The organism is Nocardiopsis ganjiahuensis DSM 45031 (assembly GCF_000341085.1).
Classification (GTDB): Bacteria; Actinomycetota; Actinomycetes; order Streptosporangiales; family Streptosporangiaceae; genus Nocardiopsis; species Nocardiopsis ganjiahuensis.
This window is the reverse complement of sequence record NZ_ANBA01000004.1, coordinates 57672-109544: the sequence shown is the minus strand read 5'-3', so window position 1 is coordinate 109544 and position 51873 is coordinate 57672. Positions and strand designations below refer to the sequence as shown.

Annotated in this window: 46 protein-coding genes, 2 pseudogenes and 1 riboswitch (1 of these 49 cut by a window edge); of the genes and pseudogenes, 24 read left to right on the top strand and 24 right to left on the bottom strand. The window is 71.0% G+C overall.

All coding sequences use genetic code 11. The features are described from left to right. Together D458_RS32980 and D458_RS0105245 are read right to left on the bottom strand one after the other, a co-directional pair. Positions 1–519 (bottom strand): annotated as a pseudogene (locus D458_RS32980) (DUF222 domain-containing protein); the annotation flags it as partial. Between the two features lie 215 nt (positions 520–734). Further along, positions 735–1391 carry a TetR/AcrR family transcriptional regulator gene (locus D458_RS0105245; protein ID WP_017585675.1) on the bottom strand — a complete coding sequence of 219 codons (657 nt, stop codon included), beginning with the start codon at positions 1389–1391 and terminating at the stop codon, positions 735–737. Positions 1392–1553: 162 nt separating this feature from the next. On the opposite strand from D458_RS0105245, the gene D458_RS0105240 reads away from it, so the two are divergent. Beyond that, complete coding sequence (locus D458_RS0105240; RefSeq protein WP_017585674.1) at positions 1554–3140, top strand: MFS transporter; 1587 nt, start codon at positions 1554–1556, stop codon at positions 3138–3140. Positions 3141–3202: 62 nt separating this feature from the next. Here the strand turns inward: D458_RS0105240 and argJ are convergent, their stop codons facing one another. After that, entirely contained in the window at positions 3203–4363 is a 1161-nt protein-coding gene (gene argJ, locus D458_RS0105235; RefSeq protein ID WP_017585673.1) for a bifunctional glutamate N-acetyltransferase/amino-acid acetyltransferase ArgJ, read from the bottom strand. Positions 4364–4536: 173 nt separating this feature from the next. On the opposite strand from argJ, the gene D458_RS0105230 reads away from it, so the two are divergent. Continuing rightward, positions 4537–5574: a serine hydrolase domain-containing protein gene (locus tag D458_RS0105230; protein WP_026119018.1), complete on the top strand. Its 1038-nt coding sequence runs from the start codon at positions 4537–4539 to the stop codon at positions 5572–5574. Here D458_RS0105230 and otsB read toward each other — a convergent pair. After that, positions 5537–6400, bottom strand: a complete 864-nt coding sequence (otsB, locus tag D458_RS0105225; protein WP_017585671.1) for a trehalose-phosphatase — start codon at positions 6398–6400, stop codon at positions 5537–5539. The genes D458_RS0105230 and otsB overlap by 38 nt on opposite strands. 190 nt (positions 6401–6590) lie before the next feature. After that, on the bottom strand, positions 6591–6875 hold the full coding sequence (locus tag D458_RS0105220) for a DUF3263 domain-containing protein (protein WP_017582782.1): 285 nt from the start codon (positions 6873–6875) through the stop codon (positions 6591–6593). A 231-nt stretch (positions 6876–7106) separates the two neighbouring features. On the opposite strand from D458_RS0105220, the gene D458_RS0105215 reads away from it, so the two are divergent. The 3 genes from D458_RS0105215 (at position 7107) to D458_RS0105205 (ending at position 9873) form a co-directional block, all read left to right on the top strand. Beyond that, a complete protein-coding gene (locus D458_RS0105215) occupies positions 7107–8270 on the top strand; it encodes a S8 family peptidase (RefSeq protein WP_026119017.1) in 1164 nt (387 codons plus the stop codon). An 85-nt stretch (positions 8271–8355) separates the two neighbouring features. After that, positions 8356–9153: a class I SAM-dependent methyltransferase gene (locus D458_RS0105210; RefSeq protein WP_026119016.1), complete on the top strand. Its 798-nt coding sequence runs from the start codon at positions 8356–8358 to the stop codon at positions 9151–9153. A gap of 114 nt (positions 9154–9267) precedes the next feature. Beyond that, on the top strand, positions 9268–9873 hold the full coding sequence (locus tag D458_RS0105205; RefSeq protein WP_026119015.1) for a GrpB family protein: 606 nt from the start codon (positions 9268–9270) through the stop codon (positions 9871–9873). A gap of 142 nt (positions 9874–10015) precedes the next feature. Here the strand turns inward: D458_RS0105205 and D458_RS0105200 are convergent, their stop codons facing one another. After that, positions 10016–11461 (bottom strand): alpha,alpha-trehalose-phosphate synthase (UDP-forming), encoded by a 1446-nt coding sequence (locus D458_RS0105200; RefSeq protein WP_017585668.1) that lies wholly within the window; start codon positions 11459–11461, stop codon positions 10016–10018. A gap of 281 nt (positions 11462–11742) precedes the next feature. Beyond that, positions 11743–11883, top strand: a riboswitch (SAM riboswitch). 13 nt (positions 11884–11896) lie between these two features. Here D458_RS0105200 and thrC point away from each other — a divergent pair. The 3 genes and pseudogenes from thrC to D458_RS35280 form a co-directional block, all read left to right on the top strand. Further along, entirely contained in the window at positions 11897–13156 is a 1260-nt protein-coding gene (gene thrC / locus D458_RS0105195; RefSeq protein WP_017585667.1) for a threonine synthase, read from the top strand. Positions 13157–13222: 66 nt separating this feature from the next. Then, a complete protein-coding gene (locus tag D458_RS0105190; protein WP_017585666.1) occupies positions 13223–13498 on the top strand; it encodes a ubiquitin-like small modifier protein 1 in 276 nt (91 codons plus the stop codon). A gap of 102 nt (positions 13499–13600) precedes the next feature. After that, positions 13601–13714, top strand: a pseudogene (locus D458_RS35280) (PadR family transcriptional regulator); the annotation flags it as partial. Between the two features lie 38 nt (positions 13715–13752). On the opposite strand, the gene D458_RS0105180 reads toward D458_RS35280, so the two are convergent. Beyond that, positions 13753–15075, bottom strand: a complete 1323-nt coding sequence (locus D458_RS0105180) for an RNA-guided endonuclease InsQ/TnpB family protein (RefSeq protein WP_026119014.1) — start codon at positions 15073–15075, stop codon at positions 13753–13755. A 72-nt stretch (positions 15076–15147) separates the two neighbouring features. Between D458_RS0105180 and D458_RS36230 the strand changes: the two genes are divergently transcribed. The 3 genes from D458_RS36230 (at position 15148) to groL (ending at position 18065) form a co-directional block, all read left to right on the top strand. Further along, positions 15148–15312, top strand: a complete 165-nt coding sequence (locus D458_RS36230) for a FitA-like ribbon-helix-helix domain-containing protein (protein WP_152521054.1) — start codon at positions 15148–15150, stop codon at positions 15310–15312. A gap of 20 nt (positions 15313–15332) precedes the next feature. Further along, on the top strand, positions 15333–16124 hold the full coding sequence (locus D458_RS0105175) for an ABC transporter permease (protein WP_394296572.1): 792 nt from the start codon (positions 15333–15335) through the stop codon (positions 16122–16124). 309 nt (positions 16125–16433) lie between these two features. Then, the gene (gene groL / locus D458_RS0105170; RefSeq protein WP_017585662.1) at positions 16434–18065 is read left to right on the top strand and encodes a chaperonin GroEL; all 1632 of its coding nucleotides are present in this window, start codon (positions 16434–16436) and stop codon (positions 18063–18065) included. Positions 18066–18216: 151 nt separating this feature from the next. Here groL and zwf read toward each other — a convergent pair whose 3' ends face one another. The 3 genes from zwf to D458_RS0105155 all read right to left on the bottom strand — a co-directional run bounded on the left by zwf (position 18217) and on the right by D458_RS0105155 (position 20652). Next, positions 18217–19644, bottom strand: coding sequence for a glucose-6-phosphate dehydrogenase (gene zwf / locus D458_RS0105165; RefSeq protein WP_017585661.1), 1428 nt, complete (start codon positions 19642–19644; stop codon positions 18217–18219). A 122-nt stretch (positions 19645–19766) separates the two neighbouring features. Continuing rightward, positions 19767–20231: an NUDIX hydrolase gene (locus D458_RS0105160; RefSeq protein WP_026119013.1), complete on the bottom strand. Its 465-nt coding sequence runs from the start codon at positions 20229–20231 to the stop codon at positions 19767–19769. An 85-nt stretch (positions 20232–20316) separates the two neighbouring features. Next, entirely contained in the window at positions 20317–20652 is a 336-nt protein-coding gene (locus D458_RS0105155; protein ID WP_017585659.1) for a hypothetical protein, read from the bottom strand. Between the two features lie 528 nt (positions 20653–21180). Between D458_RS0105155 and D458_RS35275 the strand changes: the two genes are divergently transcribed. After that, on the top strand, positions 21181–21468 hold the full coding sequence (locus D458_RS35275) for a ribbon-helix-helix domain-containing protein (protein ID WP_026119011.1): 288 nt from the start codon (positions 21181–21183) through the stop codon (positions 21466–21468). Positions 21469–21646: 178 nt separating this feature from the next. Here the strand turns inward: D458_RS35275 and D458_RS0105145 are convergent, their stop codons facing one another. The 4 genes from D458_RS0105145 to D458_RS0105125 form a co-directional block, all read right to left on the bottom strand. After that, the gene (locus D458_RS0105145; RefSeq protein ID WP_017585657.1) at positions 21647–22399 is read right to left on the bottom strand and encodes an SAM-dependent methyltransferase; all 753 of its coding nucleotides are present in this window, start codon (positions 22397–22399) and stop codon (positions 21647–21649) included. Between the two features lie 205 nt (positions 22400–22604). Next, positions 22605–24446: an ABC transporter ATP-binding protein gene (locus D458_RS0105135; RefSeq protein ID WP_017585655.1), complete on the bottom strand. Its 1842-nt coding sequence runs from the start codon at positions 24444–24446 to the stop codon at positions 22605–22607. Continuing rightward, positions 24443–26170 carry an ABC transporter transmembrane domain-containing protein gene (locus D458_RS0105130; RefSeq protein ID WP_017585654.1) on the bottom strand — a complete coding sequence of 576 codons (1728 nt, stop codon included), beginning with the start codon at positions 26168–26170 and terminating at the stop codon, positions 24443–24445. The genes D458_RS0105135 and D458_RS0105130 overlap by 4 nt, the downstream gene beginning before the upstream one ends. Before the next feature lie 259 nt (positions 26171–26429). Further along, positions 26430–27920 (bottom strand): glycoside hydrolase family 43 protein, encoded by a 1491-nt coding sequence (locus D458_RS0105125; protein ID WP_017585653.1) that lies wholly within the window; start codon positions 27918–27920, stop codon positions 26430–26432. Between the two features lie 465 nt (positions 27921–28385). Here D458_RS0105125 and D458_RS0105120 point away from each other — a divergent pair, with 465 nt between their 5' ends. Both D458_RS0105120 and D458_RS32970 read left to right on the top strand, forming a co-directional pair. Continuing rightward, the gene (locus D458_RS0105120; protein WP_017585652.1) at positions 28386–29174 is read left to right on the top strand and encodes a CPBP family intramembrane glutamic endopeptidase; all 789 of its coding nucleotides are present in this window, start codon (positions 28386–28388) and stop codon (positions 29172–29174) included. Positions 29175–29430: 256 nt separating this feature from the next. Beyond that, on the top strand, positions 29431–30090 hold the full coding sequence (locus D458_RS32970; protein WP_017585651.1) for a hypothetical protein: 660 nt from the start codon (positions 29431–29433) through the stop codon (positions 30088–30090). Positions 30091–30113: 23 nt separating this feature from the next. Here D458_RS32970 and D458_RS0105110 read toward each other — a convergent pair whose 3' ends face one another. Beyond that, positions 30114–30539: an NUDIX hydrolase gene (locus tag D458_RS0105110; protein WP_017585650.1), complete on the bottom strand. Its 426-nt coding sequence runs from the start codon at positions 30537–30539 to the stop codon at positions 30114–30116. A 133-nt stretch (positions 30540–30672) separates the two neighbouring features. Between D458_RS0105110 and D458_RS0105105 the strand changes: the two genes are divergently transcribed. Continuing rightward, complete coding sequence (locus D458_RS0105105; RefSeq protein WP_017585649.1) at positions 30673–31767, top strand: zeta toxin family protein; 1095 nt, start codon at positions 30673–30675, stop codon at positions 31765–31767. An 11-nt stretch (positions 31768–31778) separates the two neighbouring features. Then, positions 31779–32366 (top strand): LURP-one-related/scramblase family protein, encoded by a 588-nt coding sequence (locus tag D458_RS0105100; protein ID WP_026119010.1) that lies wholly within the window; start codon positions 31779–31781, stop codon positions 32364–32366. A gap of 88 nt (positions 32367–32454) precedes the next feature. Here D458_RS0105100 and D458_RS0105095 read toward each other — a convergent pair whose 3' ends face one another. Then, positions 32455–33426: a R2-like ligand-binding oxidase gene (locus D458_RS0105095; RefSeq protein ID WP_017585647.1), complete on the bottom strand. Its 972-nt coding sequence runs from the start codon at positions 33424–33426 to the stop codon at positions 32455–32457. 234 nt (positions 33427–33660) lie between these two features. On the opposite strand from D458_RS0105095, the gene D458_RS0105090 reads away from it, so the two are divergent. Continuing rightward, entirely contained in the window at positions 33661–33897 is a 237-nt protein-coding gene (locus D458_RS0105090; protein ID WP_017585646.1) for a hypothetical protein, read from the top strand. 111 nt (positions 33898–34008) lie between these two features. Here D458_RS0105090 and D458_RS0105085 read toward each other — a convergent pair whose 3' ends face one another. Then, positions 34009–34737 carry an SDR family oxidoreductase gene (locus D458_RS0105085; protein WP_017585645.1) on the bottom strand — a complete coding sequence of 243 codons (729 nt, stop codon included), beginning with the start codon at positions 34735–34737 and terminating at the stop codon, positions 34009–34011. 76 nt (positions 34738–34813) lie between these two features. Here D458_RS0105085 and D458_RS0105080 point away from each other — a divergent pair, with 76 nt between their 5' ends. After that, positions 34814–35191 (top strand): MerR family transcriptional regulator, encoded by a 378-nt coding sequence (locus tag D458_RS0105080; protein ID WP_017585644.1) that lies wholly within the window; start codon positions 34814–34816, stop codon positions 35189–35191. An 87-nt stretch (positions 35192–35278) separates the two neighbouring features. Here the strand turns inward: D458_RS0105080 and D458_RS0105075 are convergent, their stop codons facing one another. The 5 genes from D458_RS0105075 to D458_RS0105055 form a co-directional block, all read right to left on the bottom strand. Then, on the bottom strand, positions 35279–36925 hold the full coding sequence (locus D458_RS0105075; RefSeq protein ID WP_017585643.1) for a DNA repair helicase XPB: 1647 nt from the start codon (positions 36923–36925) through the stop codon (positions 35279–35281). A 112-nt stretch (positions 36926–37037) separates the two neighbouring features. Continuing rightward, positions 37038–37511 carry a pilus assembly PilX N-terminal domain-containing protein gene (locus tag D458_RS34745; protein ID WP_017585642.1) on the bottom strand — a complete coding sequence of 158 codons (474 nt, stop codon included), beginning with the start codon at positions 37509–37511 and terminating at the stop codon, positions 37038–37040. 59 nt (positions 37512–37570) lie between these two features. Continuing rightward, positions 37571–38059 (bottom strand): hypothetical protein, encoded by a 489-nt coding sequence (locus D458_RS38055; RefSeq protein WP_338036968.1) that lies wholly within the window; start codon positions 38057–38059, stop codon positions 37571–37573. Between the two features lie 118 nt (positions 38060–38177). Further along, positions 38178–38600, bottom strand: a complete 423-nt coding sequence (locus D458_RS0105060) for a hypothetical protein (RefSeq protein WP_017585641.1) — start codon at positions 38598–38600, stop codon at positions 38178–38180. Positions 38601–38815: 215 nt separating this feature from the next. Then, positions 38816–41275: a helicase-associated domain-containing protein gene (locus D458_RS0105055; RefSeq protein WP_017585640.1), complete on the bottom strand. Its 2460-nt coding sequence runs from the start codon at positions 41273–41275 to the stop codon at positions 38816–38818. Positions 41276–41439: 164 nt separating this feature from the next. Here D458_RS0105055 and D458_RS0105050 point away from each other — a divergent pair, with 164 nt between their 5' ends. From D458_RS0105050 to D458_RS0105035, 4 genes are all read left to right on the top strand, one after another. Continuing rightward, positions 41440–42201 (top strand): hypothetical protein, encoded by a 762-nt coding sequence (locus D458_RS0105050; RefSeq protein ID WP_026119008.1) that lies wholly within the window; start codon positions 41440–41442, stop codon positions 42199–42201. A gap of 642 nt (positions 42202–42843) precedes the next feature. Beyond that, the gene (locus tag D458_RS0105045; RefSeq protein WP_017585638.1) at positions 42844–43227 is read left to right on the top strand and encodes a cold-shock protein; all 384 of its coding nucleotides are present in this window, start codon (positions 42844–42846) and stop codon (positions 43225–43227) included. A 406-nt stretch (positions 43228–43633) separates the two neighbouring features. After that, positions 43634–44389, top strand: coding sequence for a DUF3027 domain-containing protein (locus D458_RS0105040; protein ID WP_017585637.1), 756 nt, complete (start codon positions 43634–43636; stop codon positions 44387–44389). 225 nt (positions 44390–44614) lie between these two features. Then, positions 44615–47755 carry a sacsin N-terminal ATP-binding-like domain-containing protein gene (locus D458_RS0105035; protein WP_017585636.1) on the top strand — a complete coding sequence of 1047 codons (3141 nt, stop codon included), beginning with the start codon at positions 44615–44617 and terminating at the stop codon, positions 47753–47755. Positions 47756–48044: 289 nt separating this feature from the next. Here the strand turns inward: D458_RS0105035 and D458_RS0105030 are convergent, their stop codons facing one another. Continuing rightward, positions 48045–48920, bottom strand: coding sequence for an MOSC domain-containing protein (locus tag D458_RS0105030; protein WP_040702180.1), 876 nt, complete (start codon positions 48918–48920; stop codon positions 48045–48047). A gap of 145 nt (positions 48921–49065) precedes the next feature. Between D458_RS0105030 and D458_RS0105025 the strand changes: the two genes are divergently transcribed. Further along, positions 49066–49509 carry a hypothetical protein gene (locus D458_RS0105025; RefSeq protein ID WP_017585634.1) on the top strand — a complete coding sequence of 148 codons (444 nt, stop codon included), beginning with the start codon at positions 49066–49068 and terminating at the stop codon, positions 49507–49509. A gap of 253 nt (positions 49510–49762) precedes the next feature. Next, positions 49763–51328 (top strand): MFS transporter, encoded by a 1566-nt coding sequence (locus tag D458_RS0105020; protein ID WP_017585633.1) that lies wholly within the window; start codon positions 49763–49765, stop codon positions 51326–51328. Here the strand turns inward: D458_RS0105020 and D458_RS0105015 are convergent. Further along, positions 51303–51873 carry the 3' portion of a DUF6518 family protein gene (locus D458_RS0105015; RefSeq protein ID WP_017585632.1) on the bottom strand. Its footprint extends 101 nt past the window's final position, so only the last 571 of its 672 coding nucleotides appear in the window; its start codon lies off the right edge, out of view; it ends in the stop codon at positions 51303–51305. The two genes, D458_RS0105020 and D458_RS0105015, sit on opposite strands and share 26 nt — an antisense overlap.

Below are 51873 nucleotides of genomic sequence, written 5' to 3'. Positions count from 1 at the left end.
CTGTGTCTTCGCCTCCACAATGCGGGTTTCGATCATCCGCCGGAATTCATCAGCATCGGCGAAGGCGGAGTGGTTCTTGTCGCGGGTCTTGACCGCACGCTCGGCTGTTTTGGCGAGGGTGGCGGCCTCGTCCACCGACAGCATTCCCTCACCCAGGGCTTTCAGGGTGCGGGGGAGTTTTCCGGAAAAGAGGAGTTCGGCGAGCGTTCCCAGGGCATGGGCCTGGGCGGGGTTGGTGCCCAGGGTGTGGATCATCCAGGCGGCCACGCTGCGCTGCCCGCCCACTTCCAGGAGGTTGCCTTCGGCGCGGATCTGGGCCAGGCGCAGCAGTATCTGCAGTTTGAGGAGCTCCATGGCCTCCCACATCGAGCACACGCTCTCCAGGGTGGCGGCCGTTGCGCCGGCCGGGAGTTCCCCTTGGAAGGTGCGGGAGGCCCTCTCGCAGGCCTGGCGCACAAGGGCCACGGCGGGGGTGTCCCCCGCCTGCCCTGCGCCCTGCCCGAAAGAGGAAGTGTTCATACTTCAAGGGTAGGTCGGGCAGTGGGGAAAGGAAAGGAATGCCCGGGGAAAGATGGACCTGGAATGCCAGGTTTCTTTCTCCCGAAAAGGGCTTGTGGATAACTCAAGAATGGCCACACCCGTGTGTTATGGGAGCGCCCCTGCCGCCAGGCCGTCTTGTCTTTGGTACTGCTTTTCGCCGCCTGCTGTGAACGGTCGTGGGGAGGTGCTGACTCTCAGGCCTGGTGGTGCGGGTCGCCCGGGGTGGACCAGGTTTCGCAGACGGCCTCGGGGACCAGGTCGAGCTGGTGCAGGAAGGCGCGCAGCAGGCCGTCGGTGCTGTCGGTGCAGCCCGAGGCGGACCAGGTCTGGAAGCCGTTGTTGAGGGCCGCGAAGAAGACGGTTGCCACGAGGGAGGGGCGGGGGTCGGTGGCCGGGTCCACGCCGGTGCGCTCGCCGATGACCTCGGCCAGCTTGGCCTGTCGGCGGTGGCAGTAGCGCATGTTCGCCTCGAAGAGCTCGGGGCTCTGGGAGATGAAGTTCCCGGCGCTGCCCTGGAGGTGCAGGTTCTCGCGCTCCAGGATCACCCAGTGGTCGCGCATGGCGTTGCGCAGGGCCCGGAACGGGTGTTCGTCGGAAGGGCGGGCGCGCAGGGCCGCGCAGAGGACCTCGTCGACCCCCTCGACCGCTTCCAGGACCACGTCCTCCTTGGAGGCGAAGTAGCGGAAGAACGTCCGCTGGGAGACCCCGGCGCAGGCCGCGATCTCCTCGGTGGTGGTCTTCTCGTAGCCCTTCTCGTGGAACAGGCGCAGCCCCGAGTTGAGAAGGGTCTCGCGCAGCTGGGCCTTCTTCCGCTCGCGCAGGCCCACCGGTTCGGGGCTCGTCGTGCTCATGGACGTGCCTCCCGCTTCCGTGTGCCGCTCGCGTGCTCTCTCCATGGAGGATACACGCGGGCATAAGTGATGTCAGTCACCGACAAATGTCAGCGATTGCCACTTGTCAGTCGCTGACATAATCTCGGCAGGTACGGGATGGCCAGAACACACGGGGTACACATGACCACGCAGACCACGAAGAGCTCGGCACCACCTGGATCAGAGGGGCGGCAGCGGTTCACCGAGAGTCCGTGGGCCACCCTCGTCGCCATCGCCTTCGGCGTGATGATGGTGGCCCTCGACGGCACCATCGTCGCCGTGGCCAATCCCGCGATCGGTGCAAGCCTGGGCGCTTCACTGGCCGAGCTCCAGTGGGTCACCCACGGCTACCTGCTCGGACTCGCGGTCTTCCTGATCACGGCGGGCAAGATCGGCGACCGCTTCGGCTACCGGAACACCTACCTGGTGGGCGTGGTCGGCTTCGTGCTCGCCTCGGTGGCGATCGCGCTGTCGTCCGGGGTGGTCATGCTCATCGCCTTCCGGATCGTCCAGGGGATCTTCGGAGCGCTGCTGCTCCCCTCGGCCATGGGCCTGCTCCGCTCCAGCTTCCCTCCCAGCAAGCTGGGCCGGGCCTTCGGTGTCTTCGGCAGCCTGATCGGCGCGGCCACGGCAGGCGGTCCGATCCTCGGTGGTGTCCTCGTGGGCGCGTTCAGCTGGGAGGCCGTGTTCTACATCAACGTCCCGGTCGGCGCCGTCGCTCTGGGACTGGGGCTGTGGCTGCTGGCCGCCAACAAGGCCACCGACGCCGGGAGCCGTATGGACGTGCCCGGCATCGTGCTGGTCAGCGTCGCGATCTTCGCGCTGGTGTGGGCGCTGGTCGAGGCCCCGAGCACCGGCTGGGCGCACCCGGTCACCCTGGTCTCCCTCGGCGCCGCGGTGCTGTTCGGGGTCGCGTTCGTGCTGTGGGAGCGCAGGCCCGAACAGCCGCTCATCCCGCTCGGCCTGTTCGCGCACCCGTCGGTGTCCATCGGTGTGGTCCTGACGGTGGCGATGGCCCTGGGCCTCATGGGCTCGCTGTTCTTCATCACCTTCTACCTGCAGGGCGTGCGCGGGCTGAGCCCCGCCCAGACCGGACTCCAGCTCATCTCCATGACCGCGATGATGGCGGTCACCTCACCGATCGCCGGCCGGGTCCTGGACCGGGTCGGGGCGAAACTGCCCACCACCATCGGTCTGCTGTCCGCTTCGGCCGGCATGTTCCTGCTCTCCCGGCTGGAGGCCGACACCGGCGTCGTGTACATCTCGGCGGCGTTCGTCCTGCTGGGCGTGGGCCTGAGCCTGGTGATGACCGGCGCCACCGCCGCGATCATCGGCAACGCGCCGGTGCGCTTCGCCGGGGTCGCCTCGGCGGTCCAGCAGGCCGCCATGCAGCTCGGTGGCTCGCTGGGCACGGCGGTGCTGGGCGCGGTCATGTCCGCGACCATCATCTCCACCCTGCCCGGCCACTACGCCGCCTCCGGTCTTGCCGAACCCTCCTCCGGGGAGCTGGCCGACATGCAGAGCACGGTCGCGCAGGGCGGGGCGGTCCTGCCGGAGGGCGCCGACGCGGGGATGGCCGCCGCGGTCACCCAGGCGAGCAACCTCGCCTTCCTGGACGGCCTGCACCTGGCCTTCGGGATCGCCGCCGTGGTGATGCTGGCGGCGGCCGGGCTGTCCCTCTTCATGAAGGCGGGGAAGATGACCGACGGCCCCGCCGTGCACATCTGACCCGAGAACACACGAGGGCCCCGGAACGCTTCCGGGGCCCTTTCGTCTGCCGAACCCGGGGCTCAGGTCGTGTAGTCGGCGTTGATCCTGATGTAGCCCTCGGTCAGGTCGCAGCCGTAGACCGTGAACTCACCGTCGGCGATGCCCAGGTCGACGCTGATCACCACCTCGTCGCCCTTCATGTGCTGGGCGGCGCGCTCCAGGGTCTCGGCGGTGGCCTCGGTCGGGAAGGTCTCCACGTCCCCGAAGAGGATCCGGACGTTCTCCGGCAGGACGTCGGTCTCGTCCGAGCACTTGCCCACCGCCATCGCGACCCGGCCCCAGTTGGGGTCGGCCCCGTGCACGGCGGTCTTGACCAGGGGCGAGTTCACCACGGCCTTGCCGATCCGCTTGGCCTGGGCGTCGTCGCGGGCCCCGGTCGTCCGGACCTCGATGAGCTTGCCGGCGCCCTCGCCGTCGGAGGCGATCATCCGGACGAGCTCGAGCGCCACTTCGTACAGCGCGGCCTCGAACTCGGTGACGTCGACCGGTCCGGCCAGGCCGTTGGCGAAGATCGCCGCGGAGTCGCTGGTGGAGGTGTCCGTGTCGATGCTCAGGGCGTTGAAGGTCCTGTCCACCACCCGGCGGAACACCTCGTCCAGGACCGGCTGGTCCAGCTCGGCGTCGGTGAAGAACCAGGTCAGCATGGTCGCCATGTTGGGTTCGATCATGCCGACGCCCTTGGCGATCCCGGTGAGGGTCGCGTCGCCGACCTTGGCGGTGGCGATCTTGGGGTGGGTGTCGGTGGTCATCATGGCCGCGGCGGAGCGGTCCAGGTCGGCCGGGGGGAACTCGGTCGGGAGGCCCTCCAGGTAGGAGCGGACCCTGTCCATCGGGTAGGGGCGGCCGATGACCCCGGTGGAGGCGATCAGGATGTCGTCGGGGTCGACCCCGACGGCCCGAGCCACGCCCTCCTGGACCTCACGGGCGTCGGCGGTGCCGATCTGGCCGGTCGCCACGTTGGCGTTGCGGGCGATCACCGTGACGCCGCGGGCGTGCCCGTCGGCCGCCGCCTCCCGGCTGAGCCGGACGCTCGGCCCGGCGAACCGGGACAGGGTGAACACGGCGGAGACCACCGCGGGGGTCTGGGAGACCACCGCGAAGAAGTCGTCCTCGGGGTCCTTGATCCCGATGTTGCCGGCCACGCCGACGAAACCGGCGGGAACGGGGGTCTTGGTGCTCATCGTCCTCCTCGGAACTTCGTGGGCGACAGCCTACTTCGCCACGCCCGAGGGGTCTGATTACGGCCTCGAACTGCGAGGGTTTCGTACTGTGCGAAGACGGCGGGGGTGTGACAAGCCGGAGCGAACGGGGTATCCGCCGAGAGTGGGGGAGACCGCTCGGGGGGAGGCGTGTTGTGCGTGATGGTGACTGGCTCACGGAGACTGGGGCGCGGATCCGTGGGGTCCTGAAGGTGATGGTGGACGCGGACTGGTTGCCGGGCGGAGCCGCGGTGATCGGTACCGGCGGCATGTGGGAGTTCGTGGCGGTCGGGCGGATCGACGGCGAACACGACACGGCCCCGGACGTGTCCTACGACGTCGCGAGTCTGACGAAGGTCATGGCGACCTGGCCGCTGGTGGGCCGTGCGGTCGCCGAGGGGGTTCTGGATCTGAACGCCCCGATGTCCGAATACTTTCCCGGTGAGGACCTTCCCGGGGCCTGGGTGACGACCCGGCAGATCCTCACGCACACGAGCCGGCTCAACCAGGTCACCTGGTTGGAGCGGTACGTGGGCACGGACCAGGACCTGGCCGAGGCGATCCTGGCGGACCCGTTGGAGGAACCCGGCTACCAGTACATCGACCGGGGGTTCATCCTGCTGGGCCTGCTCCTGGAACGGCTGTACGGCAGGAGCCTGGACCGGTTGGCCGAGGAGGTCTGGTCCGAGCTGGGTATGAGGTCCACGACCTTCGGTCCGCTGGCGAGGTCGCCCAACGTGGCGCCGACCGAGCGGCGCCTCGTCGGCACGGGCCCCTCCTGGGGTGTGGTCCACGACGAGGCGGCCGCGCTGATGGGCGGTGTGGCCGGTCACGCCGGGGTGTTCAGCACCGCCATCGACCTGGGCGCCTTCGCCCGGGAGATGCTGCGCCTGCACGAGGGCGGCACCGGGATCATCCCGGGGTCGTTCGTGCGGGAGAGCTGGTCACCGCAGGTGGACGCGGGCGCACGGTTGTCGAGGGGGCTCGCCTGGTTGGTCACCCCGGAGGGGGTGGTCTACCACAACGGGTTCACCGGGACGAGCCTGTTCATGCACCCGGAGAGCGGGCGGTACGTGGGTGTGCTCACCAACGCCGTGCACTACGGGCGCGACCGCACGGGGCTGGTGGACCTGCGCACGGCGGCGCGTTCGGCGCTCACGCCCCAAGCCCACGAACACGAATCCTCTCCGTGAGGCGGACGATCAGTTCGGCCAGGCCGGAGGGCCCGGGGACGACCAGGTCCGCGGCGTCGGCGACCTCGGTGACCTCGTCGGAGGACGAGCACACGGTCAGACCGGGGACGCCCTGCCCGCGCAGTGCGGCCACCGCCTCGAAGGCGGGCAGGTCTCCCAGGTCGTCGCCGGCGTAGAGGACGGGCTGGGCCGCTCTCTCCTCCACCAGGGAGGTGAGGGCGGCGCCCTTGTCCACACCCTGTGGACGGAGCTCGATCACCATCCGGCCGGGCTCCACCTTCAGGTCGGCGCGTTCGGCCAGTTCCGTGAGGGGGCCGACCAGCAGTTCCAGGGCCCGGTCGGGGTCGCTCGTGCGGCGGGTGTGCACGGCCAGCGAGCGCCCCTTGTCCTCGATCCACGTGCCCTCCGGTGCTCCGGAGGAGTCCACCAGGGCGGGGAGCTCGGCTCGGACCAGGGCCACGCCGGGCGGTGGGTCGGCGGCGACCACCTCGCCGTCGGACCAGCGCTCGGCGCCGTAGTGGCCGAGCACGACGATGCCGGGCACCCGGTCCAGGCCGCCGAGGCCTACCGCGGTGGCGGCGGGACGGCCGGTGATCACCGCGACGGTGCCCACCAGGACCGCCAGGTCGGCCAGCGCGGCCACGATCCCCGGTTGGGGGGCGGAGGTGCGCGGGTCGGCGACGATGGGGGCCAGGGTGCCGTCGAAGTCGAAGGCGACCAGTGCCTTCGAGGGGTCGGTGACCAGTGCCTCGAGTGCGGCACGGCCGACCCGTGTGGTCGGTTCGGGCAGGGCGTGCGGTTGGCCGGACGCTGGGGACGAGGGCATACGAGGACCTTGTCGCTGTCGGTTGGCGGATCGCGGGTACGGACCCGGACGGTGCGGGTACGGATCCGGTCGGGAGCGGTGGCCCACGCCGGGAAGCACGGGGCCGGGTGTGCCTTTCGGGGATCCGCCCGGCCGCACACACGGGTCGCGGGTCAGCTGGTGGGTCGGGAGCGCTGGAAGGGGACGCGTGTCAGAGGTGGATGCCCAACTGGCGCGCGTTGCGTTGGCGTCGGCGGTCGGCGCGCAGACGGCGCAGACGTTTGACGGTCATGGGGTCGAAGGCGAGAGCCTCGGGGCGCTCGACCAGACCGTTGAGCAGTTGGTAGTAGCGGGTCGCGGAGAACCCGAACTCGTCACGGATCGCCTGTTCCTTGGAGCCCTCGAACTTCCACCACTGGCGTTCGAAGGCGAGGATGCGCTGTTCGCGTTCGGCGAGGGCCGACTGACCGTCCTCAGACGGACCGATATTCGGCATGGGACACCCCCTGGACGGGAAATTGGTTTGTCCGGATCGGCGCGACTCATGCTAGCGACTCGACATGCCGGATGAGGAGCGGAAAACCCAGGACTGGCACCAGGGATACAGTTACGTTTCCTACCCTCCAAGCCACTTGTCCAAGCCTGAATCCTGTGCTCATGACAGAATTGCGAGGGTCCGGGGGAGGGCCCGGCACAGCGCCGACCGCAACGTTCGAGGGAGCCTGACGTGCTCGGGGGCAACAGCCGCAACAGGACACACAAGCGCCATGTGCTGGGCGCCACGGCGGGGGCCTGCGCGGCGCTCACCGTGATGGGACTGGCGGCGGTTCCAGCCGCCGCCGACGACGTTCCGGACTTCCGGCCCGAGCAATGGGCTCTGGCGTCCATCGGGGCCCAGGAGACCTGGGAGTCCACCCGGGGCCAGGGCGTCACCGTGGCGATGCTCGGGGTCTCGGTGGACGAGGACCACCCCGACCTGCGGGACAACCTGGAGATCGACACCGAGTTCGGGGGCAACGGCAACGACACCGAACAGGGCACCGCCGCAGGCGGCCTGATCGCCGGACACGGGCACGGCATGGACGCGGACGGCGGGGTCCTGGGTGTCGCCCCGGACGCCAACCTGCTGGTCCTGCCGGGTGACGGCGAACTCGCCGACGCCATCGGCCACGCCGTGGACGCGGGCGCGCAGGTCGTTCTGCTGCCCGACGAGGTGGGTGACGACGAGGGCCGGTCGGAGGCCACGGACGCGGCGGTGCGGAGCGGAACCCTGGTGGTCGCCCCGGCCGGCGGCGAGGAGGACCCGAACGTCCTCGCCGTGGGCGGTGTGGACGAGAACGGGGAGCTCATCCCGGACTCGCCCGAAACCTCGTCGATCGGGCTCCTCGCGCCCGGAGCCGACCTGTACACGGCCGGCGAGGACATGGGCCAGACCCAGGTGACCGGGACCCGCTACGCGGCCGCGACGACCGCAGGGGCGGCCGCGCTCCTGGGCGCGGAGTATCCGCAGCTCGACCCGCAGCAGCTCCGGACCGCTCTGGTCGAGGGGTCCCAGCAGGGGGCCGAGGGGCTGCCGTCCCTGCACGTGCCCTCCGCTGCCGCGCAGGCTTCGGGTGAGGCGCAGGACATCCCGCTGGTCGACGAGGACCTGGTCGAGGAGGACTCCCCGGCCGTCCCCGTGTGGTTCTGGTTCGCGCTGGTCGGCGTGGTCCTGGTCCTGATCATCCTCCTTCTGGTGCTGTGGGTGCGCCGGAGCAGCACCGACCCCTACGGTGTGGCGGCCGAGCGGCGCGAGGAGGACGAGAAGCTGGCGGCGGAGCGCGCCGAACAGGCCCGGTCCGAGGAGCGCCCCTCGCGGCGCAAGAAGGGCGGCCGGCGCCGCAGGAAGTAGGCGCCGCCGGGCGAAAATCCTGTGACGGCCGGGCTCCGGCTTGGTTAGGGTCCGTTCGGGACCAACCTCGAAGGCGGGAGACGGCATGGTTCGGATGAGGGGCGGTAGCGCGGGGGACACCGGTCAGGGGGCCATCGCCCGGGCCTACGCCGACCACCGGCAACCGGAGCCGCGCATCGCGGAGCTGGTCCATGCCGCCCTGGGCGGTGCGCGTACGGTGCTGAACGTCGGGGCGGGGGCCGGTTCCTACGAACCGACCGACCGCGCGGTCACCGCCGTGGAGCCCTCGGCCAGCATGCGGGCCAGGCGCCCCGGGCACCTGCCCCCGGCGGTGGACGCCACCGCGGAGTCGCTGCCCTTCGCCGACGGCTCCTTCGACGCGGCCATGACCACCTTCAGCGTCCATCAGTGGTCCGACCCCGGGCGGGGCCTCGCGGAGGTCCGCCGGGTCACCACCGGCCCCGTCGCGGTGCTGACCCGCGATCCCGGGCTGGTGCGCGACTTCTGGCTGTACGAGTACTGCCCGAAGGTCCTGGACACCGAGGCCCGGCGCCACCCGGCGCTGTCGGCGCTGGCCGAGGGCCTGGGCGGGGACACCGCCGTCACCCGGGTGCCCATCCCGCTCGAGTGCTCGGACAGCTTCAACGAGGCCTACTACGGTCGCCCCGAGGTACTGCTCGACCGGAGTGTCCGTCAGGCCTGCTCGTCGTGGAGCTTCGTCGACGAACCGGAGCACGATCGCTTCCAGGAGCAGCTGTCCCGGGACCTCGCCGACGGGTCGTGGGACGCCCGGTACGGCGGTCTGCGCGGACTCCCGGAGTGGGAGGGCTCACTCGTCCTGCTCGTCTCCACCCCCACGTCCGCCCCCGTGTCCACGGCCTAGTCATCGCGCACGGTGGTGCCTGCTCAACGGTGTGTCATGCAAAGAGTGCGCGTGCATATGTAAGGCACGCCGTGGGTCTTGACGAGGGCACTTCGGGGGACAAGGCTTTGTGGAATGTCGCCCCTCGAAACGCCCTCGTTGCCCTCGCGAGGAGATAAGCGGGTCGGACCCGACCCCCAGTCACGCAACCTGGTCAACGGACGCGTGCTCATCTCCGAGCCCGACCCCAAGTGGCCCTACCTGTTCCGGCAGGAGGACGCCCGGATCCGCGGTGCCCTCGGTGACCGGGTCCTGGCCCTGGAGCACGTCGGCTCCACCGCGGTGCCCGGCCTGGCCGCGAAGCCCTGCGTCGACCTGCTCCTGGTGGTCGCCGACTCCGCGGACGAACCCGCCTACCTCCCCGCCCTGGAGGCCGCCGGGTACACCCTGGTCATCAGCGAACCCGACTGGTTCGAGCACAGGGTCCTCAAGGGACCCAACATCAACCTCAACCTGCACGTGTTCACCGAAGGCTGCTCGGAGATCGACCGCATGCGGCTCTTCCGCGACTACCTCACCGCGAACACCGAGGCCCGGGAGCGGTACACCGCGGTCAAGCGCGAGCTGTCCGAACGCACCTGGGAGAGGATCCAGGACTACGCCGACGCCAAGACCGGCATCGTCACGGCGCTCCTCGCCGAGGCGGAGGTCTGGCACAAGGGCACCGCCGAAGAAAGCTGAACCCCGACCTGTCCGCCCGACCCGACCGCCCGAACCGAAGAACATCCGGCCCGAACGCCCCGGGGCAACGCCGGAGGGCGTGTCCGCCACCGGACACGCCCCCGCGTCACACCTGTGCCCGAACCCCGGGCCGGAACGCCCTCTAGGAACGCAGCCCCAGGGAACGCAGCTGGTCCTGGAACCAGCGGCGCGGCGGCAGCGCCACGGCCGCCTCGGCCAGCCGCTCCCGGCGCTTGCGGCGCTCCTCCTCGGGCATCGACAGCGCCTGGTGCAGCGCCTCGGCGGTCTCCACGGTGTCGTAGGGGTTCACCAGGAGCGCGTCCTCGCCCAGCTCGTCGGCGGCGCCCGCCTCGCGGGAGAGCACCAGCACGGAGTCGTGCTCGGAGAGCACCGGGCCCTCCTTGGCGACCAGGTTCATGCCGTCCCGGATCGGGTTGACCAGCAGTACGTCCGCGATCTGGAAGGAGGCCAGCGAGCGCGGGTAGTCGTCGTTGACCTCCAGGACCAGGGGGGTCCACTCGGGGGTCGCGAACTCCTCGTTGATCTCCTTGGCGGTCCGCAGCACGGAGTCCGTGTAATCGCGGTACTCGGGCACGTCACCGCGGCTCGGGTAGGCGAACGCCAGGTGGGTGACCCGTCCCCGCCACTCCGGGTGGGTCGTCAGCAGCTCCCGGTACGCCTCCAGGCCGCGCACGATGTTCTTGGACAGCTCGGTGCGGTCCACCCGAACGATGAGCCGGGTGTCGCCCACAGCCTCGCGCAGCGTGCGCCTGCGCTCCGCGACGGCGGGTTCGGCGGCGCTCTCCCGGAGCCCCTCCTCGTCCGCGCCCAGGGCGTGGATCCCCACCTCGATGATCCGGCCGCCGTGGTCCACGGTGCGCCCTTCGAGGTCGACGTCGGCGCGCAGGATCTCCGCGCAGCAGCGCAGGAACGCGTCGGCCCAGCGCGGGCTCAGGAAGCCCAGCCGGTCCGCCCCGAGCATGCCTTCCAGCAGCTCGCGGGCGACCTGGGAGGGCAGCATGCGGAAGTACTCCGGCGGCGCCCACGGGGTGTGCGAGAAGTGGGCGATCCGCAGGTCGGGGCGGCGCGCCCGCAGGATGCGCGGAACCAGCGCCAGGTGGTAGTCCTGCACGGCCACGAGGGCGTTGTCGGCCGACCCGCTGACGATGGCCTCGGCGAAGGCGTTGTTGTAGGCGGTGTAGTCCTCCCAGAGCCCCTGGAACTCCGAGCCGAAGGAGGGCTTGTTCGGGGTGTCGTACAGCATGTGCTGCACGAACCACAGGGTCGAGTTGGCCACCCCGGTGTAGGCGCCCGCAAAGGTCGTCTCAGGAATGTCCAGCATGTGGACGCGCATGCCGTCGAGGTCGTAGGCGCTGTCCAGGCGGGCGCCCGGAGCCTCGGACGCGGCCCGCCGGTCGGCTTCGGACAGGGCGGCGCACACCCAGAGGCTGTCGATCTCGGTGGCCACGGAGATCATCCCCGAGACCAGGCCGCCACCGCCGCGACGCTGCTCCAGGGAGCCGTCGTCGGCGGTGGAGAAGGAGACCGGGCCCCTGTTGGAGGCTATGAGGATCTGGGCCTTGTCCACGTGGTCGTCCTCTCGAGAAAAACACGGATGGGGAGCTGCGCACTTCTCCTAGGTCTCGCCTGTGGGCAGGCGCCCCAAACACCGGCGAGGCCAACGGTGGAGAGCGTCACACACGCGTGACACGCGCGCGTGCGCCGGGGCGGCTCCGACCGGCGGCGTCTCACTCCGTCTCAGCATCCGAACAGTTTTGTGTAATCCGGATCACCCGACATGGAAAACCGGTCAACGCGTCCGTTACAGTGACGGTGCGCGCCCGAACAGGACGCGCGACAACTTCATATTGCTCATCCAGAGGGGTGGAGGGACCGGCCCTGCGAAGCCCCGGCAACCATCTCGACATGTGGAGCGCGATCACCGCGAACCCGTCGAGGCAGGTGCCAACTCCGGCCTGGGGTCAAGGTGGCCACCAGGGAAGATGAGGGGAGACGCCTCGCCATGGCGATTACCGCCGCTGAACCCACCTCCGTCCGCGCCTTCGGTCCCGGAACCGCCCTCTCCTGTCGGGAGTGCGGCGAGCGCTACGAGCTTTCACCGATCTTCGCCTGCCAGTTCTGCTTCGGGCCCCTCGAGGTCGCCTACGACTTCGGTGACGTCACCCGCGAGGAGATCGAGAGCGGCCCCAAGAACATCTGGCGCTACCGCTCCCTCCTGCCGGTCCCCGACAACGTGGCCGAGCTGCCGAACATGAACCCGGGCCTGACCCCGCTGGTCAAGGCGGACCGCCTCGCCGCCGAACTCGGGCTCCGCTCCCTGCACGTCAAGGACGACTCGGCCAACCCCACGCACTCCTTCAAGGACCGCGTGGTCGCGATCGCCGTCGAGGCCGCCCGCACCTTCGGTTTCACCACCCTCTCCTGCTCCTCCACCGGCAACCTCGCCGGCGCCGTGGGCGCCGCGGCCGCCCGGGCCGGGTTCGACTCGTGCGTGTTCATCCCCGCCGGGCTCGAGGAGGGCAAGGTCGTCATGGCCGCCGTCTACGGCGGGAAGGTCGTCGCCATCGACGGCAACTACGACGACGTCAACCGCTTCTGCTCCGAGCTCATCGGGGACGAGGCCGGGGAGAGCTGGGGCTTCACCAACGTCAACCTGCGGCCCTACTACGCCGAGGGCTCCAAGACGCTGGCCTACGAGATCGCCGAGCAGCTCGGCTGGCGCCTGCCCGAGCAGATCGTCATCCCGATCGCCTCCGGCTCCCAGCTCACCAAGATCGACAAGGGCTTTCAGGAGCTCATCAAGCTCGGCCTGGTCGAGGACCGCCCCTACAAGGTGTTCGGCGCGCAGGCCACCGGCTGCTCGCCGGTCGCCAAGGCCTGGGAGAACGGCCACGACGTGATCCAGCCGGTCAAGCCGGACACCATCGCCAAGTCCCTGGCGATCGGCAACCCGGCGGACGGCCCGTACGTGCTGGACATCGCCACGCGCACCGGCGGCTCGGTCGAGCACGTGAGTGACGACGAGATCGTCGACGCCATCAAGCTGCTGGCCCGCACCGAGGGCGTCTTCGCCGAGACCGCCGGCGGTGTGACCACCGGTGTCCTGTGCAAGCTGGTCCGCGAGGGCAAGCTCGACCCCGAGGCCGAGACCGTCATCGTCAACACCGGTGACGGGCTCAAGACCCTCAACGCCGTCGACTCGGGCGTCACCGCCACGATCAAGCCCTCCCTCGCCGCCTTCAAGGCCGAGGGCCTGGTCTGATCCGGCCACGGCCGTCAGCCTGACCACCGCCCCACGCCGCACCCACGTCCCAGGAGTACGAACACCATGAGCGCCAGCGTCCGCGTGCCCACCATCCTGCGCACCTACACCGACGACGCCTCCACGGTCACCGCCGAGGGCACCACCCTCGCCGAGATCCTCGACGACCTCGAGGCCAACCACCCGGGCATCCGCGCCCGCATCCTCGACGACAGCGGCAAGGTCCGCCGCTTCGTCAACGTCTACGTCGGGGACGAGGACGTCCGCTTCGAGAAGGGCCTCCAGACCGAGGTCAAGGACGGCCAGCAGGTCTCGATCATCCCCGCCGTCGCCGGGGGCTGATCCAGGCGGACCGGGAGGGGCGGGCGCCGTCGGCGCCCGCCCCTCCCGCCGTCCACGGGCCTCGTAACCTGGGAGGGAGATTCTTCCGGGACGAGGGTGGCGATGTCGGCGACACGGTTGTTGGTGCTCGGAGTGGTGCGCATGTACGGGCAGGCGCACGGGTACCGGGTGGGCCGCGAGCTCATGAGCTGGGGTGTCGAGGAGTGGGCCAACGTCAATTGACATCCTCCCTCGCTTGGGGCGAGGGATTTCAGCTACCAGCTCAGGGCGAGTTGGAGTTGCTGGGGTTCACGGGTGCTTGACCGCGGGAGCGGTATCACCCCTCCGGCACGCACCTTGTGGGGTGCGGGACTGGTGTCCTGTCCTGCCGCGACGTTGAGGGAAGAGTTGGTGTCGGCGTTGCAGGTGAAACCGCAGTGGGTGCAGACGAACTCGGCTTGGCTCTGACGCGAGTTCTTGTCGACCCAGTGGCAGTCGCTGCAGCGCAGACTGGTGTTGCGGGCGGGCACGTCCTGAACCCGGCCGTGGGCTTTGTGGCCGGTGCGTTGGCGGAGCATCCCCCACCCCTGGGCCAGGATGGCCCGGTTCAACCCCGACTTCTGCCGCACCCGCCGACCCGGCTCCTCGGCGGTGCCTTTGGCGGAGGCGGTCATGTTCTTGATCTTGAGGTCCTCGAACCGGACGGTGTCGAAGGTGCGGGCGAGCATCGTGGAGGTCTTCTCTACCCAGTCCTTGCGCTGAGCCGCCTCCCGAGCTTTGAGCCGGGCCACCTTGGTGTACTCGGCGGCTGTGGCAGGGCTGTTCCTGGGTGCGCGGGAGGCGCGGCGCTCGTGTTTGCGGCGTCGGGCTCGTTCCTTCGTCGAGGGCTGGGGGCAGTTGAGTTTGCGCCCGTCGGAGAGTGCGGCGGTGATGGCCACACCCCGGTCGATGCCCACCACCGACCCGTCCCCCGGAGCAGGGATCGGGTTGGGGACGAGGGCGAAGGCCACATGCCACTGTCCGTGACGGTAAGTGATGCGGAAGGACTTGGCGTCGGGCAGTTCCCGGCGGGTCAGACGGAAGCGCACCCACCCGCAGCCGGGCACTCTGACCTGGCCCCACTTCCTGTTGAGCTTGTGCACGCTCACCTTGCGGTGCATGACCTGCTTGCCTTTGGCGTTCAATAGCGGCTGACCCTCAGGGGAATAAGCAAGTGTCCGGCCTTCGCCGATCACCCGGAACCCCTCGTTCCGGTGCTTCTTACGCCACTTCGGATAGCCATGGGTGCCGTTCAGGAAGTTGGAGATCGCCTGGTCGAAGTCCTTGAGCGCTTGCTGTTGGATGGTGGCGTTGCCCGAGGCCACCCAAGCGAACTCTTCCGCAGACTCAGGATCCATCCCTACGGTCTCGGTGCTGCGAACTTCGGTGAGCAACCGGGTCATGCTCGCGAACCGGGGCGGCTTGCCGGTGCGAGCCCCGCCTTTGCGGTAGGAGTTGTTGACCTCCAGTGCCAGGTTCCACACATACCTCGCATGCGCACAGTGGGAGAGCATCTGCTGCTCCTGCGCGCTGGTGGGATACAACCGGAACCTGGGCATGGCATCAAAGTAGCATCAAGGTGGGCTGTTTTTTTGTTCTATTTGAGTTTTTCCCGGGGCTACTGTGGCGCCATGAAACAGATCTCTCTGCGCCTGCCCGAGGAGCTGCACGCCGCGCTCAAAGTTCTTGCTCGGAAGGAGGACCGTTCGTTGCATGCTCAGATCATCCGTATCCTCCGCCAAGCCAACGACAATCCGCATACCACCTCCAGTGAGACAGGTTCTGGCCAGGCCTGAAGGCTGAGCGGCCTTTTGCGATGGGCATGAACGATACGAAGAGCCCATGGCCACCAGGTTTTGACCAGGCGTATGACGCCTTGACGGTCTTCGCGCGCCAGATGCGCCCGGTGCTGTACCGGCCGTTCATGATCGTCTTCGGGATGCTCCAGCCGCTGCTGTACCTGGTGCTGTTCGCTCCGCTGCTCACCGGGCTGGCGGGCGCCGAGGGCGAGAACCCCTGGCAGTGGTTCGTGCCCGGTCTGTTCGTGATGCTGTCCCTGTTCACCGCCGGGTTCGCCGGGTTCGGGCTGCTGCCGGAGATGGCCTCCGGGGCGCACGAGCGGATGCTGGCCACCCCGGCCAGCCGGGTGGCGCTGCTGCTCGGCCGGGTCCTGCGGGACCTGGTGATCGTGCTCGCGCAGATGCTGCTGATCCTGGCGCTGGTGCTGCCGTTCGGTTTCCGGACCACCGTGCCGGGAGCCCTGGCGGGCTTCGCGCTGCTGGCGGTGCTGGGGGTCGGGCTGGCCACGCTGTCGTACCTGGCCGCGATGGTCGCCAAGCAGACCTACGTGTTCGCGCCGATCGTCCAGACCGTGTTGATGCCGCTGATGCTGCTCTCCGGTGTGCTGCTGCCGATGGAGCTGGCGCCGGGATGGTTGTACACGCTGTCGCGGTTCAACCCGGTGGCGCACGTCGTGGACGCCGCGCGGGTGCTGTTCGGGGGCGGGACCTGGGACGCCACGGTCCTGGTCGGCTGGGTGATGGCGCTCGGGCTGGCCTCTGTGGCCCTGGCGGTGGGCGCGCGTTCCATGCGGCGCCTGAACACCTGACGAACCGGGGCCAACCGGGGTTCGTCATCTGTTCGCCGAGCGCACAAACCACCAGATAGCGAGCTGTTCGCGCAGGTGAAAGGTGTTTCCAGAGGTGCGGAAATCGTGACCACATCGTTTGCACTCTCCATGGGCGAGTGCTAAAAAAGGGAGTGGTTAGCACTCACCTCTACCGAGTGCTAACCGGATCGAGGCTGCGAGATCGCGGGCCTCCGGCAGCAGGGTTGCCGGGGAGAACGCGGTCGTCCGTCGCGGGCGCACGCCTCGTCCCATCGCGTATCAGCCCGGTCACGGGAGGACAAGAACTCAATGGCAGCCAAACTGATCGCGTTCGACGAGGAGGCCCGCCGCGGCCTCGAGCGTGGTATGAACCAGCTCGCGGACGCCGTTAAGGTCACGCTCGGCCCGAAGGGTCGCAACGTCGTTCTGGAGAAGAAGTGGGGCGCCCCCACGATCACCAACGACGGTGTCTCCATCGCCAAGGAGATCGAGCTCGAGGACCCGTGGGAGAAGATCGGGGCCGAGCTGGTCAAGGAGGTCGCCAAGAAGACGGACGACGTCGCCGGTGACGGTACGACCACCGCCACCGTCCTGGCCCAGGCCCTCGTCCGCGAGGGGCTGCGCAACGTCGCCGCCGGCGCCAACCCGATCGGCCTCAAGCGCGGCATCGAAGCCGCCGTGGCCCGCATCAACGAGGAGCTCGGCAACCTCTCGAAGGACGTCGAGACCAAGGAGCAGATCGCCTCCACCGCCTCCATCTCCGCCGGTGACACCCAGATCGGTGAGACCATCGCCGAGGCGATGGACAAGGTCGGCAAGGAAGGCGTCATCACCGTCGAGGAGGGGCAGACCTTCGGGCTCGAGCTGGAGCTCGCCGAGGGCATGCGCTTCGACAAGGGCTACATCTCGCCCTACTTCGCCACCGACCTCGAGCGCATGGAGACGGTCCTCGAGGACCCCTACATCCTCATCGTCAACTCCAAGATCTCCAACAACAACGAGTTCCTGCCCGTTGTCGAGAAGGTCCTGCAGTCCGGCCGTCCGCTGATGGTCATCGCCGAGGACGTCGCCGACGGCGCCCTGCAGACCCTCGTGGTCAACAAGATCCGCGGCACCTTCAAGTCCGTCGCCGTCAAGGCTCCGGGCTTCGGTGACCGCCGCAAGGCCCAGCTCGGCGACATCGCCGTGCTGACCGGCGGCCAGGTCATCACCGAGGAGGTCGGCCTCAAGCTCGAGAACACCGAGCTCGAGCTGCTGGGCCGCGCCCGCAAGGTCGTCGTCACCAAGGACGAGACCACCATCGTCGACGGTGCCGGTGACGCCACCGCCATCGCCGGTCGCGTGAACGAGATCCGCAACGAGATCGAGCGCACCGACTCCGACTACGACCGCGAGAAGCTCCAGGAGCGCCTCGCGCGTCTGGCCGGCGGCGTGGCCGTCATCAAGGCCGGTGCCGCCACCGAGGTGGAGCTCAAGGAGCGCAAGCACCGCATCGAGGACGCCGTCCGCAACGCCAAGGCCGCGGTCGAGGAGGGCATCCTGCCCGGCGGTGGCGTCGCGCTGCTGCAGGCCAGCGTCCCCGCGTTCGAGAAGCTGGACCTCGAGGGCGACGAGGCCATCGGTGCCGACATCGTTCGTCGCGCCATCGCCGAGCCGCTCAAGCAGATCGCGGTCAACGCCGGTCTCGAGGGTGGCGTCGTGGCGGACCGGGTCAGGAACCTGGAGCCGGGCTTCGGCCTGAACGCCGCCACCGGCGAGTACACCGACCTGTTCAAGGACGGCGTCATCGACCCGACCAAGGTCACCCGTTCCGCTCTGCAGAACGCGTCGTCCATCGCTGGTCTGTTCCTGACCACCGAGGCCGTCATCGCCGAGAAGCCGGAGAAGGCGTCGGCCCCGGCCGGCGACCCGACCGGTGGCATGGGCGGCATGGACTTCTAGCAGGTCCGTGACATCCCGGGCCCGTCGGCCCGTAGGTGTCGGAGGTCCGGATACGCGACCTCGCCCGCGACAACCGGGCGGTCCCCTTCGGGGGCCGCCCGGTTTCGCTTGTCCACGGGCGCCTGTGTCCACCGCTGCTGTGCGGGCGGGCTCAGGGCTCGGGAACACCTTCCGGGCGGATCGAGTCGGCGGGCGGATGCCAGCCCTCGGCGCCCGGGAGAGCCCGCGCCGACTCCGGCCCGTAGGAGCCGCGGGCGTAGGGTTCGGGCTCCGTCGCCAGATGCACCACCGAGTCGACGATCCGCCACGACTCCTCCACCACGTCGAAGCGCACGAACTGTTCCGGATCGCCCGCCACCGCCCCGTGGAGGACGTGGTCGTAGGCCTCGTGGCCCTGGCCGAGCTGGCGTTCGACGTCGGCGCCGAGCACGAGCGGCGTCGCGGATCCGCTCTCCGCCCCGGGTTCGTTCTGCAACACCTCGAAGGTCACCCCGGCCCATGGTTCCAACTGGAAGCGGACGAGGTTGGCCGGGCCGGGGTAGAGGTCGACCGCGGGCCGTCTGAGCTCGGCCACCACCTCCCAGGAGGTGAGCGGCATGTGCTTGCCGGAGCGCACGTAGAACGGCACCCCCGCCCAGCGCTGGTTGTCCACCCACATGCGCAGCGCGAAGAAGGTCTCCGTGCTGGAGTCGGGCCGGACCCCCTCCGTTCCGAGGTAGCCCTCGTAGCGGCCCCGGACGGTGTCGGCCGGTTCGACGGTGCGCACGGCGCGCAGCAGACGCAGTTTCTCGTCCTTGAGCACCGACGCTTCGGTGGACGCAGGGGCGTCCATGGTGAGCAGGGCGAAGAGCTGGAGCAGGTGGTTCTGGAACACGTCGCGGACCGCCCCGGCGGCGTCGTAGAAGGAGCCCCGGTCCTCCACCCCGAAGTCCTCGGCCATGGTGATCTGCACGTTGTCCACGAACGCCCGGTTCCACAGGGGCTCCAGCAGGGTGTTGCCGAACCGGGTCACCGGGAGTCCGCGGACGGGCTCCTCCCCGAGGAAGTGGTCGACCAGGTAGAGGCTCTCCGAGGGGAAGCAGTCCAGGAGTTCCCGGTGCAGTCGGCGGGCCGAGTCGAGGTCGTGGCCGAAGGGCTTCTCCAGGATCAGCCGCGAGTCCCGGTTGAGTCCGGCCTCGGCCAAGGCCCGGGCGACCGTGGTGAACAGAGCGGGCGGGACCGCCAGGTAGTGGGCGGTGAAGGAGCCCGGGGGCAGCGCGCGGGCGACGGCGGCATAGGTGTCGGAGTCGTTGAGGTCGCCCGTGACCATGGTCATCCGGTCGGTCAGCTCGCGCAGGACGGACTCGTCGACCCCGGCCCCGTGCTCGGAAGGGGTCCGGGCCAGGTGTTCGGCGACCGCCTCCCCGGTCCGCTCGCGCAGGGCATCGGTGTCCCAGTCGGACCTGGCCACACCCACGATCCGGGTGCGCGGCCCCTCCCGCGCCACCAGGTGGTAGAGCGCGGGCATGAGGTACTTCTTCGCGAGGTCACCGGTGATCCCGAAGATCACCAGGGTGTCGGCGGCGGGTCCTGTGGTCATGGCGTCCCTTCGTCGCTGGCCTCAGCGCGGACCGTCGGCCGGAGGTTCCGCGCGCGTTGGCGGGCCTACCCGGGCCGGGCCGCTGCCGTGCCCAAGGACGGGCCAAGAAAGGGTGTCCGGGCTCAGGTGCCGACCCACTCCCGGACGGCGGCCTTCACCTGCGGGGTGAGGTCGCTGTCGCCGAACCGGTGGGCGGGGATCCAGCGGAAGTCCGTGTGCTCCTCGGAGAGCACCACCGCGGCCCCGTCATGGGGGAGCGCGAACGTGAACTGCCGCTTGCGGACACCGCTCCGGGAGACGTAGTCGAACCAGACCGCGAAGGGGTCCAGGGGAAGCGGTCCGGTCCGGCCGATCTCCTCCCGAAGTTCCCGGGCGAGGCCCTCGAGGATCCCCTCCCCGGGCTCGACCCCGCCGGAGGGCAGGCTCTCCGCACCGGGGTAGGAGGTGTCGTCGCTGCGGCGGCGCAGCAGCAGGATCTCGTCCCCGTCGTGCCGGTGGACGATCGCCCCGGCCGAGAAGCGCCCGATCCCGTCGGCCCGGGCCAGGGCGACCAGTTCCTTTTCGTTCTTGGGTTCCAAGGAGCGCAGGCGGTAACCGTCCGATCGGAGAGTGGGGCTCGGAGGTGCGGGGCGGTGCCCGGCCCCGATGGGACCGGGGCCGGGCACCTGGGGTTCAGCGGCCGCGGGTCATGTAGACGGCCGCTGCCAGGCTGAGGAGCCACACGGCCCCGGCCACCGCCAGCGTCACCGTCGCGGAGGCTCCGACGACGTGTGCCAGGCCACCGAAGAACAGGAGGGGAAGGGCGGTACCGGCCAAGGCGAGAAGCGAGGCCGAGGCCCTCTCGACCATGGAGCCGGCTCGAGCCTTCCCCCTCAGGCTGGCCCAGGCCCCGTCCGAGTTGATACCGCCCTCCACCTGGTAGGAGACGGGCGTTCTGTCGAAGAGGACGTCCGCCCGTTCTCTCGGGAGCTCGTCGTCGAGCCGAACCTCCCTGGTGTGGTTCTCCACCCGAGTCTCCCGCTGCTGCGGGAACTGTCCCCGGGGATCTCCCATAAACCGACCTCCAGCCATAGGCGTACAGGGGAAGTGCCGATCAGGTCCGGTGGGGGCCTCGCTGTTCGGCACCGATGACGCCGGAGCGCCGAGTGTCCACAGCGATGAGCGTAGCATGTGGTGATGGCTTCATGCATCTGATGTGATGATGAATGATGTATTGACAGCTTGTCTTGTCAGTCTGTTAAGATCCGATCAGCCTGATCATAGATGTGGAACGGAGAAGAAGGGGGCTTGGCGATGACTGCGACCCGTGCGTGGGCGAGGACTTTCCGGTGTGATTGCCGACGGGGTCCCCATGGAGAAGCGCAGGTCGGTCGTCCGTACGCCGAGGTGTTCCGCCTTCCCCCTGAGCCCAAGCGTTGCCTCATGCCGCCCGCGAGGTCCCTCGCGCGGTGCTTCCGGCTTTCCTCACGGCCGTGCATCCCGCGGCTCCCCGCTGATCGAGCCCGCTGCCGTCAAGCCAGAGAACGAGGTTGTGTCATGTCACCCAAGAGCACAGGAAGCGAACTCACCGATGCCTCCCAGGGGCGGGGCCGTTCACCCGGACGCAGGGCCGCCGGCTCTTCGGCGCGTGTCACCGTCAACCTGACCGCACGATCCACCAAAGCATTGGAAGAGGCCGTCGCCGCCACGGGTGACACCCAGACCGATGTCATCAACCGTGCCCTTCAGGTGTACGCCTACCTGGAATCGGCCATGGCCGAGGGCGACCGCGTCTACCTGGAGAACGCCGAACGCCAGGAGCGCGAGCGCCTGAGGTTCTTCTGAGCGCCGGACCTTTCGTGTGCCCGGATCCCCGTACCTGGCCTTCCTGGAAGGCCCACCTCCGCTGAGGGCGGTCTCCGGTCGTGAGCGTCGAGTGTCCACAACACCGGCTTCCGGCCGAGTCGCCCTCAGCCCGAACGGGATCCGGGAAGCATGCCCGGAGCCCGTGCAGGTGGCCGCCTCAGGCCCGGAGCAGGGTCAGGTAGGCGAAACCGATGGTCTCCCGGGCGCCGTGCAGCCGGAACCGGCGCATCCGGTCCGCGCGCTCCCGTACCGCGTCGGCGCCGGGGGCGTCCGGGTTGGCCAGGAGCCAGTCCTCCCGGCCCCGGAGGACGCCGTTCTCCATCACGTCCCACTCGGCCACGGTGGCCTCCGACAGCGAGTACAGCCGGAACCCGTGGGACAGCGCGAAGTCGACCAGCTCCGGCAGCGGGCGGTACTGGCCGCGGGTTCCCTCCATCACCGCGTACTCCTCCTCGCTGGGGGTGCGGCGCCAGAAGCACTCCCCTAACAGGGCCTTCCCGCCGGGACGGACCAGGTCGGCCAGCGCGGTGAGGGCGTTCGCCGTGTGCGTGACCGGCTCTCCGCCCCACACGTGCGAGGCGCCGATGTTGAACACGACGTCGGTGGGTTCGCCCTGCCACGCGCCGACGTCGCCGACCTCCAGGTCGACCCGATCGGCCAGCCCGCGGCCCTCGGCGTTGGCCCGGGCCCGGCGGATGTCCTCCTCGTCCAGGTCGATGCCGAACCCGGTGGCGGCGGGCTCGGCGGCCAGCGTCCGGAGGAGGAGTTCGGCCCAGCCGCAGCCGAGGTCGACGACGTGGCGGCCGGCCAGCGGGCCGAGCGAGTGGACGAGCTGTGCGGCGCGCTGGTCGGAGAGCGGACCGTGGAAGACGAGGTCCCGGTGCAGCGGGGGGAGTTCAGGGGAGGTCATCCGAGCAGGTTCGCCCACCCGGACCGGGACTGTCCACCTGTTTTCCGGCGATGAGCAGGGTTGTTCTGCGAACAGGCCACCACGGTGGACTTCGGGGACAGGATCCGCCTTCCGGAACCCTTCGACCTGGAGATCGACACCTCCCGGTTCCCCGGCCCGGACCAGTGGCCTACCTGAGCGCCACCGGTCCGGACCTGTCGAAGGATCAGTTGTCGCCGTGCCAGGCGTGCCAGAGCCCGGCGTAGGAACCGCCCCGGGCGAGCAGCTCCTCATGGGTGCCCAGCTCGGTGACACCGCCGCCCTCGACCACCGCGACGCGGTCGGCGTCGTGGGCGGTGTGGAGGCGGTGCGCGATCGCCACCACCGTGCGGCCCTCGAGGACACTCGCGAGAGAGCTCTCCAGACCGCGGGCCGAGCGCGGGTCGATCATCGAGGTCGCCTCGTCCAGGACCAGGACCTGCGGGTCGGCCAGCACCACCCGGGCCAGGGCCAGCTGCTGGACGTGCGCCGGGTCCAGGGGTTCCCGGCCCGAGCCCACCCTGGTGTCCAGGCCGTCCGGCAGGGCCCGTACCCAGGTGTCGGCGCCCACGGATTCCAGCGCACGCCACAGGCGTTCGCGGTCGGTGTCGGTTTCGTCCAGGGCCAGTGCCAGGTTCTCGGCGAGGGTGCCCCGGAAGACGTGGCTCTCCTGGCTGAGCAGGATCACCCGCTCTCTGCGTTCCTCGGGAGCCAGAGTGCCGAGGTCCGCGCCGCCGATCCGGACGGTGCCGGAACCGGGCGGGTAGACCCCGGCCAGGAGCTTGCCGAGGGTGGACTTGCCCGCCCCGCTCGGCCCCACCACGGCCAGTCGTTCACCCGGTCGCAGATCCAGGTCGACGCCGTGCAGCACCTCGGTGCCGGGGGTGTAGCCGAACCGCACCCCGTGGATCTCCACGGTGCCCGGTTCGCGGGGTTCGTGTTCGGTTCCGGGACGGGTGCCCTCTCCGGTGAGCTGGACCCCCAGCAGGCGGCGCAGCGCGGTGAAGCCCACCATCACGTTGTCGATCTGGTCGATCATGTGGTCCAGCGGCTTGGACACCTGCACGGTCAGGAAGACCGCCGTGGCGATCTGACCCAGGGACAGCTCGCCCTGGGTGTACAGCACCCCGGCGACCAGGAACGTCGTCGCCGAGGCGAACAGGTACGCGAACTCCAGCGGCGGGTACCACACGCTCCGCAACCACAGTGTGTACCGCTCGGCCAGATAGGAGCGGTGCACGTCGGCGTCGGTGCGCAGGTCCTGCCACTCCTGGCGGCCCAGCGCCTCCAGGGTGTGCGCGCCCTCCACGGTGTCGGACACGCCCTGGGTGAGCCGCGAGTAGGTGCTCATCTCGGCGAGGTAGCCGTCGGGCGCGCGCCGCGCGTACCAGCGCGTTCCCGCCCAGATGACCAGGGCCGAGGGGGCCCAGGCGAGCAGCAGCGCGGGGTGCAGGAAGGCCTGCGCCACCAGGATGACCAGGACGGTCGCCAGGCCGGTGGCGATCACCGGCACCGACTGGCGCACCATCATGCTGAGCGAGTTGATGTCCCGACCGGTCCTGGAGACCAGGTCGCCGGTGCCCGCGCGCTCCACCGTCCCCAGGGGCAGCCGCAGGACGGAGCGCACGAACTCCTCGCGCAGCTCGGCCAACAGCCCTTCTCCGAAGCGGATCGACTGGGCCACCGCCGCCAGTAGGAGGGCGGCGTTGACCAGCAGAGCGGCGACGATCATCAGGGCCATGACGTCCACGCGCGCCGGAGAGGCACCCTCGCGGACGGCGTCGACGATCATCCCGAGCATCCACGGGGCGACCAGTGCCGATGCCGTGGCCAGCGCGAACAGCGCCACCACCCGGAACAGGAGCGCGCCGTGGTCACGTCCCGCCTGCCGCAGGCGGCGCCACACCACCGGGGCGGGGGCGACCGGAAGCGCGGTCGGCTCGATCGGTGCGGTGGGCGGACCGCCGGGTACGGGGTCGACAGTTGGATCGGACCCGGTCGGAGCCTGGGGCCTGGCGGTCTGGGTCATACCTTCTCCCCCTCCACCGTCGTGCGCAGGACGGTGGCGGCATAGGCGTCCGTGTGGAGCAGGTCCCGGTGGGCGCCCTCGGCCGCCACCCGGCCCTCCACGACGAACTGGACGTGGTCGGTGCGGTCCAACAGCAGCGGGCTGGTGGTGACCACACCGGTGGCGCGGTCGGGGCGCGCCTCGGCGAGGCGCTCGGCGACGGCCGCCTCCGAGTGGGCGTCCACCGCGGAGGTGGGTTCGACGAGGATCAGTACTTCGGGGTCCCTGAGCAGGGCGCGGACCAGCCGGAGCCGCTGCTGCTGGCCGCCGGAGTACTCGCGGCCGCGTTCGGTGAGTTCGGCGTCCAAGCCCCGGGGCGACTGGGCGAGCACGTCCTCGGCCGCGGCGGTGCGGACCGTCGCGGTGAGGTGTTCGTCGGAGGCGGAGCCCTCGGGGTCGAGTTCGTCGCGCAGCCGCCCGGAGAACAGGTGGGCGTCGTTGCCCGCGACCAGGACACGTCGGCGGACCTCGGCCAGGGGCAGGTCGCGCAGGGGTACTCGGCGGGAGTCGGCGCCGGCCAGTTCGGTGCCGCCGTCCCGGTAGCGGCCCAGCCGTTCGACGAGTGGGGTCACGTCGGCCTGGTCGGCGCAGACCACACCGGTGAGCCTTCCGCGAGTGAGGCTGACGCCGCTGGCAGGATCGTGCAATTCGTACGTGTGCGCCGGGGCCTCGGCCGGGTCATCGGGTTCGGGCAGGTCGTGCTCCAGAGCCAGGACCCGCACCACACGGGTGGCCGCTACCCGGGCGGTCACGAAGTCGGAGGCGAAGCGCATGAAGAAGCGCACCGCCGTGGCCAGAGAACCGGTGTAGCCGTAGAAGGCGACCAGTTGGCCCACGGTAATCTCGCCGACCAGCGCCAGCCGGGCGCCGTACCAGACGATCCCCACCAGGAGCAGCCCCGGATAGAGGGTGCGGACGGCTTCCAGGGCGGCGTCCATCCAGCCGACCCGGACCCCGGCGGCGCGCACCCGTTGGGATTCGGCCCGGTAGCGGTCGCCCACCGAGCGCTCGCCGCCCACCCCCCGCAGCACCCGCAGCCCGGCGACCAGATCGGTGGCCCTGGTGGTGAGGTCGGCCTGCCGGTCGCGGTGGGCGCGCGTGCGGCGGTTGAGCGGTCGCAGCAGCGGGACCATGCCGACGACGATCAGGGGCACCGCCACCAGCACGATGAGCCCGAAGGTGACGTGCGAGGTCAACATGAGGAAGCCGACCACCAGGACCGAGACGGTCGAGGAGACCAAGAGGTCGGAGCGTTCGTAGAGGACGCCGACACGGTCGATGTCGTCGGTGCCGACCGCCACGACCTCACCGGTGGGCAGGCGCCGGGTGAGGGTCGGTCCCAGACGGGAGGAGCGCCGGGTGATCAGCTGGATCGTGCGGTAGGCGGAGGAGTACCAGTTGAAGGCGCTCGCCCGTTCGTACAGGGGGACCATGGCCGCGGCCAGCAGGGCGCACAGCGTGATCAGCCCGAACCAGTACAGCAGGGTCCCGAGGCCGCCGTCGGCCAACCCGGAGTCCAGCGCGGCCCCGAGCAGGTAGGAGACCAGGATCGCGCACAGGAAGTAGACCGAGGTGATCAGCGACGCCCACAGCAGGGAGCGCCACTCCCTGCGGGCGAGCCAGAGCAGGTAGCGGTTGGCGGAACGGTGGTCGGGGACGCCCGGAGGCTGGGGAAGTACACGCACAGTTCCGGGACTCTAACCAGGGGATCCGAAGGAAACCACTGCTTTTCTCAGGGCCTGGGCGGCAGGGGTTCCGAGTGCGGGGGAGGGATGCCGCAAGGGGCGCAGGCAGGCTCTGAGACGGCCCTGGGAAGGCGCTGGAAAGGGTAGGCGGCCTGGACAGGAAGGCGTCTGGGGCGCCCGGAGAAAAGTCTCCGGGAACGGCCGGTGCCCCGGAGCGCACCGTGCGCTCCGGGGCACCGTGAAGGAGCCGGTGTGCGGGTCAGACCCGGCTGCCCCACAGGGAGACGCCCGCCTCGGACAGGACGCTGAAGGTCAGCACCCACGACTCCAAGGTCGGATCCCACTGGTGGGTGAACACGCCGTCGTAGGTCTCGCCCCCGACGGTGATCTCGGCGCGGTTGCCGTCGTAGAACCTCCATTCGCCCTCGGCGCCACCGGAGATCCGGCCGTCGTCGGTCAGCTCGACGCTCACGGCCTCGTTGACGTCCGCGGAGATCGCCTTGCCGTGGTCGATGAGGCGGTACTCGCCGGCGGCGTCCGCGACGTCGACCGGACCCGCCTCGGCGCCGGCGAACCGGTACGGGGCGACGACCGGCCAGCCCTCGGAGTTCATGTACATCTCGTGGGCGCGGACCTGGTGCATCTCACCCGTTCCCGGGAAGCGGGAGTGGAAGACCAGGTACATCCGACCCGTGTCGGGGTCCAGGTGGGAGGTGCTGTGCCCGGGGGAGACGTACCCGTGGCCGGGGCCTTCTCCGGGGTCGCCCGGTTCCCGCTGGAACAGGAAGTTGCCCATGAGCTTCGCGCCGTACGGCTCGATGGACACGTCGTCGAAGACCGGCAGGGAGGGGTCGGACCTGACCTCCCGCATGTCGTTTCCGGCGGCGTCGAGGTACGGGCCGTCCGGGCTCTCGGCGCGGGCCACCCGCATGTTGTAGCCGCCGTCCGCGTCGAGGCCGCCGAAGGTGGAGAACAGGTAGTAGTAGCCGCTCCCGGGGTCGTGCATGAGGTCGGGGGCCTCGATCCGGCTGTGGTTGCCGCCGGTCAGGTGGGTGCCGTAGCCCTGGTCGGGCAGGGGCATCCCGGTCTCCTCGTCCAGCTCCAGGATGAACAGGCCGCCGGAGTAGGAGCCGTAGACCATCCACAGCCTGCCCTCGTCGTCGTGGAAGACGTCGGGGTCAACCGCGTTCGGGTGGATGAGGGGGTCGTAGGGGGTGCCGTCCTCACCGGGGCCCTCGCCCTCGCGGTGGCCCGAGCGCAGGAAGATCCCGAGGTCCTCGTAGGGGCCCTCCACGCTGTCGGCCACGGCCACGCCCATGGCCGAGCGGGGAGAGTCGCCTCGGCAGGCGTTGTAGTACATGTAGTACCGGCCGTCGGCGAGCTGGATGACGTCGGGGGCCCAGAGGGTGTCGGTCTCGGCCCATTCCAGGGCTTCGGAGAGTTCGCGGGTGACATCGTCGAACAGGGGGTTCTCGGGGGTCACCAGTTCGGCGGTCTGCTCCCAGGCGATGAAGTCCTCGGTCTTCGCGGCGGCCAGGTGCGAGCCGAACACCCAGTACTCGTCACCGGCCTCCACGATCGAGGGGTCGTGCACGGTGACGTCCGCGAAGCGCGGCGGGTCGGGCAGGTCCGATCCCGTGCTCACCAGTTCCTGTGCGGGGGTGTCGTCTGAGGCCAGTGTCCACACGGTCAACGCGCCCGCGGTCAGGGCCACCGCGGAGGCGGCCGCGACCAGTGGTCGAAATGCCACGGGGGTTCTCCTTGACTGTCGTCCTCACGCCGGAGGGGCGGCGTGGAATCTCAGCGGGATCCGCCCGCTGAAAAGTGAGAGTTAGCGCTAACAACCCGGATTTGGTGGTCCACCCTGCCCTGACGCAGAGACAGGGTCAAGTGACACCGGGTACCCGAAAACGGGGGCGTGGACGAAACCACTGCTCAGGGTGGAGCCGGACGAAGGAAACAAGAACCGGGGATCCGGTGGACGCCGCCGGCCCCTCCCCCGTTCCACGGTCGCGGTCCGGACCGGAGCGCGTCCGGGCCGCGGATCCGATGCGGTGGCCGGTGGAATCAGGGGCATCCCAGGGTGTTCCCCGATGCCCCTGCGAGTGGCCTGCGTGACGCTGGTTCCATGGATGAACCGCCCGCTCACCCCTTTCGAGGCGTCCGAACCGACGGACCCGCCCGACCGAACCTCCTCCTGAGGGTCACCGCCGTCATGGCAGGGGCCCTCCTGATCTGGTACCTGTCGGTGACATTGGTCGAGGCCCTGCCGCTGGAGACCACCAGCAGGGTCGGCACGGACCGCTGGGTGACCGCCCTGCTGTTCCTCGGCCTGACCCTGCTGATGGTCTGGGCGGCCCGCCGTTACCTGGACCGCCGCCCCTGGAGCGGTCTCCGGCTGACCGGGCCCCGCGAGGCCTGGTGGCCGCTGCTCGTGGGCACGCTCTCCTGGGCGGTTCCCGGACTGCTGGGACTGGCCCTGGCCGCTGCCGTGGGGATCTCGATCACCCCGGCGGCGCCCCTGGCGGAGATCCTGCTGTCCCTGCTGGTGCTGGCGGTCGTGGTGCTGCTCTCCGAGGCGGTGCCCGAGGAGCTCGTCTTCCGGGGCCACCTCTTCCGCAACCTCAACACCGCCATGGCGACATGGCTCGCCGTGGCGGTCCAGGCCCTGCTGTTCGGCTTCTGGGGGACGGCCCTGTGGGTGATCACTGAGGGCTGGGAGACGGTCGGCGAGCGGCTGCCGATGTTCCTCGGGATGGGAGTGGTGCTCGGCTGCATCCGGGTGCTCACCGACAACCTCTGGGCCTGCGTGGGCTTCCACGTGGCCTTCCAGACCGCGGCCCAGGGCCTGCTGGGCTGGGAGCTGTTCGAGGTGAGCGACGAGGACGGGGTCATGAGAACCCTCCTCCTGGCCCCGTTCGTGCTCGGGGTGCTCACCGCCATGCTGCTCCTGCGGACCACCGGCCGCTGGAACGGCAGGGTCGCCGACCCGGTGGAAGGCTGAATCAGGTGAGGGCCGGTTCCACGGTCGTCCCACGGCGACCGGGGCGACCTCCGAGTCAGGTGTGTTCGATAGAACTGGACCGACCACTTTCCGACCGCTGACAGCTTGAGGCGTCCCGATGGAACAACCACCGCATCGCCCGCAAGGCCCCCTGACCGGAGGGCCCGACCCGTCCCGGGGAGCACCGTTCCAGGGCCCGCCGACCTGGGGCCGGCCGGAGGAACCGGTGGCCCGTCCGCAGGGAAGACGAACCGGGATGGTCGTCGGCGCCGTCGTGGGAGCACTGGTGCTGGTGGTTTCCGTCGGTGGTGTCCTGGCGTGGGCCGGTTCCGGACGCGACCTCGTCGCCCTGCCGGACGACTGCTCGGCCGTGGTCGGCGACGAACTGCTGGCGGAGGCTTTCGACGGCGCGGTCCCTGACCTGGACGGCGGCTTCACCACCGCCGACCCCGACGAGCTGGGGCTCCATGGGGAACTGCGGTGTTCCGCCTCCCACGAGGGCGCGAGACTGTCCGTCGCCGTTCTTCTCTCCGACGGCGAGGACGAGGAGCGCCTGGAGCGGTACTTCCAGAAGTACGGGGAGCCCACCGGCGAGCACTACGACGGGGCCCCGGCCGGTGAGCTCACCGAGCACGACCTCGGGAACGGGTACTCCGTCGACGTCCTGTGGGACGACCCCTCCCTCGGGGAGCGGAGCGTGGTCGGCGTGACGGTCGACGGCTCCGGGGACGGGGGCTACTTCGTCATGGAGGGCGGCCAGGGTGCGGTGTGGGCCGGCAACGCCGTCGTCATGGTGGGCCTGGACAACTCGATGGCCCCGGAGTCCTCGGGCCTGGACGCCGAGAGCCTTTACGCGCGGGTCGAGTCCCTCACAGCCGCCGTTGTGGACCAGGTGCCGCGCGTGGCCGAGCGGTAGGCCGACCAGGGAGGCCAGGGAGGCTAGGGCAGTCGGCCCCGGGCGTGCAGGAGCTCGACGAGTTCACGCACGGCCGGGGCGCACCGGTCGCGCTCGGCGTAGGAGATCCACACGGTCTCCAGGATCTCGTTGTCCGGCACGATCTCCCCGTCGTGCTCTGCGCCGTAGCAGAGCATCCGCACCCTGGTCCCCGGCGGCTGGTCGTGCGCCTCCTGGTCGATCACCGCGACCTGCTGGAAGGTCCCGGGGCGCAGGACCACGCTGACCTCCTCCAGGGACTCGCGGGCCACCGCCTCCTCGTCGCTCTCGCCCGGCTCGCGTTTGCCGCCGGGGACGTACAGGAGGTCCTTGCCCTCGGGGAGCACGCACAGCAGGCGGCCGTCGCGTACGTGGACCCAGGCGAGGGCCTCGATGACGGCGGGGGAGGAGGGGAGGGAGTTCGACGACATGTGGCCACTTTAGGACGCGGCGAAGGGGCGCGAACCGCTGACCGCCGGTGAGCCGAGACACTAGCCTGCAGTCAAGCGGTTGCGTACACGTACGGCCCCCTCCCCGGCCGGGCCACAGCGAGAGCGGACGAACATGGCATCCTCCGGAACCGAACCGGGCCTGGGGCCCGACCCCTCGGCCGAGAGCGGCGGCGACGGGGTCCGGCCCCTCCTCACGGAGAGCTCCAGCGGCGGCGTCCCGCCCCAGACCGTCGCCCAGCGCGAGGCGCGCGAACACGCCTACAACCTCTACAGCGCGGCGATCGGCGCCTGCCTGGCCCGACGGGACAAGGACCCCTCGCTGGTCGAGCGGGCCGCCCTCCTGCTGGCCGAGGAGGCACGGCTGCCCCACATGACCCCCGACGAGATCGACCGCGCCAACCACGAGCTGCCCCGACTCGTCGACGAACTCCGTACCGACCCCGTGTGCGCTCCCGCCGGAGCCGGCCCGGGCGACCTGGGGCGCGAACTCTCCGAGGACGACCTGGCGGAGCTCTTCGACCTCTCCCTGCGCGAGAGGCTCACCGGAACCCCGCGCGAACGGCCCCGGCTGCTGCTCTTCGGCGGCCAGCCCGGGTCCGGCAAGTCCACCCTCCAGCGCCTCGTCCTGCCGGTCCTGCCGGAGGGGACGGTGAGCTACGACGGTGACGACCTGCTGCGGTTGTCCCCCGACTACGAGTGGTCCATGACCGCGGACGACCGGGCCGCCTCCACCGCGGTGTCCGAGCAGGTCGGCGGCTTGCACGGGCTGGCCATGGAGCACGTGCGCCGGGGCCGGTTCGACGTGGTGTGCAGCCACCCCCTGGGCCGTGCGGACTGGGCGGCGTCCTGGGTCCTGGGGTTCAGGGACGCCGGGTACCGGGTGGAGGTCGCCTTCGTGGCCACGCACACCTCCAACAGCCGCTTCTCGATCTTCGACCGCCACGAGCGCGCCACCCGCGCGCAGGGGTTCGGCCGCTGGCTGCCGGAGATCCACCACGACCGCTTCTACCTGGGTGTGCCGAACACCGTCGAGTTCCTGGAGACCCACCACCTGGCGGACTCGGTGTACGTGCTCTCGCGGGAGGGGGAGGTGCTCTACGCCAACCACCAGCGGAAGGGTGTGTGGCGGACCGAACCGTTCGGCCGGATCGCTTTGGAGGCCGAAAGGGGCCGACGCGAGCTCTGGCGCTCCGAGGACATGGCCTAAGGTCGCTGCCCATGGACATTTTTGCCGCCAATCCCCTCCTGGTGCGTCAGCCCAGGCGCTTCATGGTCGACAGATCCGACTACGAGGTCTACGACCAGTACGGTCGGCAGATCGCCTGGGCGCAGGAGCAGAACGCCGACGGAGGGATGCAGGTGCTGCGGCACCTGGCCAGGAACACCGGTGGTTTCGAGCGCCGCGTCCACATCAGTGATCTGCACGGGCAGCAGCGGCTGGTGATCCAGAAGCACTGGTCCTGGATGACGGCCACCACCAGTGTGGTCCTGCCCGACGGCCGGCCGGTGGGCACGATCGAGCAGGACCTGAAGTTCTTCGGGGCCAAGTTCACGCTGATGGACGCGTGGAAGCGGCAGGTCGGCACGATCGAGGGCAACTTCACCGGTCGGGACTTCCAGATCTGCGACCACAACGGGCACGAGGTCGCCCGGGTCAACCGCAGCCTCCCCGACCTCGGGGAGCTGTTCACCGCGGCGGACAGCTACGCGCTGCACCACCGGTACCCGAGCCTGCCCGAACCGCTGCGCACCCTGATCGTGGCCTCCGCCATCGCCATCGACCTGGTGCTGCGCGAGGGCAAGTGACCGGAGGGCCGGTGGCCCGAGGGCGGGCGGCCGGGGAGGGGCCCGAGGGCGGGCCGGGACGGGGCCCCGGTCCGGCCGCCCGCCGGGGTCAGGCCTTCAGCCCGGCCATGACCGCGCGGTCCTCGGCGCCGAACTGCTCCTCCAGCTCCTCCGGTGAGGCGTCCAGGTCGATCTGCCCGAGCGGGACCCCGCGGGCGGACTCGATGGCACCCAGCCGCCGTAGGGCGCGGTTGCTCGCGTACTCCAGGAGCTCGCCCGGGGGGAGTTCGTACCGCTGGTCGGCCGGGTCGTTCGAGGGGACGTCACCGCGTTCGACGGTGCCCATCACGTGGGGGAGCAGCTCGTCGAGGCGTTCGCTCACCACGTCCCAGTTGCTGTCGTCGGCGGCCACGTGGCGGCGGCAGGTGAAGGTGCCCCAGGCCATGTGGCGGCGCTCGTCGTCCCCGATACGCCGGATGATCTGGCGCATGCCGGGGAAGATGTCGCGCACGGTGCACACGTGGTTCCAGGCGTAGTAGCCGGTCAGCGCGAGGGAACCCTCGACGATGTGGTTGTAGGTGACCGAGGCGCGCACCTGGTTGCGGGGGCTGGGGTCGTCCAGGAGCGCCTCGAGCGAGCTGGGGAGCTCCTCGTAGAACAGGGCCCGGTAGGCGGGGTTGGCGTCCACGAACCGGTGGAGGTCCTCCCGGACGCCGATGGCGTCGAGCCAGAGCCGGAAGGCCTGGACGTGCTTGGCCTCCTCGAAGGCGAACTGGGTCAGGTACATCTCGTCGCCGAGGCGGCCCTCGGCGGCCATGGCGCGCAGGAACGGCTGGAGGTCCTCGGTGACCGCCTCCTCGCCCGCCACGAAGAAGGCGCACAGCCGCAGGATGCGGGTCCGCGCCTCCTCGTTGAGTCCCTGCCAGTCCTCGGCGTCCTGGCTGAGGTCGATGTCGGCGGGGTTCCAGAACTTCGCGTTGCCCTTGACGAACAGCTTGAGGGGGAGCGATTCCCAGTTCAGGCCGCCGCCTCGGAGTGAGTGGAAGCCGCTGCGGTGCCCGGTGGCCGGGGCTTCGGTCATGAGGGGTACCTCCGTCGGGTGTGCTGCCCCTCATGATTGGACACGACGCTCCCTCGTGTAAACCCCCGTAGTGGCCTGAGTCACCGAAAGCCAGAACTCGGTTCGGCCTTCGCCGTGCGGTGGTCCCGGCCCGGGGCGGGGCCGGGATCCGTCCGTAACCGACGACGATCCGGCCCCGCCGAAACGGTACGGTCAGGAGGTACGACCGTATGAACGATCCGATCGGGGGACGACGTGTTCTGTGGTGATCCCGGCAGCCCCGGTTACGCCGCGTGCGCCGCCCAGTCCCAGCTGTTCGCGCTGGCCTCGGTGATCCCCGCGCTGCTCGGCCTCGCCCTGCTGGTGGCAGCCTTCACCGCGCCCTCCGTCCGAGGCGACCGGGTGCTGCGCACCCAGACGCTCAGCTACTCCCTCATCGCCTGGGGCATCGCCGCCGGAACCTACGTGATCGGCGTCCTGCCGTCCTGGTAGCCGAGGGCGCAGGCCGGGCCGTTGACCGGGTCGGCGGCGGCGGTGCGGACCCGGAACCGGTGCTGCCGCCAGTCGGCACGACGGCGATCAGCCCGGCCCCGGCCGGGCCGCTCAGGTCGCGGCCAGCGCCGCCAGGGCGCGGTCCATCGCGGTGTAGAACTCCTCCGGCGCCAGCGGCAGCCGGGACTTGACGTCCCGGCTCCACTGGTCGGCGAGGACCTCGGCGGAGCCCGCCTCGACACCGTCGAGCGCCGCGTCGGCCAGGTCCGACGGCGCGATCTTGTCCACGGGCCAGCCCGCGGCCATGTCGGTGTCGGCCAGGCCCAGGTGCACCGCCGTCACGAGCGTGCCCTGCTCGGCCAGCTCCAGTCGGACGCCGTTGGTCATGGCCCACGCCGCGGCCTTGGTCAGGTGGTAGGCGTTGGCGCCCTTGGCCCCGAACCACGACATGGCGGAGAGGACGTTCACGACCGCGCCCCCGCCGTTCCCGGCGAGCACCGGCGCGAACTCCCGGATCGTTCCCAGGTGGCCGAACACGTTGGTCTCCAGCTCGCGCCGCACTTCGTCCAGCGAACCGGTCACCAGTTCGGTTCCGGTCTGGATCCCCGCGTTGTTGACGAGCAGCGAGACGTCGGGGGCGGCCTCGGCGGCTGCCCTCACGGAGGCGGGATCGGTGATGTCGAGGGGCAGCGCCTCTGCCCCGGGCAGGTCGACGGTCTCCGGGCGGCGGGCCGTCGCGTAGACCTTGCGGGCGCCCCGCTCGAGCAGGCGCTGGGCGAAGGCGCGGCCCAGGCCGCGGTTGGCTCCGGTGACAAGGGCGACTGAGTCGGTGATGTCCATGTCCGATACGCTAAAACCTGACGTTGACGTCAGAGGCAAGCGCTAGGCTGTCGGATTCGGGGTGAGGGGCATCACCATGACCATCACGGAGGCCGCGGGCGAAGGGCTGGTCCGCATCGGCCAGGTGGCGCGGGACGCCGGAGTCTCGGTGCGCGCCGTGCGCTACTACGAGCAGCAGGGGCTGCTCACCGCGGAGCGCAGCCCGTCCGGCCAGCGCCTCTACCGGCAGGACGCCGTCCCCCTGGTGCGCTTCTTCCAGCAGATGTACGCGGCCGGTCTGACCAGCCGAAGGATCGCGGAACTCCTTCCGTGCTGGGACTCCGGGCACACAGACGCAGAGCAGCGGGCCATGCTGCGCGCCGAGCGCGACCGGATCCAGGCCAAGGTCGACGACCTGCAGACCGCCCTGGACCGCCTCGACGAGGTCATCAGGACCACGGACACGCACCCGTAGACCCGGACGGTCGCCCCCGCACGAGCGGTCCGCGGCTGTGGCGCCGGCCCTTCCGCACCGGCCCCGAGGGAACGCCGACGGCGCCGCTCAGATCTCCTCGCCCGCCAGGAGGTCGCCCGCGTCGGTGATCCGGTACGCGTACCCCTGCTCGGCCAGGAACCGCTGCCGGTGGGCGGCGTAGTCCTGGTCGAGGGTGTCCCGGGCCACCACCGCGTAGAAGCGGGCGGTGCGGCCGTCCGCCTTCGGGCGCAGGACGCGGCCCAGCCGCTGGGCCTCCTCCTGTCGGGAACCGAAGGAACCGGACACCTGGACCGCCACCCCGGCCTCGGGGAGGTCGATCGAGAAGTTGGCGACCTTGGACACCACCAGGGTGCGCAGCTCACCCGAGCGGAAGGCGTCGAACAGGCGCTCCCGCTCCTTGTTGCGGGTCTCGCCCTTGATGACCGGGGCGCCCAGCCGCTCACCGAGCTCGTCGAGCTGGTCGATGTAGGAGCCGATGACCAGGACCTGTTCGTCCGGGTGGCGCTCGACGATCTGCCGGACCACGGTCGTCTTCGTCTCCGAGGACGCGCAGAACCGGTACTTGTCCTCCGGCTCGGCGGTCGCGTACGCCAGCCGCTCGGACTCCGACAGGTCCACCCGGACCTCCACGCAGTCGGCCGGGGCGATCCACCCCTGGTTCTCCATGTCCTTCCACGGGGCGTCGTAGCGCTTCGGGCCGATCAGGGAGAACACGTCGCCCTCCCGGCCGTCCTCGCGGACCAGGGTCGCGGTCAGCCCCAGGCGGCGGCGGGCCTGGAGGTCAGCGGTCATCCGGAAGATCGGTGCCGGCAGCAGGTGCACCTCGTCGTAGACGACCAGGCCCCAGTCCTTGGCGTCGAACAGCTCCAGGTGGGTGTACACGCCCTTCCGGCGCGCCGCCATCACCTGGTAGGTCGCGATGGTGACCGGCCGGATCTCCTTGCGCGTGCCCGAGTACTCGCCGATCTCGTCCTCGGTCAGCGACGTCCGCTTGAGCAGCTCCGACTTCCACTGGTGCACCGAGACCGTGTTGGTCACCAGGATCAGCGTCGTCGCGCCGGTCATCGCCATCGCGGCCGCGCCGACGATCGTCTTCCCGGCGCCGCAGGGCAGCACGACCACGCCGGAACCGCCCGCGTGGAAGCTCTCCGCGGCCTCCTGCTGGTACCCGCGCAGCTCCCAGTCGCCGTCGGCCAGATCGATCTCGTGGGCCTCACCGTCGACGTACCCGGCCAGGTCCTCGGCGGGCCAGCCGATCTTCAGCAGGGCCTGCTTGAGGTTGCCGCGCTCGCTGGGGTGCACCGCGACCGAGTCCTCGCCCAACCGCTCGCCCAGCATGCCCTTGAGCTTCTTGGCCCGGACGACCTCCTCCAGGACGGCGCGGTCCGAGGACTCCAGGATCAGGCCGTGCACCGGGTCGCCGACCAGCCTGAGCCGCCCGTAGCGGTCCATGGTCTCGGCGATGTCCACGAGCAGCGAGTGCGGGACGGGGAACTTGGAGAAGCGGAGGAGGGAGTCCACGACCTGCTCGGCGTCGTGTCCGGCGGCACGCGCGTTCCACAGCGCCAGCGGGGTGATCCGGTAGGTGTGCACGTGTTCGGGCGCACGTTCGAGCTCGGCGAACGGGGCGATGGAACGGCGGCACTCCGGAGCGAGTTCGTGGTCGATCTCGAGCAGGAGTGTCTTGTCGGACTGGACGATCAGGCAGGACACACGGGACCTTCCATCAGGCACGGGAAACGGGGGCGGCCCCAGGTGCAACACCGAAGGCCCTCCGATCATGCCCGCCGGAGCCGGGGATCACGCCCGCCGGGCCGGCCCGTGGTCAGGCGACCGTCCCCATCGTCCAGAAGAAGCCGAAGAACAGCACCACCAGCACCAGGCTGCCGACGACGCTGTACCAGGCGTACCGCGCGTGGCGGGCCGCCCGGTCGTGGTCCCGGACCTCGCTCAGGGAGACGGCGGCGAAGGCCAGGCCGGCGGCGCCGATCGGGTTCATGCACACCAACAGCATGACGAGGGAGACGATCAGGGCGATGGTCGCGCTGGTGCGGTCCGGGGGACGCACGTAGTACGGGTGGGCCGGGAGGAACTGGGGCGGCGGGGCGCCGTAGGGGACCGGGGGGTAGGCACCGGGGTTGTAGGAGGCGGGGTTGTGGTGGGGCGCCGGGGGCGGCGGCCCGTAACCCTCGAAGGGGGAGCTGTAGCCGCCGGTCCCCTGCCAGTGGGCGGGGTCGCCGTGTCCGTGGGACGGGTCGTCGGGCGGGCCGGGGTACCCGTTCTGCCAGTGGTCGCTCATGGGTGCTGCTTCCGTCTGCGGGGGTGAGGGCCGGTGTGGGGAAGAGGGGCGGGAGGGGGTCAGAAACCGATGAGGAGGAACAGCACCGCGAGGGCGATCACGGGCACCAGGAACACCACCGAGAGGGCGATGTAGGCGAAGGTGCAGGCCCAGGTGTAGCGGATGTACCGCTCCACCTCGACGGCGTCGGGGATCTTGACCAGGGCCAGAATCCCCAGCACGATGCCGGGGACGTTGGTGACCAGGACGAAGAACCACAGGCCCAGGGACACCCCGAGGATCGGGATCAGCAGGGTGCACAGCGCCACCACCAGGGCCGCGACCGCGCCGCCCACCCGGGCCGGGGGGCCTGAGGGGCGCGGGGGCTCCGGCGGGAGCACGTAGGAGGGTGCCGCGGGGTGTACGGGAGCCGGGGCCGGCTGCCGGGCGGGAGCGGCCGCCGGTGCCTGTGCGGACGCCGCCGGGGTGCTCGCGGACAGCCCGGAACCGGGAACGGAGGCCCGCCCCCGTTCCCAGAAGTCCCTGGGATCGCTCCGATCGCCGTGCACCGCTGGCCGTGTCTCCTCACGCTGAGTGTGCTGCGCCTGTGGTTCGCATACCCGCCCTACCTGGTTCGGACGCGGACGATCCCGTACCGGTTCTCCCAATCGGGGGTCAAGTCGGAGATCAGAAGTTGACCACGGGAACGATCTGCTGGATCCAGTTGCCCGCCTGCGTGAACATCACGAAGGTCAGCACCACCATCACGAAGAACATCACCCCGGCCGCGCCCAGGCAGTACCAGGAGTACCGGGTGAGCACCTCGGCCTGCTCCGGGCGGCCCCGGTCCCGGGCGTGCGCGGCCCGTACCGCGAAGGTGATCCCGGCGATGCCGAAGATCCAGTTCATGCAGCACAGGGCGGTCACCGCGTGCAGGATCAGCGCCATGGTGGAGCTGTTGGCGCCGCCCGTGGAACCCACCGGAGCCGCGTCGCGCCGGTCGTCGTCGCGCTCCCGCTCGGGCGCCCGGTCCCGGCTCTCGGGTACGCGCTCCTCACGCCCCCGGTCCCGGGGGGAGGAGGCTCCCGGTGGCAGCGGTGCGTTGCTCATGGGGCCATCTCCTCCGGCGTCCGGGCCAACCGATCTGACGCCACTCTAGAGGCTGGCCGCCCGACGGTACGCGAGGGCCACCGGCTCCGGAACCCTTACGCCACGGGGTGAAAGACCGTAATCTGCTTTTCCGGACCCGAGGTGGTGGTCAGGGGCACCGGCTCCGGGCGGCCCGACCGGTCGAAGACGGGAGAACCGGTTCCGTACCTGGCCGGTCAGTCCGCGGTGGCCTCCAGTTCCGCGACACCCGTGATGCGGTGGATGGCGAACCTGTGGACCGCGTCCCTGGTGGTGTCGTAGGCGGTGAGGAAACCGCCGTCCACGCGGGTGGGTTCCACGATGCGGCTGACCTGGCGGCCGTCGGTGTCCGTGTAACCGATCCACACGCGGCGTTCGGCTCCGGCGGCCTCGGAGAGGACCTCCATGACGGCGGTGGCGCGTGAGCCCGCCGTACCCCCTTCAGGCAGGGACACCGGGATCCGGGCGATGTTGGTGGCCTCGTCACCCGCGCGCAGCGCGCGCACGGCGGCCTGGGTGAGTTCCGGTGTCGGCGCGCCCTCCGCGGGGGAGGACGGCTCGGGCTCGGCGCGGCGGACCTCGGGGCGGCCCAGGCGCATCGTGCCGTCGCCGCTCTCGGGAACCGGGTGGTAGCCCAGCTGGCGGAGGCGTTCGGTGAGCGCGGCCCGGTTCAGGGCGCTGACCACCACGGTCGGTGCCAGGAGCAGCAGCTCCAGGTCGGCGGCGCGGCGGTCGGCGACCAGCTCGGCCAGGAGCGCGGGTTCGTCGCAGCGCAGGTAGCTGGCGGCCGAACCGGTGCGCAGTCTGCCGTGTCTGCGGCCCACGTCCGAGATCAGGTAGCGCAGGGCCTGCGGCAGCGGGGTGCGCGAGTGGCGCTCCAGCAGGTTGGTGATGTCGGCGACCCCGCGCCCGGCGTCCAGCGCGCGGCGGACCGAGTCCTCGGTGAAGCGGTACACGGTGGCACCGCCGGTGGACTCCACGTCGGCGGTCAGGGCGAGCTCCCGGGCGAGCCCGGTGACGAGCGGGCCCGGCGCCACGGCGGTCAGGTCGCCCTGCACGAGCACGTAGTCCAGCGGCTGCGGCAGCTCGGTCGACAGGATCCGCGCAACGTCCTCGTCGGCTGTCTCGTCGTGGGTGAGCAGCGGGCGTGTGTGGTCGGCGAGCGCGCCCATCCCGGTCAGCCCGAGCGCGGCGGCCTCGGTCGCGGCGGCCCCCACCAGCTCGGTGTGGACGGGTGACTGGCGGCGGGGCCGCTGCCAGGCCAGCCGGGCCGTCAGCGAGTCCTCGGTCGGGGCCAGGCCGGGCTCGGCCTCACCCAGTGCGGTGAGCAGGTCGCGGCGGGCCTGCGGCGCCGCGGGCCGCACCAGCCCGGGGCCGAGCACGTTGCGCACACGGCCGCCCGCGTCGCGGGAGCCGGTCAGCGAGGCCACCCGGTCCGAGTCCAGCCAGGCCCGGGCCAGGTGCAGCCACCGGCGCTCCGGAGAACGCTCCCGCCACAGGTCGTACTCGCGGGTCGGCAACCACTCGCCCGCGACCCGGTTGTCGGTGCCGATGAGCCCGGCGGCGCGTACGACCTCCAGGTACAGGGCGGCGGTGTCCTCGTCGGTGTCCATGGCCTGGGCGGCCCGGCGCAGGTCGCGCACGCCCAGGCCGCCGTTGCGCAGGACGGCGGCGGGCTCCTGGGACCAGCGCTCCAGGAGTTCCTCCACGGCGCGCAGCACGGTGAAGGCCTGACCGGCCGCGGCGCGGGCGACGGCCCCGGGGGAGTTCCGCCGCCCCTCGAACTCCGGCGGGACGGTGCTGACCTCGCTGAAGAGCACACCTGAGCGCAGGTGCAGCCCCACCTCGCGGGGCAGGGTCAGGGTGTCGTCGCCGCTGGCCACGAGCAGGCCCCGGGCGATGAGCGTCTCGACCGGGGAGGAGGCCGTGGCCAGGGTGATCTCCCGGCGGGCGCCGGAGACCGTGCCGTTGGGCGGGCCCCAGGCGAGGCTGTCCAGCAGGCGGCGCGCGGGTGCCTCGACCTGGCCGACGAGGGCGGCGACCCGGCCGGGGTCGGAGAGCGCCGTGGCGACCGTCTCCACGGGCGTGGTGGCGGTGCTGTGCGGCACGAGGTCGTCGGCCAGCCGCTTGGCGGCGCCGTGCGGCAGCGCGGCCAGGAGGGCACGGGCGGGCGGTCCCAGCTGGGCCGGGTGGGGCAGGAGTTCGCGCAGGACCTGGACGGGGCGCAGCCTCCCGTGGTCCGGCCAGACCAGGGCGAGGGAGAGCAGGGTGTCCAGGGCCCCGGCCATCGGGTCCTTGCCGCGGCCGCCGGAGGGGGCCAGGCCGAGCCCTCGGGCGATCTCCGCGGGCTGTGCGCCCACAGGCTCGGACAGCCGGTCGTCCCCCAGCGCGGCCACGGCTTCCAGGACCTGGAGGGTGAAGCTGTCGAGCCGCTCCAGGGCGCGCAGCACCGCATTGCGCGAGGTCGCGCGGTGGGCCAGGGCGCCGATGTCGGCCGGGACCGGCTGGGCCAGGTCCGGCCGGGCGTTCAGGAGGGCGGTGAGCTCGTCGTCGGAGCGGGACCGCAGCCAGGAGGTGAACGTGGGGGGACGCCCCGGCGAGCCGCCGTCGGGGTCGTCCGTGCCCCGGTCGGACCCGGGGCGCGCGTTGTCGGTCATCAGGTCAACGCTAAGTGATGGCACCAGGAGGATCGCACCCGCTCCCCTCCCGAACCGCGTGCGCCACCCTTCACAGCGGCCTGAACCGTATCGGCGGAGAATTCTCCGACCGAAATTGGGAAGGAGGGGTTAAAAGGCAGGTCATTGTGGGCCAATATGGGGCCATGACCCAGCGCTCGGAACAATTGGTACTCGACTATCTCTCCGAGGTCGGGCTTGCGCTGCACGGTCGTGTGACGGCTAAGGAGCGGACCGCCTACCTGACAAGCCTGCGCGCGCGCATCGACGAGCGCCGCGCGGCGGCCGACAACGACGACGTCGACACCGTGCGGCGCATTCTCCGTGGCTTCGGTTCCCCCGATCACATCGTGGAGGAGGAGCTCACCGGCCGGGAGTTCGATCTCGAGGACGACGAGATGATCCCGCCCAAACCCAGACACGCCGACCGTCCGCCACCGCCCTGGCGCGGCGGCCCCAGCCAGGGGTTCATGTCGCTCCTGGAAGGGCCCAGCCGGACCGAACTGCGGATGGACGGCAGAGCCGCCCGCAAGCCCGGGGTGGCCCGCAACGGCCTCGTGCTCGTGCGCCACCACCCTCCCGAGGCGGCGGCCCTGGCCCTGTTCGTCCTCTCCGGGGTGTGGTGGGAGGCGGCCTTCCTCTGGGTGCTCGGCGCCGCCCTCGTCGTCCTCAGCCAGGTGTGGGAGCCCCGGGACAAATGGATCGGCGTGGGGGTCCCCCTGCTGGCCTGCGTGGTCGGGATGACCCTGTGGACGGGTGAGGCGAAGTTCATCGACCAGTACATCCAGGAGGCCCTGCCGGCCACCGGTGTCGCCGGGCTCGGTCTCGCCTCCCTGGCGTGCGTGCTCTACCTCTTCCCGAAGGCCGCCCGCTCGGCCCGGGTCGCGGACCGGGCAGCCGGGAGCTGACTCCCCTGGTGCCGATCGGCCGGGAGCCGACCCCGCGAGCCGATCCCCCGGGAACTGGTCCGTCGGACACCGATCCGGCGTGAGTCGGCCCCGGACCGCTCTGCTCCGAACTGTCATCGCTTGGCAAACGCTGGGGAATAACCTTTTCCGGTCGGCCCGTTAAAGAGCCGCCGAGCGGGTGACTTCGGGTAGTCATGTCGGTACACCGCCGCTTTCGCTTCAGGGCGGTCACGTCAGGTGGTCCGGCCTCCAGCCCGGACACCAGCTCGTCGACGGCGTCCCCGGCTCCGCCGAGTCCCGTCCCATACTCCGCACCCAGCGGTGGCGGGGCGGCGTCGACACAACGAGGCCCGGGTGAGCCGTATCCGGGCCTCGTTTCGCGTGCCCTTCCCCGGCGCGGGAACCCTTTCACACACGTTTCCCCCGGAGCGGAGATCTGTTTCACAGCACGGCAGGGCCTTCGCCGCAGGGAAAGGGTTTCAGGAATCGGCCCCGCCAATACTCCCTCGCATCGGTGAGGTCCCGGGGACTAGCCTGGTGGGCACCCATGGAAACCAGGGGCTGCCCGGGGCGGAGGAAAGGGTGGACGGCACCGTTTCCGATGTCCTCGCGCGCCCGTCAGTGAAAGCATGAGGTCTCTACGTGCCCACCGGCAAGGTCAAGTGGTACGACGACGACAAGGGGTTCGGCTTTCTCACCCGGGACGACGGAGGTGAGGTCTTCGTGCACTCCACCTCCCTGCCGCCCGGGACCACCGCGTTGAAGCCCGGCCAACGGGTCGAGTTCGGCGTGGCCGAGGGACGCAAGGGAGCCCAGGCACTCCAGGTGAAGCTCCTGGACACACAGCACTCGGTGGTCAGGGCGCGGCGGAAGAAGCCCGACGAGATGGTGCTCATCACCGAGGACCTCATCAAGCTCCTGGAGAACGTCTCCAACGGCTACCGGCGCGGCCGCCACCCCGACAAGCGCGAGGCGGCCAGGGTCGCCTCCGTGCTGCGTGCGGTGGCCGACGACCTGGAGGCCTGACGGGGGGCGCCGGGCCCGGATCTCCTTGAGGCCGTGGCGGACGTGTCCGGCGTCCGCCACGGCCTCTGCTCGGGAACAGGTGCCCCGCCGGCGCGTGTCCCGAAGGTGTACAGCGGGTACGGCTCGTCGGACGGGCGGGACAGCGGTTGGACATGCTGGCGCGCGCATGTCACGGGTGAGCCGAAAAAACATGTGGGAACCTGTCCCGAACCCCCGGAAAGACCGTTGAAGACCGCCCGAAGCTCGGGTGTCCGCCGCCACCAGCGGCGCAAGACTCCGTCATGAGGGTGTATCGGGCGAACCTTGACCCGCGTTATGGTCAAATCGGTGCCCGCGATCAGTGAGAATGGGGAACGTGAGCCCTTCTCGACGTTCTCCTGTACCGGACAAGGCATGTATCGACGCGGTGGATCTGGCCCGCTCGGTGGCGGCGGAGGTCGGGCGACCCGAATGGGTGGGTGAGCACCTCACCGCCCAGGTCGAGGACGCACGCCTGGTCACCCACTACTTCGAGTGTCTGGACCCCTCCTACCCGGGATGGACCTACTCGGTCACCGTCGTCCGCGCCGCGCGCGCCAAGGACGTCACGGTCAACGAGGTCGTCCTGCTGCCCGGCGAGGGTGCCCTGGTCGCTCCCGAATGGGTGCCCTGGAACAAGCGACTGCGCCCGGGCGACGTCGGTGTGGGGGACCTGCTTCCCACCGAGGAGGACGACGAACGTCTCGTCCCCGGTTTCGCGCAGGTGCCCGACAGCGAACTCGACGCCGACGGCATGGATCAGCAGATGGTGTGGGAGCTGGGACTCGGCCGACGCCAGGTCCTCTCCGAGGTCGGCCGCGAGCAGGCCGCGGAGCGCTGGTACAACGGCGAGGCCGGGCCACGCAGCCCGATCTCGACGGCGGCTCCGGCACGCTGCACCACCTGTGGTTTCCTGACCCCGCTCGCCGGTGAACTGCGCCAGATGTTCGGCGTGTGCACCAACGAGTACGCCCCTGACGACGGCAAGGTCGTGTCGCTCGACCACGGCTGCGGAGCCCACTCCGAGGTCCGTCGCCCCGCCTCGCAGAACGAGCCGGTCGCACCGGTCGTCGACGAGCTGGGTTACGACCACATCGTCTTCGACGACACCACGGAACTGGAACTCGTTTCCACCGACTCCTGACGACAAGCACGTCACAGCGGACCGATCCACCTGATTGACGGGCTCCGTCGCGAACGCGGCGGAGCCCGCTTCCACATACGCCACGCGACCCGGCCAAAGCCTGAACCCTCCCGTCCGTGGGCTAGGGTCGGTCTACTATCACGCTCGCCCTTGCCGAGCCCGTGCGTGTCCGCGAACACGTGTAGGGCTGATCGGACCGCGCGCCCAGCGCAGGAGGAGACCACCATGGCCGAGCCGGTGACCGCTTCGGTGGCCGACCCTTACAACACCGCTGAACTGCGCCGACGTGTGCTTTCGGCGTGGGCCGACGCGCCCGCTCGGTTCCGCGAGGACGCCAACGCCGAAGAGGACTTCGCGCTCGGCGGCTACCGCGACCGTGTGGTGGTCGAGCTCGCGCAGAACGCCGCCGACGCAGCCCGCCGCGCCGGCGTCCCCGGACGCCTCCTCCTGGCACTGGACGGCGACCGCCTCACCGCCGCCAACACCGGCGACCCCCTGACCGCGGATGGCGTGGAGTCCCTCGCCACGCTGCGGGCGTCCACCAAACGCGACGACCACGGCTCGGCGGGCCGGTTCGGGGTCGGCTTCTCCGCCGTGGTCTCGCTCAGCGACGACGTCACGGTGGACTCCGGCGGCACGGCGGTGCACTTCTCCGCCGAGCGGGCCCGGGCCGTGGTCACCGACCTGCTCGGAGCCAACGGCACCCACGCCGACCTCGCCGACGAGGTGGGCCGCCGCGACGGGCACGTGCCGATGCTGCGCCTGCCCTTCCCCGCCGACGTCGTGCCTGAACACCCCGCCGGTGACTACGACACCGTCGTCACGCTGACGCTCCGCGACGAGCGGGCCCGGGACCGGGTCCTGGAACTGCTGGACCGCACGGGGGAGGCGCTCCTCCTCGCGCTGGACGGACTGTCCGAGGTGCGCGTGGCGGTCGACGGCGAGGAGCGGACCCTCACCCGCGAGACCGGCGACGCGGGCACCGACGTCGACCTGGTCACCACCCACCGCGACGCCGGCGGCACCCGGGTCACGCCCTGGCGGATCCTGCGCCGCTCCGGCGAGTTCGACCCGAGCCTGCTCGCGGACCGCCCCACCGAGGAACGCGGCCGCGCCGCGTGGTCGCTGACCTGGGCCGCTCCCGTGGACTCCGACGGCGGTGTGGCCGCGCTGCCCGCCGACGTCGAGCACGTCGTGCACGCGCCCACGCCCACCGACACCGAACTCGACCTGCCCGCCGTCCTCATCGGCACGTTCCCGCTGGGCTCGGACCGGCGCGCCGTGCAGCCGGGCGCGGCCACCGACCTCCTGCTCATGGAGGCCGCGACCGCCTACTGCGCGCTTCTGCGCCGCTTCGACCCCAGGGCCGCCCTCGACCTGGTGCCCGCCACCCGTGTGGGCGGCGGCGCCGTCGACGCGGTCTTCCGCGCCCGGGTCGCCGAGCCCCTCCTGGACGCCCCGTTCCTGGTCACGGCGGCCGGGCACCCCGTCGCCCCACGCGACGCCGTCCTCCTGGACACCGGTGGCGCGAGCGGTGCCGCCGACCTCGTCGGCCTGCTCGCCGAACTCGTCCCGCCCCTGCTGCCGGGCTCCTGGAGCCCCCGGCACCCGGCGCTGGCCTCACTGCGCGTGCGCCGCCTCGGCCTGGCCGACCTCGCCGACCTGCTCGGTGACACCCAGCGCCCGCCGGAGTGGTGGGCGGGCCTCTACGCGGCCCTGGGCACCGCCGGGGGCGGCGGCGCCGATCTCGACGAACTGGGCTCCCTGCCGGTTCCGCTGGCCGACGGCCGCCTCGTGCGGGGGCCGCGCTCGCTGCTGCTGCCCACCGAGGACTGGTCCAAGGTCACCGACGCCGAGGGCAACCGGCTCGACCCCGCCACCCTGGCCACCCTGGGCGTGCGCGTGGTGCACCCCGACGCCGCACACCCGCTGCTGCTGCGCCTGGGCGCGGTGGAGGCCGGAGCCGCCACGGTCCTGGCCGATCCCAACACCGAGGCCGCCGTCCGGGAGTCCCTGGACGCCGAGGACCCCGAGCCCGTGGCCGAGGCCGTCCTGGACCTGGTCGCCGCCTCCGGGACCACGGTCGAGGACGCGCCCTGGCTGTCCGAGCTGGCCCTGCGCGACGACGAGGACGGCTACTCGATCGCCGCCGAACTCCTCGTCCCCGGGGCGCCGCTGGCCGACCTCCTGGTCGACGACGCGCCCTTCGGCACCGTCCACGACGACCTCGTCCGCCGCCACGGAACCGACGCCCTGCGCGCGGTGGGCGCCCTGTGGGGGCTGACCGTGGTCCGGGCCGAGGAGGCCGCGCTCGGCGAGGACCTGGTCGACTCCTTCGACGGCGCCGCCGGCGAGGACGGCCCCGACGGCCTGGAGGACTGGGCCGACGAGGTCCTCGAGCGCGTCGGTGACCCCGAACTCCCGCCCGTGGCCCCCGAGCTGGTGTGTGTCGCCGACCTCGACTACATCGACGACGACGCCTGGCCCCAGGCCCTGGCGATGCTCTCGCAGGGACCGCTGCGAGCGGCCGTCACCGAACCCGCCCGCCTGCTCATGCCGGACGGCCGGGTCGTCGACGTGCCCTCCTACACCGCCTGGTGGCTGCGCTCCCGGGCCCTCCTGGACGGCCGGGCCCCGGTCGGGCTGCGCACCGCCGACGCCGAACACGCGCTCCTCGGGCTCTACGACGAGGTGCCCGCCGACGTCGACCCGGAGTTCGCCCGGGCCCTCGGCGTCCGTACGACCCTCGCCGACCTGCTCGCCGACCCCGACGGCGCCGACGACCTGCTCCACCGGCTGGCCGACCCGGCCCGGCACGTGGGCCGCACGGCGCTGCGCCGCCTGTGGACCGCCCTGGCCGGGGTCGACGCCGACCTCGTCACCCCGCCCGCCCTGGTGCGCGCGGTCCAGGGCGGGGCGATCGTGGTCGCCGACGCCGAGGACGCCGTGGTGGTGGACTCCCCGGACCTGCTGCCCCTGGTGGCGGACCGGCCGCTGGTACTGGCCGAAGCGGACACCGCCGAGCGGCTCGCCGACGTGCTCGACCTGGACCTGGCCTCCGAGAGCGTCACCGGGAAGGTGGGATCGGCGGGCCAGATCCGCGCGGTCCCCGACGAGGCGGCGCTGTTCCTCGCCGGTGACGAGGAGCCGGACCGCACCTACCTGCACCACCAGAAGCTCGTCGTGGACGGTGTGGAGGTGGAGTGGTACACCGGCGACGGCACCGTGCACGCCTCCGGGACGGAAGGGCTGGCCCGTGCCCTGTGCTGGCGGGTGGGGCAGTGGTCCCGCCGCCACCTGCTCGCGGCCGTGCTGCGGGACCCGTCCGCGGCCCCGCACCTGCTCGCCGAGGCCGACCTGGAGTAGGGGTTCCGCCCCGTCAGGACGCCCCGCCGAGCAGCGACTCGGCGGGGCGTCCCGTTCGGGGGTCAGCGCTCCCAGGGCTCGGGGAGCGGGGAACCGGAGGCCATGGCTGCTTTCAGCAGGGCCCAGCGGTCCCGGGCCCTGGAGAAAGTCCGCGCCGCTCTCACATCCCCAGGGGCGCTGCTCCCGCACTTCTGCCCCTGAAAACCTGGACGTCAGTGGGTTGTCCACAGAATTTCCGCGGCCGGATCATCGGCTGCCGGTCCGCTGTACCTTCGTGATGAGGGTCGGCTCAACGGGTGGCGTCGGCGAGGCGGGAGCCCAGTCCCTGCTCGGGTTCGGCCCACTCGACGACCTCCAGCGGGTCACCCACGGACACCGTCCCGGGCGCGGTCACGGCGAACTTCGAGCAGAACGCCACCCCGCCGTCGTCCGCGCGGCGGTACCCGGCCAGGGAGCGCAGGGGCTCGGGGCCGCACTTCTCCCCGCTCTCCTGGTCGACGGTGGTGACCGCGCACCGGATGCACACCTTCGCGTAACCCAGCTCCGCGCCGCCCAGGCGGACCCTGCGCACCCGGTCCTCGGTGTGCGCGTCCGGCCAGCCGGAGACCACGACGTTGGGCCGGAAGCGGGCCATCGGCACGGCCTCGCCGCCGGTGGCGAGGATGCGCTCGTTGAGCAGGTCCAGTGAGGACAGCGACCCCATCACGACGGCGTGGCCGTCGGCGAAACCGGCGGTGCCGGGGGTGAGCCCGCTGGTCTCGCGCCGGTGGTCGTCGGGGACCCGCACGAGTCGGCTCGACCGCCCGAACACCTCGGTCAGCCACCCGGCGACTTCGTCGCCCTGGTCCACGCCCACGAGGGGCTGCTTGTGCACGGTCACGTCCAGGCGGGGGCCCTCGGGGTCCACGTCCACCTTGACCGGGGTGAAGCCCTCGGTGCGCAGCACCAGGCGGGTGCCCTCGGCGTCGAGTTCGGGCACGATCCGCGCCATCCGGGGGTCCTTGCGCTGGCTGAGGAAGGCACCGGAGCCGTCGACCACCATGAACGAGCGGTCGTGGGCGATCCCGGCCGGGGTGAGTTCGGCGGTGCGCAGGGGGAGTCCGGCGCACCCCTTCACGGGGTGGACGACGAGCGCGGCCACGCGGGCCGTCGGAGAAAGGCTCATGGAAAGAAGCTACCGGCCCCGGTAGACACGGGACCGAACCTGACCTGGTGATGTCAGAACGACCGCCGCCGAGCGGGAACCGGAACGGCGCTTCCGGCGTCTGCTGGAGTACCTTCGTCTTCCCCCAGCCGAACAGGACACCCCCGTGCGCACTCCCCCCGTCGCCGTTCTCGCCCTCGCAGCCCTGCTCACCGCGTCGGGCTGTGCCTCCGAAACCCCCGAGGAACCGCAGGAGGGGGCTCCGGAGACCGCCCCCGCCGCAGGGGAGGAGGAAGCCGTCGAGCGGGTCTTCGGAGCCGGCGAACAGATCACGGTCGACCTCACCCTGTACGCCACCGAGGACGGCGGGCGCTCCACCCCGTTCTTCTCCGGTTACCGGCCCACCGCGGAGTTCGACCACCTGGACCAGTCCGTGTCCTGCTCCGTGCAGCTCCCCGCCGACCTCGACCAGTTCGCCCCGGGCGAGACCCACATGGTGGGGCTGGAGTGCGGTGAGGAGGTCACCGTGCACGTCGACGAACCGGGCCTCGTGCTGATCGAGAGCGGCAAGGAGAACGGCGAGGGCGAGGTCGTCTTCACCGAGATCTAGCCCCCGCTCCGATATTCGTATGCGCCTCGCACGGAGTCCGGCCATGGATTCAACGGAGCCGGCAGGGACCATCGACCCGTCGGTGGAAGCGGCCTTCAGCGCAGGGCACACCAGCGTGACCGGAGGCACCTTCGTGACCGCGCCCTCCGGTGGATAGGGTGGCGCGCGTGCGACCCGGCTCCGGTCCTCGACGCCGCGGTCCTGCCGGCCGGAGGCGAGGGGATCACCGCCCCGACCCCGGAGGAGAGCGCTTGTGAGCGACCTGAGCGAAGCAGGGGTCCAGCCGGTCTCCAAGGCCGGACGCTGGCTGGTCCTGGCCGCGGTCTCGGCCGGGCTGCTGCTGATCTCGGTGGACATGACGATCCTGTACACCGCGCTGCCCACCCTGAGCGCCGAACTCCGGGCCGACCCCTCGGAACGGCTCTGGATCATCAACGCCTACCCCCTGGTGACGGCGGGCCTGCTGCTGGGCGCCGGGACTCTCGGGGACCGGGTCGGCCACAAGCGGATGTACCTGATCGGGCTCGTGCTGTTCGGGGCCGCCTCACTGACCGCCGCCTACGCCATCACTCCCGTCATGCTGATCGCCGGGCGGGCCTTCCTCGCGGTGGGTGCCGCCGCGATGATGCCCGCCACGCTGTCGCTGATCCGCATCACCTTCGTGGACGAGCGCGAACGCGGGATCGCGATCGGTGTCTGGGGCACGATGGCGATGATCGGCGCGGCGATCGGGCCGATCGTCGGGGGCGCGCTGCTGGAGTTCTTCTGGTGGGGTTCGGTCTTCCTGGTGAACGTGCCGATCGTGCTGGTGGCGCTGGTCCTGGCGGCCGTGGTCGCGCCCGGCGGCTCGGGCGGCTCCGACCGGCCGTGGGACCTCCTCGCCTCCGTGCAGGTCATGGTCGGCCTGGTGGGTGTGGTCTACACGGTCAAGGAGGCCACTGGTCCGGAACCGTCCGCGCCGGCCGTGGCGGTGGCCCTGGCCGCGGCGGTCGCCGGGTTCTGGACCTTCGTGCGGCGCCAGCGCTCCCAGCCCTACCCCCTGATCGACTTCGCGCTCTTCCGCGACCCGCGCATCCTCATCGGGGTGCTCGCCGCGGGCATGGCGATGTTCGCGCTTGCGGGCGTGCAACTGGTGCTGACCCAGCGCCTGCAGCTGGTGCTGGGCCTCACCCCGTTCCAGTCCGGGCTGACCGTCGCCGCGACCGCCCTGGGCGCCCTGCCCGTGGGGGTGACCGCCGGTGCGTTGCTGTACCGCCTGGGCACCCGGCCGGTGATCGTCGCGGGACTGTTGACGACGGCCCTGGGCACCGTGGGGGTGCTGCTGTCCGCCTCGGCCCCGCTGGCCTGGACGGTCGCGGGCCTGCTGGTGGTCGGCGCGGGGACCGGCGCGGCGATGACGGCCGCCTCCGCGGCGATCGTGGGGAACGCGCCCGCCCACCGCGCGGGCATGGCCGCCTCGGTGGAGGAGGTCTCCTACGAGTTGGGCAGCCTGACCGGGGTCGCGGTCCTGGGCAGCCTGATGGCCGCCCTCTACGCCCGCACCGTGTCCCTGCCCGCGCGGGCGCCGGAGGCGGCCGGGGACGGCATGGACGAGGCCCGTGCCGCTGCCGAGGGGTTGGAGCCCGGTGCCGCCGCCGAGCTGCTGGACAGTGCGTCCCGGGCCTTCGACAACGGCTACACGGCCACCCTGGTCGTCGCCGCCGTGGTGCTGTTCGCGTCGGCCGCGTTCAGCTTCCTCCACAAACGCGGTCACGAGGGGCGCGGGGCCGGGGACCGGGGCGGGACGGGGACGGTCAGAACAGGGGGAAGAACTGAATGAGATCAGCCGTGTAGACCGCGTTGAAGGCCAGGGAGACCAGGGCGGTCGTGCCCACTGCCACCAGCGCGGGGACCGGGCGGGGGAAGGCGCGCACGATCGCCAGGAGCAGGAACAGCAGACCGACGGTGACCGAGCCGGTCCAGTACGCGGCGGGGGTGGTGGCGGCGATCACGGTGAGCCCGTAGACACCCTCGCCGACCAGCACACCGCTCATGGCTCCCACCGCGAGCGGGGCGATCCGGGAACGGACCCCGAGCTCGTGGCCGCCCCACCCCAGGAACGGGCCCACCGCGACGGCGGCGACGATCCAGAAGAGCGACGAACCCAGGGACACCGCGAAGCCGCGCAGAACCGAGGCCGCGTCGTACCCGGCGACCATCGCGAACAGCGAGAGCACACCGACGGCCACGGCGAACCCCCGGCGCGGGCACCGCAGTGCCAGGAGGAAGGCGACCAGGCTCCAGGAACCGGCGGAGTTGGCCATCGGGTGCAGCACGTCGGGGAGGAACCCCTGCGCGAACGAGGTGAGGAACCCGACGAGCAGG

Excerpts from the sequence above, each read along its gene's own strand:
- D458_RS0105245 (WP_017585675.1), bottom strand. The coding sequence starts at position 1,391 with ATGAGCACGACGAGCCCCGAACCGGTGGGCCTGCGCGAGCGGAAGAAG.
- D458_RS0105240 (WP_017585674.1), top strand. The coding sequence starts at position 1,554 with ATGACCACGCAGACCACGAAGAGCTCGGCACCACCTGGATCAGAGGGG.
- argJ (WP_017585673.1), bottom strand. The coding sequence starts at position 4,363 with ATGAGCACCAAGACCCCCGTTCCCGCCGGTTTCGTCGGCGTGGCCGGC.
- otsB (WP_017585671.1), bottom strand. The coding sequence starts at position 6,400 with ATGCCCTCGTCCCCAGCGTCCGGCCAACCGCACGCCCTGCCCGAACCG.
- D458_RS0105220 (WP_017582782.1), bottom strand. The coding sequence starts at position 6,875 with ATGCCGAATATCGGTCCGTCTGAGGACGGTCAGTCGGCCCTCGCCGAA.
- D458_RS0105210 (WP_026119016.1), top strand. The coding sequence starts at position 8,356 with ATGGTTCGGATGAGGGGCGGTAGCGCGGGGGACACCGGTCAGGGGGCC.
- D458_RS0105205 (WP_026119015.1), top strand. The coding sequence starts at position 9,268 with ATGTCGCCCCTCGAAACGCCCTCGTTGCCCTCGCGAGGAGATAAGCGG.
- thrC (WP_017585667.1), top strand. The coding sequence starts at position 11,897 with ATGGCGATTACCGCCGCTGAACCCACCTCCGTCCGCGCCTTCGGTCCC.
- D458_RS0105190 (WP_017585666.1), top strand. The coding sequence starts at position 13,223 with ATGAGCGCCAGCGTCCGCGTGCCCACCATCCTGCGCACCTACACCGAC.
- D458_RS0105180 (WP_026119014.1), bottom strand. The coding sequence starts at position 15,075 with ATGCCCAGGTTCCGGTTGTATCCCACCAGCGCGCAGGAGCAGCAGATG.
- D458_RS36230 (WP_152521054.1), top strand. The coding sequence starts at position 15,148 with ATGAAACAGATCTCTCTGCGCCTGCCCGAGGAGCTGCACGCCGCGCTC.
- D458_RS0105175 (WP_394296572.1), top strand. The coding sequence starts at position 15,333 with ATGGGCATGAACGATACGAAGAGCCCATGGCCACCAGGTTTTGACCAG.
- groL (WP_017585662.1), top strand. The coding sequence starts at position 16,434 with ATGGCAGCCAAACTGATCGCGTTCGACGAGGAGGCCCGCCGCGGCCTC.
- zwf (WP_017585661.1), bottom strand. The coding sequence starts at position 19,644 with ATGACCACAGGACCCGCCGCCGACACCCTGGTGATCTTCGGGATCACC.
- D458_RS35275 (WP_026119011.1), top strand. The coding sequence starts at position 21,181 with ATGTCACCCAAGAGCACAGGAAGCGAACTCACCGATGCCTCCCAGGGG.
- D458_RS0105145 (WP_017585657.1), bottom strand. The coding sequence starts at position 22,399 with ATGACCTCCCCTGAACTCCCCCCGCTGCACCGGGACCTCGTCTTCCAC.
- D458_RS0105135 (WP_017585655.1), bottom strand. The coding sequence starts at position 24,446 with ATGACCCAGACCGCCAGGCCCCAGGCTCCGACCGGGTCCGATCCAACT.
- D458_RS0105120 (WP_017585652.1), top strand. The coding sequence starts at position 28,386 with ATGGCAGGGGCCCTCCTGATCTGGTACCTGTCGGTGACATTGGTCGAG.
- D458_RS32970 (WP_017585651.1), top strand. The coding sequence starts at position 29,431 with ATGGTCGTCGGCGCCGTCGTGGGAGCACTGGTGCTGGTGGTTTCCGTC.
- D458_RS0105110 (WP_017585650.1), bottom strand. The coding sequence starts at position 30,539 with ATGTCGTCGAACTCCCTCCCCTCCTCCCCCGCCGTCATCGAGGCCCTC.
- D458_RS0105105 (WP_017585649.1), top strand. The coding sequence starts at position 30,673 with ATGGCATCCTCCGGAACCGAACCGGGCCTGGGGCCCGACCCCTCGGCC.
- D458_RS0105100 (WP_026119010.1), top strand. The coding sequence starts at position 31,779 with ATGGACATTTTTGCCGCCAATCCCCTCCTGGTGCGTCAGCCCAGGCGC.
- D458_RS0105095 (WP_017585647.1), bottom strand. The coding sequence starts at position 33,426 with ATGACCGAAGCCCCGGCCACCGGGCACCGCAGCGGCTTCCACTCACTC.
- D458_RS0105085 (WP_017585645.1), bottom strand. The coding sequence starts at position 34,737 with ATGGACATCACCGACTCAGTCGCCCTTGTCACCGGAGCCAACCGCGGC.
- D458_RS0105080 (WP_017585644.1), top strand. The coding sequence starts at position 34,814 with ATGACCATCACGGAGGCCGCGGGCGAAGGGCTGGTCCGCATCGGCCAG.
- D458_RS34745 (WP_017585642.1), bottom strand. The coding sequence starts at position 37,511 with ATGAGCGACCACTGGCAGAACGGGTACCCCGGCCCGCCCGACGACCCG.
- D458_RS0105060 (WP_017585641.1), bottom strand. The coding sequence starts at position 38,600 with ATGAGCAACGCACCGCTGCCACCGGGAGCCTCCTCCCCCCGGGACCGG.
- D458_RS0105055 (WP_017585640.1), bottom strand. The coding sequence starts at position 41,275 with ATGACCGACAACGCGCGCCCCGGGTCCGACCGGGGCACGGACGACCCC.
- D458_RS0105050 (WP_026119008.1), top strand. The coding sequence starts at position 41,440 with ATGACCCAGCGCTCGGAACAATTGGTACTCGACTATCTCTCCGAGGTC.
- D458_RS0105035 (WP_017585636.1), top strand. The coding sequence starts at position 44,615 with ATGGCCGAGCCGGTGACCGCTTCGGTGGCCGACCCTTACAACACCGCT.
- D458_RS0105030 (WP_040702180.1), bottom strand. The coding sequence starts at position 48,920 with ATGAGCCTTTCTCCGACGGCCCGCGTGGCCGCGCTCGTCGTCCACCCC.